At 66.9% G+C, this 49482-nt stretch carries 42 protein-coding genes, 1 tRNA gene and 2 pseudogenes; 22 read left to right on the top strand and 23 right to left on the bottom strand.

The window, feature by feature from the left end; all coding sequences use genetic code 11:
• The 3 genes from ACFU5M_RS20750 to ACFU5M_RS20740 form a co-directional block, all read right to left on the bottom strand.
• The coding region (locus ACFU5M_RS20750; protein ID WP_379051537.1) for an amino acid adenylation domain-containing protein at positions 1 to 2066 on the bottom strand (2066 nt) is incomplete at its 3' end.
• A 294-nt stretch (positions 2067 to 2360) separates the two neighbouring features.
• Positions 2361 to 3344, bottom strand: a complete 984-nt coding sequence (locus tag ACFU5M_RS20745) for a DNA-binding response regulator (protein WP_379051535.1) — start codon at positions 3342 to 3344, stop codon at positions 2361 to 2363.
• 143 nt (positions 3345 to 3487) lie between these two features.
• On the bottom strand, positions 3488 to 4360 hold the full coding sequence (locus tag ACFU5M_RS20740) for a M23 family metallopeptidase (RefSeq protein ID WP_379051532.1): 873 nt from the start codon (positions 4358 to 4360) through the stop codon (positions 3488 to 3490).
• A gap of 189 nt (positions 4361 to 4549) precedes the next feature.
• Between ACFU5M_RS20740 and ACFU5M_RS20735 the strand changes: the two genes are divergently transcribed.
• The 3 genes from ACFU5M_RS20735 to ACFU5M_RS20725 all read left to right on the top strand — a co-directional run bounded on the left by ACFU5M_RS20735 (position 4550) and on the right by ACFU5M_RS20725 (position 6738).
• Positions 4550 to 5614, top strand: a complete 1065-nt coding sequence (locus ACFU5M_RS20735; RefSeq protein WP_379051529.1) for a nitronate monooxygenase — start codon at positions 4550 to 4552, stop codon at positions 5612 to 5614.
• 59 nt (positions 5615 to 5673) lie between these two features.
• Complete coding sequence (locus tag ACFU5M_RS20730; RefSeq protein ID WP_379051526.1) at positions 5674 to 6066, top strand: SCO5389 family protein; 393 nt, start codon at positions 5674 to 5676, stop codon at positions 6064 to 6066.
• Between the two features lie 123 nt (positions 6067 to 6189).
• Positions 6190 to 6738 carry an HD domain-containing protein gene (locus ACFU5M_RS20725; protein ID WP_379051524.1) on the top strand — a complete coding sequence of 183 codons (549 nt, stop codon included), beginning with the start codon at positions 6190 to 6192 and terminating at the stop codon, positions 6736 to 6738.
• Between the two features lie 15 nt (positions 6739 to 6753).
• Here ACFU5M_RS20725 and ACFU5M_RS20720 read toward each other — a convergent pair whose 3' ends face one another.
• The 3 genes from ACFU5M_RS20720 to ACFU5M_RS20710 form a co-directional block, all read right to left on the bottom strand.
• Complete coding sequence (locus ACFU5M_RS20720; protein WP_379051521.1) at positions 6754 to 8391, bottom strand: long-chain fatty acid--CoA ligase; 1638 nt, start codon at positions 8389 to 8391, stop codon at positions 6754 to 6756.
• 1223 nt (positions 8392 to 9614) lie between these two features.
• Entirely contained in the window at positions 9615 to 10634 is a 1020-nt protein-coding gene (locus ACFU5M_RS20715; protein WP_379051519.1) for a cation diffusion facilitator family transporter, read from the bottom strand.
• Positions 10631 to 11026, bottom strand: a complete 396-nt coding sequence (locus ACFU5M_RS20710) for an ArsR/SmtB family transcription factor (RefSeq protein ID WP_379051516.1) — start codon at positions 11024 to 11026, stop codon at positions 10631 to 10633. Before ACFU5M_RS20710 ends, ACFU5M_RS20715 begins: the two co-directional genes overlap by 4 nt.
• A gap of 540 nt (positions 11027 to 11566) precedes the next feature.
• On the opposite strand from ACFU5M_RS20710, the gene ACFU5M_RS20705 reads away from it, so the two are divergent.
• From ACFU5M_RS20705 to ACFU5M_RS20690, 4 genes are all read left to right on the top strand, one after another.
• Positions 11567 to 12709, top strand: a complete 1143-nt coding sequence (locus ACFU5M_RS20705) for an acyl-CoA dehydrogenase family protein (RefSeq protein WP_379051515.1) — start codon at positions 11567 to 11569, stop codon at positions 12707 to 12709.
• A gap of 170 nt (positions 12710 to 12879) precedes the next feature.
• Entirely contained in the window at positions 12880 to 14352 is a 1473-nt protein-coding gene (locus ACFU5M_RS20700) for a flavin-containing monooxygenase (protein WP_379051513.1), read from the top strand.
• A gap of 74 nt (positions 14353 to 14426) precedes the next feature.
• On the top strand, positions 14427 to 15221 hold the full coding sequence (locus ACFU5M_RS20695) for a DUF1542 domain-containing protein (protein ID WP_379051510.1): 795 nt from the start codon (positions 14427 to 14429) through the stop codon (positions 15219 to 15221).
• Positions 15222 to 15311: 90 nt separating this feature from the next.
• Positions 15312 to 15384 (top strand) — tRNA-Arg (locus ACFU5M_RS20690).
• A 290-nt stretch (positions 15385 to 15674) separates the two neighbouring features.
• Here the strand turns inward: ACFU5M_RS20690 and ACFU5M_RS20685 are convergent.
• The 3 genes from ACFU5M_RS20685 to ACFU5M_RS20675 form a co-directional block, all read right to left on the bottom strand.
• Positions 15675 to 18053 (bottom strand): FAD-dependent oxidoreductase, encoded by a 2379-nt coding sequence (locus ACFU5M_RS20685; protein ID WP_379051509.1) that lies wholly within the window; start codon positions 18051 to 18053, stop codon positions 15675 to 15677.
• Positions 18054 to 18133: 80 nt separating this feature from the next.
• On the bottom strand, positions 18134 to 19288 hold the full coding sequence (locus ACFU5M_RS20680; protein WP_379051505.1) for a polyprenyl synthetase family protein: 1155 nt from the start codon (positions 19286 to 19288) through the stop codon (positions 18134 to 18136).
• Entirely contained in the window at positions 19272 to 20684 is a 1413-nt protein-coding gene (locus tag ACFU5M_RS20675) for a family 2B encapsulin nanocompartment shell protein (protein ID WP_379051502.1), read from the bottom strand. Before ACFU5M_RS20675 ends, ACFU5M_RS20680 begins: the two co-directional genes overlap by 17 nt.
• 174 nt (positions 20685 to 20858) lie before the next feature.
• On the opposite strand from ACFU5M_RS20675, the pseudogene ACFU5M_RS20670 reads away from it, so the two are divergent.
• Together ACFU5M_RS20670 and ACFU5M_RS20665 are read left to right on the top strand one after the other, a co-directional pair.
• Positions 20859 to 21026, top strand: a pseudogene (locus ACFU5M_RS20670) (hypothetical protein); the annotation flags it as partial.
• A gap of 42 nt (positions 21027 to 21068) precedes the next feature.
• Positions 21069 to 21351: pseudogene (locus ACFU5M_RS20665) on the top strand (transposase); the annotation flags it as partial.
• 583 nt (positions 21352 to 21934) lie between these two features.
• Here ACFU5M_RS20665 and ACFU5M_RS20660 read toward each other — a convergent pair.
• From ACFU5M_RS20660 to ACFU5M_RS20645, 4 genes are all read right to left on the bottom strand, one after another.
• Positions 21935 to 22273 (bottom strand): hypothetical protein, encoded by a 339-nt coding sequence (locus tag ACFU5M_RS20660; protein WP_379051499.1) that lies wholly within the window; start codon positions 22271 to 22273, stop codon positions 21935 to 21937.
• A gap of 91 nt (positions 22274 to 22364) precedes the next feature.
• A complete protein-coding gene (locus ACFU5M_RS20655; RefSeq protein WP_379051497.1) occupies positions 22365 to 22913 on the bottom strand; it encodes a hypothetical protein in 549 nt (182 codons plus the stop codon).
• Positions 22914 to 23198: 285 nt separating this feature from the next.
• Positions 23199 to 23345 (bottom strand): hypothetical protein, encoded by a 147-nt coding sequence (locus ACFU5M_RS20650; RefSeq protein WP_379051495.1) that lies wholly within the window; start codon positions 23343 to 23345, stop codon positions 23199 to 23201.
• A 99-nt stretch (positions 23346 to 23444) separates the two neighbouring features.
• The gene (locus ACFU5M_RS20645) at positions 23445 to 23693 is read right to left on the bottom strand and encodes an ANTAR domain-containing protein (RefSeq protein WP_379051492.1); all 249 of its coding nucleotides are present in this window, start codon (positions 23691 to 23693) and stop codon (positions 23445 to 23447) included.
• 41 nt (positions 23694 to 23734) lie between these two features.
• On the opposite strand from ACFU5M_RS20645, the gene ACFU5M_RS20640 reads away from it, so the two are divergent.
• The 6 genes from ACFU5M_RS20640 (at position 23735) to ACFU5M_RS20615 (ending at position 29106) form a co-directional block, all read left to right on the top strand.
• Positions 23735 to 23896: a helix-turn-helix domain-containing protein gene (locus ACFU5M_RS20640; RefSeq protein ID WP_379051541.1), complete on the top strand. Its 162-nt coding sequence runs from the start codon at positions 23735 to 23737 to the stop codon at positions 23894 to 23896.
• Positions 23897 to 23957: 61 nt separating this feature from the next.
• Positions 23958 to 24764 (top strand): GAF domain-containing protein, encoded by an 807-nt coding sequence (locus ACFU5M_RS20635; protein ID WP_379051489.1) that lies wholly within the window; start codon positions 23958 to 23960, stop codon positions 24762 to 24764.
• Positions 24765 to 26141: 1377 nt separating this feature from the next.
• Complete coding sequence (locus ACFU5M_RS20630; protein ID WP_379051487.1) at positions 26142 to 27506, top strand: IS21 family transposase; 1365 nt, start codon at positions 26142 to 26144, stop codon at positions 27504 to 27506.
• 35 nt (positions 27507 to 27541) lie between these two features.
• Entirely contained in the window at positions 27542 to 28330 is a 789-nt protein-coding gene (gene istB / locus ACFU5M_RS20625) for an IS21-like element helper ATPase IstB (protein WP_357046197.1), read from the top strand.
• The gene (locus tag ACFU5M_RS20620; RefSeq protein ID WP_379051484.1) at positions 28320 to 28646 is read left to right on the top strand and encodes a hypothetical protein; all 327 of its coding nucleotides are present in this window, start codon (positions 28320 to 28322) and stop codon (positions 28644 to 28646) included. Before istB ends, ACFU5M_RS20620 begins: the two co-directional genes overlap by 11 nt.
• Before the next feature lie 319 nt (positions 28647 to 28965).
• A complete protein-coding gene (locus tag ACFU5M_RS20615; protein WP_379051482.1) occupies positions 28966 to 29106 on the top strand; it encodes a hypothetical protein in 141 nt (46 codons plus the stop codon).
• A 132-nt stretch (positions 29107 to 29238) separates the two neighbouring features.
• Here the strand turns inward: ACFU5M_RS20615 and ACFU5M_RS20610 are convergent, their stop codons facing one another.
• The 3 genes from ACFU5M_RS20610 to ACFU5M_RS20600 form a co-directional block, all read right to left on the bottom strand.
• Entirely contained in the window at positions 29239 to 30273 is a 1035-nt protein-coding gene (locus tag ACFU5M_RS20610; RefSeq protein ID WP_379051481.1) for a hypothetical protein, read from the bottom strand.
• A gap of 35 nt (positions 30274 to 30308) precedes the next feature.
• Positions 30309 to 31247, bottom strand: a complete 939-nt coding sequence (locus ACFU5M_RS20605; protein WP_379051478.1) for an RNA polymerase sigma-70 factor — start codon at positions 31245 to 31247, stop codon at positions 30309 to 30311.
• A gap of 61 nt (positions 31248 to 31308) precedes the next feature.
• A complete protein-coding gene (locus ACFU5M_RS20600) occupies positions 31309 to 32502 on the bottom strand; it encodes an NAD(P)/FAD-dependent oxidoreductase (RefSeq protein WP_379051476.1) in 1194 nt (397 codons plus the stop codon).
• Positions 32503 to 32796: 294 nt separating this feature from the next.
• On the opposite strand from ACFU5M_RS20600, the gene ACFU5M_RS20595 reads away from it, so the two are divergent.
• Positions 32797 to 33987, top strand: a complete 1191-nt coding sequence (locus ACFU5M_RS20595; protein ID WP_379051474.1) for an NAD(P)/FAD-dependent oxidoreductase — start codon at positions 32797 to 32799, stop codon at positions 33985 to 33987.
• 10 nt (positions 33988 to 33997) lie between these two features.
• Positions 33998 to 34936, top strand: a complete 939-nt coding sequence (locus tag ACFU5M_RS20590) for a sigma-70 family RNA polymerase sigma factor (protein WP_379051472.1) — start codon at positions 33998 to 34000, stop codon at positions 34934 to 34936.
• 741 nt (positions 34937 to 35677) lie between these two features.
• Here the strand turns inward: ACFU5M_RS20590 and ACFU5M_RS20585 are convergent.
• The 3 genes from ACFU5M_RS20585 to ACFU5M_RS20575 form a co-directional block, all read right to left on the bottom strand.
• Positions 35678 to 35953 (bottom strand): hypothetical protein, encoded by a 276-nt coding sequence (locus ACFU5M_RS20585; RefSeq protein WP_379051469.1) that lies wholly within the window; start codon positions 35951 to 35953, stop codon positions 35678 to 35680.
• Between the two features lie 99 nt (positions 35954 to 36052).
• The gene (locus ACFU5M_RS20580; protein WP_379051539.1) at positions 36053 to 36253 is read right to left on the bottom strand and encodes an EndoU domain-containing protein; all 201 of its coding nucleotides are present in this window, start codon (positions 36251 to 36253) and stop codon (positions 36053 to 36055) included.
• 223 nt (positions 36254 to 36476) lie between these two features.
• The gene (locus ACFU5M_RS20575) at positions 36477 to 37343 is read right to left on the bottom strand and encodes a hypothetical protein (RefSeq protein WP_379051543.1); all 867 of its coding nucleotides are present in this window, start codon (positions 37341 to 37343) and stop codon (positions 36477 to 36479) included.
• Here ACFU5M_RS20575 and ACFU5M_RS20570 point away from each other — a divergent pair.
• The 3 genes from ACFU5M_RS20570 to ACFU5M_RS20560 all read left to right on the top strand — a co-directional run bounded on the left by ACFU5M_RS20570 (position 37266) and on the right by ACFU5M_RS20560 (position 39459).
• Complete coding sequence (locus tag ACFU5M_RS20570; protein WP_379051467.1) at positions 37266 to 37622, top strand: Scr1 family TA system antitoxin-like transcriptional regulator; 357 nt, start codon at positions 37266 to 37268, stop codon at positions 37620 to 37622. The genes ACFU5M_RS20575 and ACFU5M_RS20570 overlap by 78 nt on opposite strands.
• Before the next feature lie 251 nt (positions 37623 to 37873).
• A complete protein-coding gene (locus ACFU5M_RS20565; RefSeq protein ID WP_379051464.1) occupies positions 37874 to 38170 on the top strand; it encodes a hypothetical protein in 297 nt (98 codons plus the stop codon).
• 140 nt (positions 38171 to 38310) lie between these two features.
• Positions 38311 to 39459, top strand: a complete 1149-nt coding sequence (locus tag ACFU5M_RS20560) for a hypothetical protein (RefSeq protein WP_379051462.1) — start codon at positions 38311 to 38313, stop codon at positions 39457 to 39459.
• A 72-nt stretch (positions 39460 to 39531) separates the two neighbouring features.
• Here ACFU5M_RS20560 and ACFU5M_RS20555 read toward each other — a convergent pair whose 3' ends face one another.
• The 3 genes from ACFU5M_RS20555 to ACFU5M_RS20545 all read right to left on the bottom strand — a co-directional run bounded on the left by ACFU5M_RS20555 (position 39532) and on the right by ACFU5M_RS20545 (position 46070).
• Positions 39532 to 40755, bottom strand: coding sequence for an FAD-dependent monooxygenase (locus ACFU5M_RS20555; protein WP_379051461.1), 1224 nt, complete (start codon positions 40753 to 40755; stop codon positions 39532 to 39534).
• Positions 40756 to 41014: 259 nt separating this feature from the next.
• Positions 41015 to 41290 carry a hypothetical protein gene (locus ACFU5M_RS20550; protein ID WP_379051459.1) on the bottom strand — a complete coding sequence of 92 codons (276 nt, stop codon included), beginning with the start codon at positions 41288 to 41290 and terminating at the stop codon, positions 41015 to 41017.
• Entirely contained in the window at positions 41271 to 46070 is a 4800-nt protein-coding gene (locus tag ACFU5M_RS20545; protein ID WP_379051457.1) for an FHA domain-containing protein, read from the bottom strand. Before ACFU5M_RS20545 ends, ACFU5M_RS20550 begins: the two co-directional genes overlap by 20 nt.
• Before the next feature lie 302 nt (positions 46071 to 46372).
• On the opposite strand from ACFU5M_RS20545, the gene ACFU5M_RS20540 reads away from it, so the two are divergent.
• Both ACFU5M_RS20540 and ACFU5M_RS20535 read left to right on the top strand, forming a co-directional pair.
• Positions 46373 to 47983: a WXG100 family type VII secretion target gene (locus tag ACFU5M_RS20540; protein ID WP_379051455.1), complete on the top strand. Its 1611-nt coding sequence runs from the start codon at positions 46373 to 46375 to the stop codon at positions 47981 to 47983.
• A gap of 327 nt (positions 47984 to 48310) precedes the next feature.
• Complete coding sequence (locus ACFU5M_RS20535; RefSeq protein ID WP_379051452.1) at positions 48311 to 48745, top strand: hypothetical protein; 435 nt, start codon at positions 48311 to 48313, stop codon at positions 48743 to 48745.
• Positions 48746 to 48836: 91 nt separating this feature from the next.
• Here the strand turns inward: ACFU5M_RS20535 and ACFU5M_RS20530 are convergent, their stop codons facing one another.
• Entirely contained in the window at positions 48837 to 49196 is a 360-nt protein-coding gene (locus ACFU5M_RS20530) for a hypothetical protein (protein WP_379051451.1), read from the bottom strand.
• Positions 49197 to 49482 lie beyond the last annotated feature (286 nt).

The following is a 49482-nucleotide window of genomic DNA, read 5'->3' as shown; positions in this document are numbered from 1 at the left end:
TAGACAGTGCGCAGCACCTCGTGCCGCTCGGCCAGATCACCGACCGCCGCCCGCAACGCCGCCACATCCAACCGCCCCGACAACCGCACCGCGACCGGGATATTGTTCACCCCGCTCACAGGATCGAACCGGTTCAAAAACCACATCCGCTGCTGGGCATACGACAACGGCACCCGCCCCGGACGCGGCCACGCCCGCAACGCCTGCCCCGCCGCCGACCCCGCATGCTGCTCGACCCGCGCCGCCAAACCCGCGACCGTGGTCGCCTCGAACAGCAACTGCACCGGCACCCGCACATCCAACGCCGCACCGATCCGCGCGGCCGCCTGCGCCGCCAACAACGAATTACCACCCAACTCGAAAAAGTCGTCATCCGCACCGACGCGACCGTCCTCCTCGGCCACCAACAACGCCGCGAACACCCCCGCCACGATCTCCTCGACCGGCGTCGAAGGCACACGAAACGCGCGCGCGGCGAACACCGGCTCCGGCAACGCCGCCCGATCCAACTTCCCCACCGGCGTCAACGGAATCTCCCCCAACACCATGATCGACGCCGGAATCATGTAAGCAGGCAACGACTCACCGATGAACTCGGCGAGCGCGCCGGTGTCCACGTCGGCTCCCGGGCGCGGCAGCACATAGGACACCAGCGCCGTCGCGCCCGACGGCAACGTCTTGCCGAGGGTGGCCGCGAAGTCGATGTCCGGGTGGCTGGTCAGCGCGTTGTCGATTTCACCCAGTTCGATGCGGAAACCGCGGATCTTCACCTGGAAGTCCGAGCGGCCCAGGTATTCGATGACGCCGCCGTCCTGACCCCCGGCTTCGCTGCGACGCACCAGGTCGCCGGTGCGGTAGAGCCGCGCGGCGGGGTTGCCGGTGTCGGCGCCGAACGGGCTGGCGACGAATCGCTCCGCGGTCAGGCCCGGCCGGTTGAGATAGCCCTGCGCCAGCGCGGGACCGGACAGATACAGCTCGCCGACCACCCCGGCAGGCACCGGCCGCAGCCGCGAGTCCAGCACGAACGCCCCGACTCCCGGGATGGCCGTGCCGATCGTGATCGGCTCGCCCGGCGTCATCGGTGGCGTACTGGTGGCCAGGATCGTGGCCTCGGTGGGCCCGTAGCCGTTGTAGAACTCGCGCTCGGCCGCCCAGCGGGCGAGCAGTTCGGGCCCGAACTTGTCGCCGGCCACCACCACGGCCTGCAGGTCGTCGAGCCCCGCCGGATCCACCGATTCCAGTGCGCCCGGCGTGATGAGCATGTGCGTGACGTGCTCGCGCCGCAGCAGATCCGCCAGTTCGAAACCGCCGAACACCGACGGCGGCGCGATCACCAGCGTCGCGCCGGTGGAGAAGGCCAGCAGCAGTTCGAGTACGGAGACGTCGAAGTTCGGCGAGCAGACGTGCAGAACGCGCGACTCTTCCGTCACCCCGTAGTGCTCGCGCTCGGCGGTCACCAGTCCGGCGAGGCCGCTGTGCGAGACCACGACGCCCTTCGGCTTGCCGGTGGACCCCGAGGTGTAGATGACATAGGCCGGGTGCCGCTCGTCCAGCGGACGGACCCGGTCGGTGTAGGAGATGGGGTGCTCCGGGCGCGCGGCGATGCGCGCCGCCTGCACCGGGTCGTCCAGCTCGATCCAGTACACGCCGGTGCCGAGCACAGGGCGATGCGCCGAGGTGGTCAGGCCCACCGTGGCGCCGGAGTCGGCGACGATGTGGTTGATGCGATCGGTGGGGTAGGTCGGATCCACCGGCACGTAGGCCGCGCCGGTCTTGGCGATCGCCCAGACGGCCAGCACCGACTCCACGCTGCGCGAGATTCCGATGGCGACCACGTCGCCCGGCCCGACACCGCGCTCGATCAGCTCCCTGGCCAGCCGCGAGGACGCCGCGTCCAGCTCGGCGTAGGTGAGTTCCCGATCGTCGGCCGGGTCTCCCGTGGGGTTGAACCGGATCGCGACCTCGGAGGCGGCAGACTCGACGGCGGCGGTGAGCAGCTGCGCGAAGAGCGGACTGCCCGACCTGCGGCGACGGCTACCGCGAGCAGAGCGACGGGCGGTTTCCATTCGAGTGCATTCACCTCTCGCATCGAGCCAGGACCCGGGCCGTACCCTGCGCAGGGTTCGTTATCCGGGGCCAGCGCGGACCGAGCAATCATATAGGGGCTTGACTGCCCAACCCGCGCGCTGTATCGGATTGCCGCGGCTGCCGTCGGTGCGGGCCGCGTCCCCCCTCTTCGGTGCTGTCCTCTCGTCCAGCGCCGCCCACTCCCCCATGGAATCGGTGTCTTGCTTGATGCCTGCCGTTATATCGGCGCCGAGCCCGTCATGTTGCAGGACTCGCTCGATCGGTGAGCTTGCTCACAGCCACCCGCGCCGGGTGGCCTGCACCCCCGCCTGGAATCTCGTGCTCGCGCCGAGACGCTCCAGCAGCCGGGCGGTCCGGCGGACAACCGTGCGACGGGACATCCCGAGCCTGCGCGCGATGGTGTCGTCGGTCGCGCCCAGTCCCATCAGGGTCAGAATCGCGCGGTCACGTTCGTCCAGCGCCTCTGCGGCCGGATTCACCGATATGGGCGCGGCCATCGTCCACAGCACGTCGAACGTCTTGACCAACAGCTCGAGCGTGGGCGAACCCGTGATGCGCAGACCCATCGGATCGGGCCTGCGTTCGTCGGCGTGCAGCACCAGGCTGGCGCGCTCGTCGTCGCTGACGATCAGCTTGAACGGCGGTTCGGGCAACGTTCTGGCCTGCGCACCGCCTGCGTTGGTGGACAGGGCGTGCCGCAGGCGCTCGGGGTCCTGATAGACGGTGTCCTGGTACAAGGTCTGATAGCGGATTCCTTCGCCGAGCCTGGTCCGCTTGAGCTCGAACAGCCGGCGCTCGCGTTCCGGATCGCTGAGATAGGGACCGCGCTCGATCAGCTTGACGCAGCTGCGCGCACCGGTCTGCATTTCCTCGAAATCCGCCAGCATCTCCAGCCGCTCGTACACCGGCACCACCGCGCCGTTGCCGCGGGGCGAGCGGCGCACCGAACGGAACGTCTCGCTCAAGCGCGCCGCGGACGCGTGCATCTGGTTGATCTCCTGCTGCCTGCGCCGTGCCTCGGCTTCGGACAACGATTCCGGTGCGTGCGCGTCCCACAGCGGTTCGCCCTCGGGCGACTCGATGCGGACCGCGGCGCGCAATTCACACAACACATCCAACGAGTCCGCGGCCCGGTCTTCCGAAACGCCCAGGTACTGCGCGATATCGGTGAGACTCGACCGCGGATGGTGCACCAGCACGGCGTAGACGCGGCCGTGCGGTGACCCAGGCTCGAAGATGTCGCCCAGCTCGATCACGGCCCGAGCCTAGCGACCGACCGGTGCCCATGGGGCGGCTCTGAAAGACCCGTACGCCAACCGCTTCCCGCGCTATCGCGTTGCGGGAAGCTCCACTGCGCGCACCCGTGCGCTGACCGGAAGTTCAAGTTGGACAGGGGAAGTCAGTGCGAGGACGGGCCCCACTGCAAAGGCACGCCCTTGGCGGCCAGGTACGGCATCGGGTCGATCTTGGTGCCCGCCTGGTCCCAGATCTCCAGGTGCAGGTGCGGACCGGTGGACTGCCCTCGGTTACCGACGGTCGCGATCACGTCGCCCGCGTTCACGCGCTGACCGGCGTGCACGAACATCTCGTTCACGTGGCCGTAGACCGCGGTGGTGCCGTCGTCCTGGAGCACGCGCACCCACAAGCCGAAACCGGAGGCCGGTCCCGCCTCGATCACCGTGCCGTTGCTGACCGAGTGGATCGGCGCGCCCAGCGCGTCGGCGAAGTCGAGGCCGTAGTGCATGGCGCCCCAGCGGCTGCCGAAGCCGGAGCTGATCTCACCGGCCACCGGGCGCACCGCGGGCGCCGGAGCGACCTGCTGCTGTACGCCCTTGAGGACCTCTTCGGCCTGGGCCAACGGGGCTGCGATCTCCGGGGGAAGATTAGGAATGCCGAACGGAGCGGCGACCGGGGCAGCGATCTGCCCGGCGACCGCGACGGGCTCCGGCGCGGCCTGCGCGACGGGCTCGGCGGCCTTCGCCTCGGCGACCGGCAGGATGCTCGTACCCTTCACGGAGGCGGGCGCGGCCTGCGTCTCGTCGTCACTGTCGTGCGAGCCGGGCAGCAACGGCGACGCGTAGGCGATCGCTGGAGCGACCTGGCTGGCGGCGCCGATCAGAGCGCCTGCGGCGACCGCGGCGGTCGCGGCGGCCTTCACGCGTTCGGTGGCGGACGGCTCGGCGCGGTGCCGCGTCGGCCGGCCCGTTTCGCCGCCGTCGCCGAGGAGGCTTCGGACGGTAATGGAACTGGGGCCTACACGGTGCTGCGACAAAGCTGAGTCCTCGGTCGTAGAACAGGGTCCGGGATGCCGGAGCCCGAGCCGAACCGGGTTCGATAACGATCCGGTGAAGCCGGGCGGATAACGGTTTGGCATCCGTCGTGACGGGAACTCTACCGCGTCGTGACCATTCCGCAACCTTCCAGCGGAAAAACGCTGGTGAGTCCCGAGTCACATGTCCAGATGCGCGACAATCGGACCGTGATCCTCGACCATGTGGACGTTCCGATCGTGTTGGCCCCGATGGCGGGCGGCCCATCCACTCCCGAGTTGACCGCCGCGGTGGCCGAGGCGGGCGGTTTCGCCCAGCTGGCCGCCGGCTATCTCAGCGCGGCCGACACCGCGGCGCGCGTCGCGGCGACCCGCGCGGCCACCGGCAAGCCGTTCGGCGTGAACCTCTTCGTACCCGGTCCCCCGACCCCCGCCGCCGAACTCGCGGACTACCTCGCCGAACTCGGCGCCGACCACGAACTCGGGGATCCGCGCTTCGACACCGACGACTGGGACGCCAAGCTCGACCTGCTCGTCGCCGACCCGGTCGCCGCCGTGTCGTTCACCTTCGGCTGCCCGAGCGCCGCGGAGATCGAGCGGCTGCACGCCGCCGGTTCCGAAGTCTGGGTAACAGTCACTTCGGTCGCCGAAGCGCGCGTCGCGGTCGAGGCGGGCGCCGACGTGCTCATCGCCCAGGGCGCGGAAGCGGGCGGGCACCGCGCGACCTTCGTGGATCGCCCGGCCGACGACGCCGCCGACCCGCTCGGCCTGCTGGCGCTGCTGCAACTGCTCGCCGCCGCCACCGACCGGCCCCTGGTGGCCACCGGAGGGATCGCGACGGGCGCGGGCATCGCCGCCGCGCTCGCGGCGGGCGCCGCGGCCGCGCAACTGGGCACGGTATTCCTGCGCTGCCCCGAAGCAGGCACCAACCAAGTGCACCGCACCGCGTTGGCAGCCGACACGCCGACGATGCTCACGCGGGCATTCACCGGACGCAGGGCACGCGGGTTGCGCAACCGGTTTCTGCTGCGGCACACCGCCAACGCGCCGGTGGGATACCCGGAGATCCACTACGCCACCGCCCCGCTGCGAGCCGCCGCACGCGCGGCGGGCAACCCCGACGAGGTCAACCTCTGGGCCGGTCAAACCCATACGCTGACGCCGGAGCTACCCGCGGGCGAATTGGTCGCGACGCTGGCGGCCGACACCAAAGCCGCACTGGAAAAAGCACTTTCACGTCGAATCCAGCATTATTGACAACGACTTTCGATTAGACTCGGGCATCGCATCGACGTCCAGCACTGGAGGAGAGCGCCATGTCCCTTGATGTCCCCACCGCAATACTGGAACGCGCCGAGCGAGGCGAGGTCGACGACGCCGACTTCGTCGAGGTCGTACGCGACTCGCTGCCGTACGCCTGGGAAGTGGTCAGCCGCGTGGCCGCCGACCTGCGTTCCGGCACGGAGGAATACGCCGACAACACGATCGCACCGCCCGACGACGTGGCGCGTGGACAACTGCTGCGCGCCATGGCCTCCGACGCGATTCGCGGCGGGCTGGAGCGGCACTTCGGCGTGAAGCTCGCCTTCCAGAACTGCCACCGGGTCGCCGCGTTCCCGCTCGCCGCGGTCGGCGGCGACACCTACAGCACGTTCATCAGCACCCGGGCCCAGTTGCTCAACCAGAGCCCCGAACTGCGCAACTGCTGACCCCGAGCTGAACACCCGGCGCGGCAAACTGTTTCGCCCGCGCCGGGTGTTCTCGCGTATCCGGCGGTCGCGCCGCGCGTCGCCGCCGTCGGTCGCGGTCGGTTACGCGTAAGGTCAACCGCCATGAGCAGCAACGATCTTCGCGATGAGGTCGAAGCCCGGCTCGCGCCGTGGCAGCAACAGCTCGGGTCGGACCGCGCCGCCTACACCAATCACGTGCTGCGCGTCCTGACGCTGTGCGACCTCTTGGCCGCCGACCAGCAACCTCGACCGAGCACACGTGAGGAATTCTTGACCGCGGCCGCCTTGCACGACATAGGCATCTGGTCGGCGGGCAGCTTCGACTACCTCGCCCCCTCGTGTGATCAGGCCCGCGCGTGGCTGGCCAGTATCGACCGCGACGACCTGACCGAGCTGGTGGTGTCGATGATCGACCAGCATCACAAGATCCGCCCGGCGGGCCCGCCGCACGATCCGGTCGAGATCTTCCGGCGCGCCGACGCGATCGACGTCGAGCGAGGGTTGCTCGGCCGCTTCGGCATCTCCCGCGGAACATACCGCGACCTGGCGAAGCGCTACCCGAACCACGGTTTCCACCGCAGGCTGGTATCGCTGGCCGCGCGGCGGCTGCGGACCCACCCCACGTCACCACTGCCGATGCTGAAGTGGTGACGCGGGGCGGCGCGGTCAGCCGAGCGTGGTGACTTCCAGGTCACCGTCGGCGTACTGGCTGCGCAGCCGCTTCTTGTCGAACTTGCCCACGCTGGTCTTGGGAACCTCGGCGATGAAGGCCCAGCGTTCCGGCAACTGCCACTTGGCGAACTTGTCGGCCAGGAAGTCGCGCAGGTCCTGAGGTTTCACCTCAGCACCCTCGGCGAGCACGACGGCCACGAGCGGGCGCTCGTCCCACTTCTCGTCCGGCACGCCGATCACCGCGGCCTCGGCCACCGCGGGATGGCCGATCACGGCGTTCTCCAGGTCCACCGACGAGATCCACTCGCCACCGGACTTGATCACGTCCTTGGATCGGTCCACCAGCGTGAGGTAGCCGTCAGGGCTGATCTTTCCGACATCGCCGGTGCGCAGCCAGCCCTCGTCGAACTTCTCCGGATCGACCACCCCGCCGTCCGGCGAATAGTACGAGCCGGTGATCCACGGCCCGCGCACTTCCAACTCGCCCAGCGACACACCGTCGTTGGGCACCACGCCGTCGTCACCGACCAGACGCGCCCGCACACCGGCCGGGAAGCGGCCCTGGGTCACCCGGTATGCCCACTTCTCCTGCTCGGTGACCGCGGTGGCGGGCGGATGCGCCACACTGCCCAGCGGCGAGGTCTCGGTCATGCCCCACGCGTGCAGTACTCGCACGCCGTGCTTGTCCTCGAAGGTGCGCATCATCGACGGCGGCACCGCCGAGCCGCCCACCACCACCGAGCGCAGGTGCGTGATGTCCTGCGGACTCGCCGCCAGCGCCGCCAGTACCCCACCCCAGATCGTCGGCACCGCGGCGGCGAACGACGGCTTCTGCGCGGCCATCATCTCCAGCAGCGGGCCCGGCTGCAAGAACCGGTCCGGCATCAACAGATTCGACCCCGACATCAGCGCCGCGTACGGCAGGCCCCAGGCGTTCGCGTGGAACAGCGGGACGATGGCCAGGATGGTGTCGGTTTCGAACAGGCCCATCCCGTTGTTCGCGGCCACCTGCATGGCATGCAGCCAGTTCGAGCGATGCGAATACACCACACCCTTCGGATCACCGGTGGTGCCTGAGGTGTAGCACATCGCCGCCGCCGAGCGCTCCTCGATCACCGGGAACTCGTAGGTGTCCGGCTGCGCGCCGAGCAACTCGGTGTAGGAGTGCACCTGCACGCCCTCGGGCGCGGTGAGCGTCGCCGCGTCACCGTTGACCACGATGACGTGGCGGACCGTCGTCAGGTGCGGCAGGATCTGACTGAACAGCGGCACCAACGTGCCGTCCACCAGAACCACCTGGTCCTCCGCGTGATTGGCCACGTAGACGACCTGGTCGGGGAACAACCGGATGTTCAGTGCGTGCAGCACCGCGCCCATCGCGGGCACCGCGATATAGGCGACCAGGTGCTCGTTGTTGTTCCACATGAACGTGCCGACCCGATCGCCGACCCCGATGCCCAGCGAGCGCAGCGCGTTCGCCAACCGCCCCGATTCGGCGCCGACCTCACGGTAGGTCATGGTGCGCACGCCGGTACCGGTCCAGGTGGACACAGTCGAATCGCCGGCGAACGTCGATGCGTAGCGCAGCAACGTCGCCAGCGACAACGGCTCGTCCTGCATGGTGCTCAACATCGGCAACTCCTTCTTCTTCGATGACTTCCCCTCAGAAAGCCAAATCGGTACCGGCCGCCATGGCGGTTTGCGACGTGATCTCGGCGAACACCCGACCCAGCGAATCGCTTCTGGATGTGGAATCGGCTCGCCGCCGGTTCGTACGGCGGACGACAGCGCACTCCGCGCTACGTCGCCGGTGAAACCGCGATGGTCGAAGGCAAGGCGGAACCGGCCGAGTACCCGGCCCCCGAGCATCGGGCCGTAGCCGAAGAAGGGTCATCCCCGACGTCGAGTCCGGCTCGATCCCAGACGGCGGGCTCAGCGCTGCGGCGGTGGTGTCCGGCGGCGCCACGGCTCCGCCGTACCGATGCGCAAGCGCCTGCCCGGCCGGTTCGAATCCCTTTCCCCGAGAGGATGATTCGAAGATGTTGCGGGCGGATCGGCGCATGCGGTTCCAGCAGTCCGCGCTCGATGAGCAGGTGCACGACGGATGCCCGACGCCGGTGCGCACGCAGTAGGTGGCGACCGGAGTGGTCGTGGCGGCCGGCACGTGCGGCGCATCGGGGCCGTTGCCGCGCGCGTGACCCAGTGCCCTGTCGACGACGGGGACGGTGCGATCCGCCGCTGCATCGATCTCGACAGCGTCGGATTCTTCCGGAATGCGACTATGTAAGACCGAGTCGAAAAGCTCAGGAAAGGTCGGTACACGCGGCGGCATGGTTCAGCACGCACCGACCATGAGCCACATCACACCGGCGATGCTACCCAACGGTAGGCCGCCTCGGGCAAGGCCGACGGGGATTTCCCAGCCGATCGATCCGAGGGCGCACGCCGTCAGTTCCCGCTGGTCAGCTCGTCGCCGCGCCCCAGTGGGCGGCTGCCCTGACTCCAGCCGACCCCGGCCGCCGCGACACCGGCAGCGAACGTCTCGAGGTCCCGCCGTTCCCGGCGCTACGACTCCGGCGGCCGACACCCCGAGCTCCGGCCACTCCCGGCACCACGACTCCGGGGCGCACGCCCTGGGCTGCAGTTCCCCCGCATCACTCCGGCGGCGGACGCCACAACTTCCAGCTGCCCGCGCCGGCGAACACCCTCGGAGCCCGGCTTCCCCCGGCACGCTCCGGGCTCAGCCCGCTCCGCTCCGGGACCACGGCAGCGCACCCTTCAGGCCCCATAACCCCAGCACAGCGGCGAACGGGCTCTACTTCCGCCCGCCCCCGCACGACTCCGACGGGGGATGCCTACTTTCCAGCCCCTCCCGGCACCGCGACCTCGGAATGCGCCGGATAGGCGTGCACCACGGCCGTGTCCAGCTTGGACACCACGTGGGTGAGGGTGTGCTGTGCCTCGTGCGCGACGCGATGGGCGTCCGCGAGCGTGATCGTCGGGGCGACGTCCAGTTCGACGTCCGCGTGCAGGCGATGGCCGATCCATCGCATCCGCAAACTGCGCACGCCCTGCACGCCGGGCTCGGCGGACAATGCCCGCTCGGCCGCGGTGACCAACTCGGGCTCGACGGCGTCCATCAACCGGCGCAGGACGTCGCGCGCCGCGGTCCGCAGCACCGCGAGAATCGCGACGGTGATGAGCAACCCGACGATCGGGTCGGCCAGCGGGAAACCCAGCGCCACTCCCCCCGCACCGAGCAGAACGGCCAGCGAGGTGAACCCGTCGGTGCGCGCGTGCAGGCCGTCGGCCACGAGTGCCGCCGACCCGATCCGCCGACCCACCCGGATCCGGTACAGCGCCACCGTCTCGTTGCCGAGGAACCCGATCAGACCGGCCGCGGCGACCCAGCCCAAGTGCTCGAGCGGCACCGGATCGAACAGCCTGCGCACCGCCTCGTATCCCGCGATCAGCGCCGACAAGGCGATCATCGCGACGACGAATAGCCCGGCCAAATCCTCCGCCCGACCGAAGCCGTAGGTATAGCGCCTGGTAGCGGCCTTGCGGCCGAGGGCGAACGCGATCCACAGGGGAACCGCGGTCAGCGCGTCGGAGAAGTTGTGCACAGTGTCCGCGGCCAGCGCCACCGAACCGGACGCCGCGACGATCACCAGTTGCAGTGCCGCGGTGCACCCGAGCACGACGAGGCTGATCGCGACCGCCCGGATCCCGACCGCGCTTGCTTCCAGCGCGTCATCGATGCTGTCGGCGGCGTCGTGACTGTGCGGGACGAAGATTTCCCGCAGGACTCCGATCGCACTCGACCGATGGCGGTGATGGTGCCCGTCATGGTGGTGATGGTGCCGGTGGGTCATGACGCACTCGCCTCGTCTCGGCCGGAGAGTTCGCGCACCGCGCCCACACCGCGATGGTGCGCGGGGACGCCGGGCCCCGCATGTTCGGCGTTGTACACCGCGTCCACCACCAACTGCCGGACGTGCTCGTTCTCCAGCCGGTAGAAGATCGTCGTCCCCGAGCGGCGGGTGCTCACCAACCGCGCCATCCGCAGTTTGGCCAGATGCTGCGACACCGAAGGCGCCGGCTTGCCGACTTGCCCGGCCAGATCGTTCACCGATAGTTCGCGGTCGACCAGCGCCCAGAGCACCTGCACGCGCGTCGGATCGGCGAGCATCCGGAACACTTCGACAACCAGTCCGACCTGATCCTCGGCGAGACGCGGCCGCCATTCCTGGTTATCTGCATTCATACGCAGATATTAGAGCAGACCATGGCATGGAACCAGGGCTCCGGGCCGATATGCCGGCGGCACCCCCTGCGTCGCCGCCGACACACCGGTCGATCCCGAATCCCAACAGCTCCTTGTCTTAGTCGAGTGTGGCGTCACTGCGCCAGATGATCGGAGGGATATCACCCGAATGAGACAAACCAATGACGCGGGCGCGCACACCATTTCGTCCCAGAGCCGATGAAACTGCGATGACCAGCACGAATGATCCGATGCGGCGGGAAAATTCACGCGCACCTGTGCACACAGCTGCACGTGCAGCACGGCCGCCCGAGCGTCCCCGCCCCGGCTGCGCCACCGGCGATCGGGACATTCTGCACCGAACCCGGCGCCTTCGCGGAAATCCTGTCCGTACCGTGATCTCCGGCCGTGCCACACCGGTTCATTTCGCGCGACGACGGTTCGCGAATCGCCGCTTCCCCCGCCGAGCCGGTCCTCCCGTTCGACGCCCGGTTAGTGTGAATCACGAGAAACGCACCGAGCGACCGCGGAGTAGACGACATGCCAGTGGACCGAATGCTGCCCACCCCCGAGGCCAGGGACCTGCTGGAGCTGACCCGCGACATCGCCGACAAGGTGCTCGAGCCGCGTGTGGCCGAGTGCGAGAAGACCGGAATCTTCCCCGAGGGCGTCTTCCCCGCGCTGGGCGCCGCCGGACTGCTCAGCCTGCCTTATCCGGAGGAATACGGCGGCGGCGCGCAGCCCTACGAGGTGTACCTCCAGGTGCTCGAGGAACTCGCCGCACGCTGGGCCGCGGTCGCCGTCGCGGTCAGCGTGCACAGCTTGAGCTGTCATCCGCTGTTCGCCTTCGGCACCGAGGAGCAGAAGCAGCGCTGGCTCGCCGGCATGCTTTCCGGCGAGACCATCGGCGCCTACAGCCTGTCCGAGCCGCACGCCGGTTCCGACGCGGCCGCGCTGCGCTGCCGCGCCACCCCGGTCGAGGGCGGCTACCGGATCACCGGCGCCAAAGCCTGGATCACCAACGGTGGCCGCGCCGACTTCTACACCCTGTTCGCCCGCACCGGCGAAGGCTCCCGCGGCATCTCCTGCTTCCTGGTCCCCGGCGACACCGAGGGGCTGAGCTTCGGCAAACCCGAGGAGAAGATGGGCTTGCGCGCCGTGCCCACCACCACCGCCGCCTACGACGACGCGTTCCTGCCCACCGAACGTCGCGTCGGCGCCGAGGGTCAGGGCCTGTCCATCGCTTTCAGCGCCTTGGACTCCGGCCGCCTCGGCATCGCCGCGGTCGCCACCGGCCTGGCGCAGCGCGCCCTCGACGAGGCCGTCACGTACGCCAAAGAGCGCGAGGCGTTCGGCCGCCACATCATCGACCACCAAGGGCTCGGCTTCGTACTCGCCGACATGGCCGCCGCGGTCGACGCCGCCCGCGCCACCTACCTCGACGCCGCCCGCCGCCGGGACGCGGGGCTGCCGTACTCGCGCCAGGCCAGCGTGGCCAAACTCGTCGCCACCGACGCCGCCATGAAGGTCACCACCGACGCGGTCCAGGTTTTCGGCGGCTACGGCTACACCCAGGATTTCCCCGTCGAGCGCTACATGCGCGAGGCCAAGGTGATGCAGATCTTCGAGGGCACCAACCAGATTCAGCGATTGGTCATCGCACGCCAACTCGCGGGCAACTGATGCCGGGGCGCCCGCGCGAATAACGCGCGCACGATCGAGCGGTCCATGTCCCTGCACAGGCTGGGCGACCGAGCGGCCGCTGCACACAGCGGCCACGCGTGGCCGGAAATACCGATTGATTGACCGCGGATGTCTTCGGACCTGCGAATACTGTTGCGTACCCTCGAAACATGACGACGCCGTCCATCATCATCATCGGAGCCGGATTCGGCGGGCTCGGCATGGCGCTGGAGCTGCGGCGGGCCGGGTTGGACACTTTCACCATCCTGGAGCGCGCCACCGACCTCGGCGGTGTCTGGCGAGAGAACACCTACCCCGGCGCGGCCTGCGACGTGCCTTCCCCGCTGTACTCCTGGTCCTACGAGCCGAAATCCGATTGGCCACGGCGTTTCTCCGAACAACGCGACATCCACGAGTACATGCGGGGCGTCGCCGACAAGCACGGCCTGCGGCGTTTCATCCGCTTCGGTACCGAGGTGATCGACGCGGAGTTCGAGGAGCGCACCGGCCAGTGGACCGTCCGCACGGCCGACGGAGCGCAACTGACCGCCGACGTCCTCATCCCGGCGGTCGGCCAGCTCTCGCGTCCCGCTCTGCCGAACATCCCCGGCATCGACACCTTTACCGGCGCCGCCTTCCACTCCGCCGAGTGGGACCACGACGTCGACCTGACCGGCAAGCGCATCGCCTGCATCGGGACCGGGGCCAGCGCGATCCAATACATCCCGCGCATTCAACCGGGTGCTGCCCACCTCACGCTGTTCCAGCGCTCGGCGGCCTGGGTGCTGCCGAAAGCCGACGTCGAGTACAGCGCCCTGCACCACGCGCTGTTCAAGCACTTCCCACCCAGCCGCCTCGCCGAGCGCTTCACCATCTGGTCGGTCTTCGAACTGCTCGCCCTCGGGCTCACCGACATCCCGGCGATCAAGACTCCCGTGATCGCCTTGGCCGACCGCCACCGCGACAAGCAGGTCCCCGACGCCGAGCTGCGCGCGAAACTGACACCCGACTACGCGGCGGGATGCAAGCGCGGACTGTTCTCCAACGAGTACTTCCCGGCGCTCGCGCAGCCGAACGTCACCGTGGAGACCACCGCCATCGAGTCGATCACGCCAACCGGAATCCGCACCGCCGACGGCGTCGAGCACGACGTGGACGTCATCATCTTCGGCACCGGCTTCAAGGGCACCGAGTTCCTGGCGCCGATGAACATCTACGGCCTCGGCGGCCGCAAGCTGGCCGACGTCTGGGGCGACGAAGGCGCCCGCGCCTACCTCGGCCTATCCGTGCCGCAGTTCCCGAACCTGTTCCTGATGTACGGCCCGAACACCAACGTCGGCGCCGGCTCCATCATCTACATGCTCGAATCCCAGGCCCGCTACATCCGCCAGGTCGTGCGCTACCTGACCGACCGCCCCGGCCGCTACCTCGCCGCTCGCCCCACCGCCGAGCAGCATTGGGACGACTGGCTACAGCGCCGCCTGAAGGACACCCCCTGGAACTTCTGCTCCAGCTGGTACCGCAACGCCTCCGGCCGCATCACCAACAACTGGCCCGGCGCCACCGTCCTCTACCGCTGGAAGACCCGCAACTTCGACCCGTCCGACTACAACGAGGCGCAAGCGGCAGCGACAACGCGCTGACCTGGCACACCGAGCCCGACCTCAGCTATTGGTCAGTAAACTGAACTGGTCCGAGGTCCGGCGGAAGAGGTGCCATGTGGTGGCTACTGATCGTGCTAGTGCTGATAGCGCTGATCGCCTTACTGGCATGGCAGACACAGCGGGGCAAACAGCGCGGAGCCACTGAACTCGCCGACGCTCTCGCCGACGCCCGTCAAGTGAACGAACGACTGGGCGGCCAGGTCTACAGCCTCTCCGGCGGCAACGACGCCGCCGTTCAGGCACTCGCCGACGCTTCCGAACGGCATCTCGCGGCAGGCGCACAACTCGACCAGGCCCGCACCCCCACACAGGCACGACTGGCGAAGCAGACCGCCCTGGAGGGGCTCTACTACATCAGGGCCGCGCGGACCGCGATGAACATGGACCCAGGCCCCGCGATCCCTGCCCTCGACGGCCAGGACACCGCCGGGCAAGTCACGGAGAAGCGCGTAGTCGAGTACGAGGGCAGGCGAATCGCGGCCGCACCCGCTCCCTCGGCATCGACGCCGAACTACTACCCCGGTGGCCGAGTGGCAGGGCGGCCGGTACCTGCGGGGTGGTACTCCGAGCCCTGGTGGAAACCCGCGTTGATCGCCGGAGCGTGGGGCCTCGGCTCGACCCTGCTGTTCACGTCCTTGTTCGCCGGAATGTCCGGAGTGGGTTACGGCGGAGACGGCTTCGAGAGCGGCTACGGCGAAGGTTTCCAAGACGGGATGGTCGCGGATGGGGACTATGACGCCGGGGGCGACTACGACGGGGGGTACGACTCGGGCGGCGACTACAGCGGAGGCTTCGACGGAGGCGGAGGCTTCGACGGAGGCGGAGGCTTCGACGGAGGCGGCTTCTGATCTCTCGCGATATCCCCGCGACAGCGATGCGGCTTCCGAACCTCTCACCCGGTAGACTGCGAACGTCCCGGGCGGGCCGAGCCCACCCACGCCTTCGTAGCTCAGGGGATAGAGCACCGCTCTCCTAAAGCGGGTGTCGCAGGTTCGAATCCTGCCGAGGGCACTTACCTGCGACAGTGTTTCCGCAGGCTAAGGCGACTTTTGGCGTCGCAGGTTCGATTCCTCAGAGGCACTATTAGTCGTTCATACGCGATTTCGCGCACACTGAAGACGCACAGGTCAAACGGCTACCCTGGTACAAACCTCTAACAGCACGAGACCAAGAACCGAGTCGTCAGCGCGCTAAATTCAGCACCGGTCGACGTCGCAATGGTCCGCTTGCCATTTCAACAATGCGGCAAGCGCCTTCGCCTGGGCGGCGGCATTGCGTTCTCCTTCCACACCGCCGACATATTAGATGTCGATCGGGGGCAGGCCAGGGTAGATGTCCTGCCAGCGGCAGCGGCGGCAGTGGAAGTGCCAGTACACGTAGCCGGTCAAGAAGCGGTCTAGGTGCGGGCGTTGCTCGTCAGTGGCGAGATCCAGGATTCGGCGGTAGGCGGCCCGGCCGCCGTCGAGGCTCCTGCGGTAGGCGGCGAGGTAAGGAATGTTCTCCTGTACCGAGCGGCGATAGATCCTGCTGACGAGGAAGTCCTCACCATGCACCGCCTCCTTGTAGAAGGACAGGACGTCATTCATGTCGCTGAGAAACGCCTCACCGGAGCTCAGCGCCGCCGACCAGAATGCCCGATTGCGGTGGGCGCTCAAGCAGGGGTCGATGAACTGAAGTGAGGTGAACCAGAACTGGCCGTAGCCGTTGAAAGTGCGGACGAAGTCACTGTCGATCTCGTCGGACGCTTCCGGCGTGAACTCTGCCTCCATGAGGACGCCGGTAATCGCGTTGTAGAAGAAGGTCTTGTAGACGGCTAGGAATGTCGGATCACAGAACCGCGCGACTTCGGTGAACATGTGCTGGATGTATTCGGTGTACGACGATGATGCGGACCGCCCAGCCAGCATGCCGTCCCGCATGATGGCTTCGGCTTCCACGGGATCGTGGCAGCACACATCGTCGACGTTGAGGGTGAATACCCAGAGGCGGTCGAGGGCAAGGGCGAGCGCGTCGTCGGCGACGGGCACCAGCAGGGCGCGCATCTGCGTGAGGTCCCTGGTGGTAGCAGCGGGAACGGTGACGCCAAAGGCCTCGAACTCGGTGGTGAGCATGTTGACGTTGGCGCGGACCTGCGCGAGGTTGATGGGCGGGTCGAAGTCCGCAGTACGGGCGATCATTTCGTCGACCAGGCCGGACGCCAGGACGCTGGCGACCATCGCGCGGTGGCCGGCGTCGGGGACGGCGGCAAGGGCGCGGCGCCCGGAGAAGTGAAGGACGTCAAGGCCGGGCGGTCGAAGGTGCCTGATCGGAGGGCGGCCTGTCGACGGGAGGCGTACCGCGCCGCCCCGTAGCTTGGGCCGGGACCGGTCCGGGGTTCGATTCGCGGTGTGCACGCTCGGGGATGCTGCTTCCGTGAACGCTGCTTCCGTGAACAGGGTCTCGGCATCCTTGCCGGTGAGTGCCTCCGCCGCCGCGACCCCCGAGGCGCAGCCGGATTCGTGGAAGCCGTCGCCATGGTAAGAGCCCGCGAAGGCGAGGACGTGATCGGACAGCGCGGGCAGGCGGCGTTGGGCCGCGGCGGACCGCAGGGTCATGGTCGGGTGGCGGAAGACCTCACGGGCCAGCACACTGGCCGGATTCACCGGAGTGAAGGGGTCGTAGGTCACCCAGTACGTCGTGGACGATGTCTCACCGCGCATTCGATTCATGTTTGCGTGGGCAGTGAGCGGCGGCAGATGTGGGTTAGTACACGACAGTTGGATCGCGACACCGGCGCTGCCTGATCCGGTGGGCAGCATGCTCTCGTCCGTGTGCAGCACCGCCTCGAGCGGCGTGTAGTCGAACGCGTTGAGTACGGACCGTTGCTCGGCGGTGGGTTCGGTGAGCAAGGCGAGCGCCTGCGGGGCGTGCAAGGCCAGCACGGCCTTGTCGAAGTGGTGGATGTTCCCGGCGGCGTCCCGGATGGCGACTCCGTCGCCGGTACGGCTGACCGCGCGTACCGGTGTCGAGGTTTTGATCGAGGTCACGGTAGCGGCGATGCGCTTGATGTAGGCCGCACTACCTTCGGACAGCACGTACCAGGATCGGAATGCCTCGGCACCGCCGAGGAGCCCGTAGCGGTCCAGCACGTTGGTCAGATACCCGATGGGGGTGTACCTGAGGTCCGTCAGGAGCCATACCCGCAACCGGGGGTAGACGAAGTGCTCAGCGAAGTAAGTGGAAAACTCTTCCTTGAGCAGAAACTGCTCGAGGGTGGTGTCCGGCTCGGCGTGAATGGCCTCTCGCAGGTGCGACACGAATCGCTTGGAGTCCTCGACGCATCGGTGCCAGACGTGTTCGCTGACGCCAGGTGGGCGGCACGGGAGGCTGGCCAGCTCCATGGGATCGTCGCTGCGGTGGGCGAATCCACAGTCGGAGCACGACACCTCCGTGGACACGTCCACTGGCTTAGTCGCCACTCCGAGGTCCTTCACTAGCCGGGTGAAGTTCGGGTAGTGGATGGTGCTGGCAATCGCGAACGCCATCTCCGCAGGCCAGCCGGGTTCGGGATGCCGGGTGTCGACGTGACCGCCCAGGCGGGAGTCTGCCTCGAACACGGTGACCTCGAACTTGTTGCGCAGCAAGTAGGCCGCAGTCATACCGGACACACCGGAGCCGATGACCGCAACACTCGGAGCCATCTGTATTCCTTCCATATCGTCGAGCGCGATGGGGTCGCGCGTGAGCGGATATCGGCCCGATCAACGAAACCCACGCCGAACTACAGAGCAGAGGTAGTCACCGTCGCGCGCCTGCCAACAGCTTGCCGTGCGGTGGCGGTGCCGAAACCGTTGGGGCGCACGGGGATCGCCCCAGTGATGTCGGTGATATCCAGTGCCGTCGTGTTGGGCCCAGTCGTGTCAGGCACAGTGCTGAGCCGTTGCGCGATGGACATCAGTTCCGCTGCGGCTTTCGACTCCGGATTCGCCGCGCGTAGACACTTCAGGGCCGCATCGAGTTGGCGCTGCGCTTCCGCACGTGCCCAAGAGTGTCCCCCAGCCTGCTCGATGAGCTCGGCGCAGGTCCGCAGATCGGCATCGTCCAGCGGATCGGCGCGATGGTACAGCTGGGCCAACTGCCTGGCGGCGCTGTTGCCGGTGACCAGGGCGGCCACCACTGGCAGTGACTTCTTGCGGGTACGTAGGTCGGACAGTACGGGCTTGCCGGTGGTGGCCGGATCGCCCCAGATGCCAAGGAGATCGTCGACGAGTTGGAACGCGAGGCCGAGGTGTTCGCCGAACTGGTGTAGCTGCCGGACTCGTTGTGGTGTGGCTCCGGCGGCAATCGCGCCGAGCTCGCACGCGGCGGCGAACAATGAGCTGGTCTTGTTGCCGGCCATCTTGATGCACTCGTCGAGCCGCACGTCAGACCGGCCTTCGAACGCCATGTCGGCGACTTGGCCGTCAACGACCCGCAGCAGTGCCGCATTGAGTCGAGGCACCCCCTCGGTGGCCAGCGTCGGACTGTCGGCGATGAGAGCCTCAGTAGCCAGTGTTACCAGGGCGTCACCGGCGAGGATGGCTGCGGGTATGCCGTAGACCGTCCACGCGGTGGGGCGGTGGCGCCGGGTGCGGTCGGAGTCTATGACGTCGTCATGCAGCAATGAGGAGTTGTGCGCCAGCTCGACCGCGATGGCCGCGTTGGTCGCGCGTTCGGCGGTGCCGCCGACGGCCCGCGCCGCGAGCATCGCCAAAGTGGGCCGCACCGCCTTGCCCGCACCTTCTGCCTGGGGACGGCCCTGTTCGTCCCACCAACCGAAGTGGTAGCCGATGACCTGGCGCGTCGCTGGGTTCATCTGATCCACCGCTGCCTGTAGGCCGGGGGTGATCAGCTCACGGGCGCGCGCGAAGGGGTCCGCATCAGCGGTGGGGGCCATGGGCGCTCCCGAGCTGAACGTTCTCCAGTACGCCCAGGGCGTCCGGCACCAGCACGGCCAGCGAGTAGTAGCAGGTGATCAGGTAGTTGACGATCGCCTTCTCGTCGATGCTCATGAACCGCACGCTCAGGCCGGGCTCGTACTCGTCGACCAGGCCGGTCTTGCGCAGACCGATGACGCCCCGTTCCGCTTCGCCGGTGCGCACCACCATGATCGACGTGGTGCGCCGATCGCTGATCGGGATTTTCCAGCAGGGATAGATGGGCACACCGCGCCATGCGGACAGTCGACCGCCGGGGACGTGGATGGTTTCCGGGGAAACGCCCTGTCGGGTGCACTCGTCGCGGAAGGCGGCAATGGCATCCGGATGGGCGAGAATGAAACTGGGGTTCTTCCAGACGGTGTTAAGCAACTGATCCATGTCGTGCGGAGTGGGCGGGCCGCTACGGGTGTAGATCCGTTGGCTGAAGTCCGCATTGTGCAGCAGGCCGAATTCCTTGTTGTTGACCAGCTCGTACTCCTGACGCTCCCGCACCGCTTCGATGGTCAGTCGCAGTTGCTGCTCGAGCTGGTCGATCGGTTCGTTGTAGAGGTCGGAGACCCGGGTGTGCACTCGAAGGATGGTCTGCGCGATGTTCAGCTCGTATTCGCGTGGCTCGAGTTCATAGTCGACGAATGTGCCTGCGATGGGAATTTCACCGCGATGACCGGACATGACGTCCACACCGGCCTCGCCATGAGCGTTCTGCGATTTTCCTCTGGTCGCTTGATGGCGCTCCAGCTGGTCGCGCAGTGCCTCGGACTGTTCGAGCAGCTCCTGAAAGGCCGACTTTGGCAGTGACATCACCGTGCAGGCTGTGGTGGCCTTGATCGAGTAATTCCAGGCACTCTCGGGGCCGATCAATGCTTCGTTGCCGAAATAGTCACCGTCGGCGATGATTTCCAGGATCGACTCTTCCCCGAACTCGCCTTCGCTGAGTTTGGTGAGCCGTCCGTGTACGAGCAGATGGAGCTGGTCGGCTCGAGTGCCTGCCGCTACCAACACTTCCCCCGGTTCGTATTCATGTTGGGTGAATCTGTCGGCAAGGGCTTGCAACACGTCGGTATCGGCGAAATTCCGCAGCCATGGGAGTTCGGTCAGCTCGGCCGGAATGACCTGTACCGCATTGCCGGTGGCGTGGAAGTTCAGTCGCCCGTCGCCCAGCGTGTAGTTCAGCCGCCGGTTGACCCGGTACGCACCACCCCTGGCCTCCACCCAAGGCAACTGGTCAAGCAGCCAGCGCGGGGTGATGCCCTGCATCTGCGGTACGGACTTGGTCGTCGACGACAGCTTGCGCGCGGCCGCTGTGCTCAGACTGAGCTGCCCGGCGCCGTTGTGCCCGTTGAACTCTGGCACGACTCACCACCATTCACAATAGACAGATATAGACGGGACAGACGGTGTCACAATGACGTGATCTCAGCAAGATCGCCGGTGTGTTGCAGGCGATTCGAGCCGATCCCATTCGGTGTCGGTGAACCGTCCTGGGTTTGGTAGCAATGCCGTTAACTTTGGAGGTTTGCTCAGGTCATGGTGCTGATTCGGTTGGCACGTGAGATCGGCTGTGCAGCAGTTGGTTTCGGACTATGGTGCCGGTTCGCGGCGGAGTTGGAGGCGGCCGGTCGGCTGACTGATCGGATCGGTCTGGGTGTGCTGACGAGGGTTGTGGGTCCGGATCCGGTCGACGAGGTGCTGGTGGCGACCGGGCGGACCGAGAGGCGGCGGCGACTGTTGCCTGGCGATCTGGTCAGCCGGTCGTTCACGCGATCGCGGCCAAATCAGTTGTGGGTCAACGACATTACCGAGCATCACACCCGGGAAGGCAAAGGTGTACTGCGCGGTCGTGCTCGACACGTTCTCCCGCCGGGTCGTCGGCTGGTCGATCGACTCGACCCAGACCGCCGCGCTGGTGACCAACGCGCTGGGAATGGCCATCGCCAACCGTTCACCGCGGGCCGGGACGATCATTCATTCCGACCACGGGGTGCAATTCACGCCCTGGGCCTTCACCGACAGGGCCCGCCTTCTCAAGTGCTATCACCGTTCCAGCGATCTGCGGGTTCAGCAACTCCGGATAGCGTCCAGGAGTTGCAACACGGCATATCCGTCCGAACGTCAAATCGGATAAACACCCACGATGACTAGGCGTTTTCCGGTTGCCCATGTTTTGTGTGCCCTGCCGAGGGCACTTATCTGCGACCTCGTTTCCGCAGGTCAATCGGATTTTTTGATTCGTGTATCGCTACCAGATCGCCAACAGAACCGAAAACGTGCAGGACAAACGGTTGCCCCAGTTTGAGCCCCTAGGAAACACAAAACATGGGCAACCCCGCCGGGATGGCGGTCAGCTCGTGTGCGATAGCCCGCATCGTCTCATCCTGCATGGCTAGGCGCGCCGACTCATTGGAGCCCAGGGCGTCTTAAAGGCCAGTTCGCTGTCGGTGAGCCCAGTCTTTTCTCCACAGGTGCTACCTACTCGCGGAACTATTTGTGGTGGTGTCTTATCGCCGGGTCCGGCGGACTTGGACCCTTTAGGGCGGGGGATACGTCCGCCTGTCCCCGCTGGCGATCAGGGGTCCCGGCCAAGCCAGGACCCCTGGTCACGGCTACTGGAACGAACTCACGTTGTTCACCTGGTTCCCCCGCAAGTCCCCATGGAAGTGGGCCCAGACTGTGCCGGTGGCGCACTCGTACACCTCTGATGCCCAGGAAGCCCACAAGAAGAATACGTGGCTACCGTCATCGAACTGGCCACTGGTGTCACCGGGCGGAATCACGATCACCCTCAGGCGGGACCCATCTCGGCCGTTTGCTACCACGGCGGCGACGGGGCTGTCCGAGTCGTTGTGCAACTTGTACCAGCCGATCGACGCACGTTCAGTCGCCTCCGACGCGGCGGACAAGGGATACTGCTCGACCTCGAGATCTTGCTCAGCTTTGGTCATTTCCTCCTCCTTCGGTTGTGCGCTCGTCACACAAGGAGCCGGTGGCGCGAACCCGCACAGGCACACCCGAGCCCACGCCGAGCTGCCGGTATCACCCCACGATCTGGCTCCACCCGTCCACGAGGTGACGCATCAAGTCGCTGAAGAATCCGTTCACCTGACCTGCCTGCTGGGGCGTGTGCGACATCAGCGATTGAAGGAAGTCGAATTCCTCTGTCAGCAGGTTGAGCTGCAGGTTGGTGACCGCTTCGAATACGGAAACGATCATCGCTTGCCAGTCAGGGTGCTGGCTGCCGAGGCTTTTGAGTGCTGACTTGGTCGAGTCCTGCAGCTGAATGAACTGGGTTTGGGCGCTTTCCATCAGTTGATTGATCAGGTCCTCGAACTGTTCGCCTGAGATGTCACCGGCGAGGACGCGCTGAGCGTACGTGTACGCGGCGTCGCCGGTGTGGCGCAGCTGCTCCAGCATGCCGGTCTCGGCCGGTTGAACGGCGTCTTTGACCTCCTGCGGAATATCCGCCGCTCTGACCTCGGGGATGTAAGTGGAGGACTCCACCGAAACTGTGCCGTCGCCGGCGCTGTGGCGCTGGGCGATGGTGTCGAGCGAAGTGGAGAATTCCTGTGGATCAGTTCTGGTCATTTCCCCTCCAACGAGATCGTGCACTGGCCTTGCAGTCGATGACACGAACCCGGCCAGATCACGCAAGAGTCCCCGGAGCCGTGTCGCGGTGAGCCGGACGAACGGGTCAGTGCACACGGCAGACCCGCCCAGTGGCTCCCCACCTCTACTCGCTCAACCACAGGCTATGAGCACCTCTGGGGGCAGGGATCACCCATTACGGATGAAACCCCGCGAGGATGTCGAGAACCGATCGGTTCCAACATCGCAAGCGGCTGCTACTGGACCAAGCAGCTCGCCGGGACGTCAGTTGAGGTGAACGGTCAGGTCGGTGCTCGTCTCGGAGACGACCTTGACGTGGATGTAGCCACGGGCTGCTTTGTAGCTGCCGGTGCCTCCAGTGATCGCGATGTCGTACTCGGACTTGCTGGGCCTGCCGGGATCTACCGCCATGCGACGGCTAGTTCCGAGAAGAGCAAAACCGAATCAGCTGTGGGTGTTGAGAATCGATCGGTTCTCCGACACCATCCCTCCGGCGGTGTGTCCAGGTGCTCAGGTCAGCCGATCCGCGCACCGGGCGCCTCGGCTCGGCGCGATCGCGGGTGGCTTCATCGGCCGGGGATGTCCGGTCAGGATCCGGTTCAGCTCGACGCGTATCGGGGCTGTGGGGGCTTGCCCGCCCGCGGTGGGTAGTTCGGTGAGGATCCGCCCGGCCAGTTCGCGTAGTCGCACGTTGGTGTGTTGCGAGCAGGACCGCAGCAGCGCGAACGCTTGCCGTTCACCGATCCCGTACACCAGCATCAACATCCCTTTGGCCTGCTCGATCCCCGCGCGGCCGGGCCCTGAAACTGTCGAAGGCCCGCCAGGCGCACCTGCTCGAACTGCACGCCGCCGGCGAGCACACCATCGCCGAACTGGCGGAGCTGTTCGAGGTGTCGCGCCCGACGGTGTACCGAGTCCTCGACCGCGCCGGCATCACGGCAGCCACAGCGGATGCGGCATGACCGCCGCAACCACGTACCCTATCCCGGCCTGAACACCCCCATGGGAAGCGAGCACCACACCGTGTCCATCACCGCTGACAGAACCGCCCTCACCGACCCCGCCCGGCTAGCTGCGGTACGCCGTTACGAGATCCTCGACGCTCCAACCGACGGCCAGTTCGACACCATCGCGGCGACCGCCGCAGCGGTGTGCGGCACCCCGATCGCCACGGTCAGCATCGTCGACGCCGACCGGGTCTGGTTCGCCGCGGCCAAGGGACTGGATGGTGTCGCGCAGGTCGGCACGGAACCGGGACTGTGCGCGTCGGCGTTCTGCGCCGAGGGCCCGTACGTGGTCAACGACGCGGTCACGGATCCGCGTACCCTCGATCATCCGTTGGTACGTGGTGAGCTGGGGCTGCGGTTCTACGCCGCCGCCCCGATCGTCACCGTCGACGGGCACCACCTCGGCACCGTTACCGCAATCGACGCCATGCCTCGGGAGTTGAGCGAGGTGCAGGCAACCGTGCTCGGCTATCTCGCCGACCAGGTCGCGCAGCACCTGGAGCTGCGCCTGGCCACCATCAAGGCGGTACGCGCCGAACGCCAGTTGCGCGAAGATGCCGAGCAACGCGCCGCTGCCGCCGCCGAGCTCGCCGCCCAGATACGAGCCGCGGCTGCCGTACAGGCCACCACGCCGCACCCTGAGCACTGCCAGCTCGGCGGCACCGCCGGCTGCACCGCGCCGGCCGAGCTGAAGATCGCCGATTCGTGGGGCGACTCGGCCTGGGGCTGCACCACCCACGTCGAAGAGGCCATCATCAACGTCCGTTCGGTGTTCATCGCCAACGAGGAACTCGGTGGCCTGGCCGCCTACCTCAACCGCTGACCGTCACCACGAACCAACCTCCCGGCCCCCGTGCGGCACCGGCAACCCGGGTGACCGCCCGCTACGCGCGCACCCGCAGCCACCGGCCTCGTGGTGCACTTGGTGTTTCCCCTGGGCGTCACTGCGTGGCAGCTGAGCGTCTGTTCGATCAGTTCGCGGCTCAGAGCTCGCCGCGCGGTGGCACGCGAGGTTCACCCATCTCGGGGGGAAGTATGTCTCGCTCAGCTGCTCCTGGGCTGGACCGGGCTGGCTCGATCAATTGCTGCGGTTGCTCGAAGGGTGTTGCATGGTGTGCCTGCGCTGCCATGTGATGTGATCGACACGACGACACGGGGCAGCAGATCGGCGGCCGGGCGGCAGCCTGTGCCTGTTGTGCAAGCAGCGAGGGCTGTCTGCGAGGGCTCTTCCGGGAACGAGGGGGCCTTTCGGGTGTGCACACGTCAGGTACAACAAAGTCAGACCCGGTTATAAACCGGGTCTGATTTCGTAACCGGTGGTGCGCTGTACCGGGATTGAGCCGGAACCTCGCTCGAGGCGCGGCCGACGCCGCTGTCGGGGTGAGGTGGTTGGATGCGGAGCCTCCCCCGTCTCTTAGAAGGGCCTGACTGCGGCCTGGCCATTGATGAGGCGTCCGGTCTTCAGGGAAGTATCCATCGGTCGCGGCATAGACGCGACCACTTTCGATGTCGTACCAGCCCGAACCCGGATTGTCGTCGTGTTCACGACGTTGCCCGGCCGGGCGGACCCGGTGATCGTGATCCACCCGTCCGGACCCCGTACCGCTTACACCACATGTGTCTACAGGTCGATGCGGAAGTGGATCGGCTGGGTGGTGCCGCCGATGGAGACGGTGCCCTCGGGGATTGTCGGGGCCTGGACGTCGGCGGTTTAGAAGCATGCCGTCGAGGCGGTGATCTCCGGCGCGGTGATGCTCACCGACCTGTCGGGGCCGACCGTGACCGGCAGAGGGGTGTCGATACCGGTGTCGGGGCAGCGATAGCGGACGATAGTCAAGGTCGGCGTCGATCGCGGGCCGGTTGTCGCCGCTGTAGCCCTCGGTGCCGGTACCCGCCACAGTGGCAATGGCCTCGATAGCGATAGCTGCTGTACTCATGGAAGCCTCCGTCTTCTCGAGTTCCGGATAACGACGGTGCATCGCAAGTGCCGTGAGGGCACCACTCGTGGTGCCCTCGCGCGGAAATACCCCCAACCCCCCGAATATGATGGCGCTAGCTGAGAATCCTCAGTCTCGATAGCTGATTGTCCCCAGGCGGTAGTTGTCCTGTTGGTGTCCGGCGCATTCGATGCTCCGGTTGCTGAGTCTTCGCTCATGATCGTCGCGTTTGTGTTCGCGATGGTCATGGAGGAAGGCTCTGGATGCTGTCGCTGGAGGGCGATGTGGAAGTACACGCGCTTCGTGAGCAGGGGTGGTCGATCTCGGCGATCGCCCGCCACCTGAGCCTGGACCGCAAGACGGTCCGCGCCTATCTCAACGGTGACCGGGTGCCGGGGCAGCGGGCCCGGTCGGTGCCGTTGCTGATCGAACCGTTCGTTGATTACTGCCGGATCCGGTTGGCCGACGACCCGCATCTGTGGGCCTCGACGCTGTTTGACGAGATCGTCGAGCTGGGGTTCACCGGGTCGTATCCGTCGCTGACCACCGCGATCCGGAAGCTGGGACTGCGCCCGCATTGCGAGCCCTGTCACGCGGCCAAGGGCCGCGATGTCGCGATCATCGCTCACCCTGCGGGTGAGGAAACCCAGTGGGACTGGGTCGAGTTACCCGACCCGCCCGCCGAGTGGGGCGTCGGCAGGCACGCGCACCTGCTGGTCGGCGCGCTGGCGCACTCGGGCCGTTGGCGCGGCGTTCTGGCTCCCGCTGAGGATTTCGCGCATCTGGTCGAGGCGCTGGACCAGGTGGTGGTGCGGTTGACGGGGGTGACGCGGCGGTGGCGCTTCGATCGCATGGCAACGGTCTGTTATCCCGAATCAGGCCGAATCACCCCGTCCTTCGCCGGGGTTGCGAAGCATTACGGGGTCGGGGTCGATATCTGCCCACCCCGGCACGGCAACCGCAAGGGCGTGGTCGAGAAGTCCAATCATGCTGCCGCGCAACGATGGTGGCGAACTCTATCCGACGACTCGACCGTCACTGCGGCGCAGGCCTCACTCGATCGGCTCTGTCTTCGGCTCGACGCCCGCAAACGCGTCCGCGACGGCCTGAAGACGACCGTCGGCGAGCTCGCCGACGCCGAATGCCTGCGCCCAGCGCCGGCCGTGACCTATCCGGCCGAGGTCCGCGAACCGCGCAAGGTCACCGCTCAGGGGCTCGTCGGCTGGCGCGGCAACCAGTACTCGGTCCCGCCCGGTCTGGGCGGCACCGTCATGACGGTGGTCCACCGGCTCGGCTCGGAGGCGATCAGCCTGGTCACCGACTCTGGCGCGATCGTCGCGGCGCACCTGCGCGCTCCGGACGGGGCCGGACGAGTCGTCCGCGACGAAGGCCACGTCGTGGCGCTGGAGCGGTCGGTGCTGGCCGCTTTCGACTCGGGCAAGCCCTGCGCCCACAAAACCCGCCGACCGCCTTCGGCGGCCGCGTTGGCCGAGTCCGCGCGGCTGCGCGGCCGCGCGGATGCTACCGATCCCGCCCAGAAAGTGGTGATCGATCTGTCGGTCTATGCGGCCACCGCCGCCCGACTTTCCGTTGCCCCGCAACATGTTCCGATCGAAGAACGCCAGTGAAGGAAGATCATCCGTTGGACAAAACAATTCCCCAGATGAGTGAAGCGCGTCGCTACCAGCAGTTGCGCGCTCATCTGTCCTACCTCAAACTCGGCGACGCCGCCGAGCACCTGCCTCGCATCCTCGACGCAGCCCGATCGGAGAACCTCTCGATCACCGCGGCGCTCGAACGATTGCTCGAGATCGAGGTAAATGCCACCGAATCCCGGCGCCTGACATCCCGGCTGCGGTTCGCCTGCCTGCCCGAACCCTGGACCCTCAACGACTTCGACTTCGCCGCTCAACCCGGCGTCGACGAGAAACTCATCCGCGACCTGGCCAGCCTGCGGTTCCTCGACGACGCCGCCAACGTGTTGTTCGTCGGACCTCCCGGAGTCGGCAAGACCATGCTCGCGGTCGCGCTCGCCCGCGGCGGCGTCGAAGCCGGTCACCGTGTCTACTTCACCACCGCCGCCGAGCTCGCCGCGAAATGCCACAAGGCCGCCCTCGAAGGCCGCTGGCACACCTGCATGCGATTCTTCGCCGGCCCGAAACTGCTCGTCATCGACGAACTCGGCTACCTGCCTCTGCCCGGCGACGGGGCCTCAGCACTGTTCCAGGTGATCAACCAGCGCTATCTGAAATCGAGCACCATCCTCACAACTAACGTCGGAATCGCTGACTGGGCAACCGCTTTCGGAGACGCTACGGTCGCCGCCGCGATGCTGGACCGGCTCCTGCACCGCGCCACAGTCGTCGGAATCGACGGACCCAGCTACCGGCTGCGCCACCACCGCGAAACCGCCGAGAACCTGCGGAAGGCGGTCAACGCCCGTGTCTCCTGACTCCCAGCCACTGCCCCCGCCAACCGCGCGCACCTGCCAGATCTGCTGGGGCGAGTTCATCCCGTCACGTCGAAACAACATCTACTGCTCCAGCCGCTGCAAGAACACCGCAGCCCGCCGCCGCAACAGCCAAACCGACACACCCTTCGAAACGCAGCGCAGCGAACTGGCCACGACACCCCAGCCAGCGGCAACCCGCGACTGCCCTCACTGCGGCGAACCGATCACCATCGTCGCGCTACTCACCACCCCGGAAGCGGCCCGGCCCAGCATCCCCGCAGACAACACCATCGTTCCGCTACACCGCTCCACCTGATAGCCTCAAACCCTGCTCCGCCTGGGGACATTCGGCGAGCAAGTCTGAGGATTCTTCTCAAGCGCCATCACAGCCCTAGATTTGGGGCCGATTGACCAACGCCCGCAGGGCATCGCGATCCCTCAGACGGGATACGTACCCACGATGACCAGGCGTTTTGCAGTTGCCCATGTTTTGCGTGTCCCGCCGAGGGCACCGAATTCGACTGCGTCTCCGCAGGCCAGGGCGGTTTTTGGCGTCCCAGGTTCGATTCCCCGAGGGCACCATTTTTCCGTTCACCTACGCTTTGTGCCCACCGAAACGCACAGGTCAAGCGGTTGTGCTGGTACGAACCTCCAGCAAGCACAAGACCCAAAAACCGGACCGGCAGGACGCCGAGCGCACGATCGGCGTGCTCGCGCGTCGGCGGACCGCCTTCCACGCGGGCGCGAACGACGGCGAGTTCGAACGCAGTAACTGAAACCGAAACCTTCAGTGCGCCAACGGCACTGGGGGTACGGTGACACCTCGCCGGAGTCTCATGCCAGCGGAAAGGCCACGCGCGTCGAGGGAGCGACCGCCACCGCCCGATGTGCCGTCGCTCCATGATCCGTCAGCGATTCATCACCGGTTGCCGATCAACCCCGGCATTCGAGTCGTGACCTCCACCGGCAGAGCGCAGGGTGCCGACCAGACACAGCACTGCACCGAGAGCGACCCAAGCCGCCAGCACGATCACGGCGTGGGTGGCGCCGCGGCCGTCGAAGAAGGCGGTCGACCGCAGCAACCGGCCACCGGCCCCGGGCGGCAGCAATTGGCCGAACGCACCCGACCATCCGGGCAGCATCTCGGGTGCGGTCGCCGTCCCCGAGAGGGGGTTGCCGACGAGCATCATGACCACCGCGCCGATCCCGATTCCGGCGTATCCGAGCAGTGATTCCAGCCCGAGAACGGTCAGCGAGGTGGCCGCGATGGCCAGGCCGATGGCACCGGCATTGGCCGGGTAGGACCCGCTCAGTGAGCCGAGCCAGTACTGCAGAATCGCCGCCACCGCCATGCCACCGGTAACCGCGAAGGAGAGTGCGCCGGTGACCCGCCGGATGGTGCCGTGCACGAGTCTGGTCAGCAGCACGGCGGCCAGTAGACCGCCCATGACAAGTGGCAGCGCACCCGCTGCTAGCCCGGCGCCGCGTGGATCGTCGGCGGGCAGGGCGGCGAGATCGCGGACAGCGATCGGGGTGCTGGTCCCGCCCGCCTGGCTGAGGCCGGTCGCCATGGCCTGCAGCGTCTGGGCGACCGAGGTGCTCGCGGCGGAAGCAACGATGACCTGTGGCGTGCCGGAACTGAGGTCGATCGCCCCATATACCTGCCGGTCGCTGATGAGTTGTTCAGCAGCCGCTGTGTCGTGGACCGTGGTGATCTCGAAACCGCCCGGCAGCCGTTGTTCCAGTGCGGTGCGGATCTGCGTGACGGCGGTGGGCGGCCCGGCGACGGCGATCGGCACATCGTGAACCGACGAGCGCGCCGATGGCCAGGCGAAGGCGACGAGCAGGACGCCGACGATCGCGGTGAGCACGAAGACGGTTCCCGCCACCAGTGCCCATCGGGACGCAGGTACGGCGGTGGCGGAGGGCGCCGGGGTGTTCATATCTACTCCTCGAAAGATGGGGCCGCGATCGGTGCTCATCGCAGGGTGAGCGGGGTCTCGGTGTCGATGTGGGTCAGCTTCTGCGGGTTGCGGACGTAGTAGAGGCCGGTGATGAAGGCGTCCTCGACCCGCAGCGCGATGACACCGTCGAGTTCCCCGTCGACGTGCAGAGCCAGGGCCGGGCCGCCGTTGACCGCGGTCGGCTCGATAGTGAGCGTGACACCTCGTTTGGTGAGGCCGCCGACGATGAAGCGGGCCACCTTGTCGGCGCCGATAACCGGCCGGGGCGTGGCCTGTTTGATGCCGCCGCCGTCGCTGATCGCCACCACATCGGAGGCGAGCACGTCGATTAGACCCTGCAGATCCCGGGTTTCTAGAGCCTGCTGGAAGGCCGCGAGAGCCACGTCGGCCTGTCGCGCGGACACAGTGCGGCGCGGGCGGCGCGCCTCGACGTGGCGGCGGGCGCGGTGGGCGATCTGGTGCACGGCGGCGGGGGTCCTGTCGACCGCCGCCGCGATCTCGTCGTAGCCGATCCCGAATGCCTCACGCAGCACGAAGACCGCTCGTTCGGTCGGGGTCAGCGTCTCGAGGACGAGCATCAGCGCCATCGACACGCTTTCGGAGAGTTCGACATCGGCGGCCACATCCGGCGTGGTGAGCAGCGGTTCCGGCAGCCACGAGCCCACGTAGGATTCCCGGCGACGTTTCATCGAGCGCAGCCGGTTGAGAGCCTGCCGGGTGGTGATCCGAATCAGGTAGGCGCGTGGATCGTCGACGTGCGCCGCATCGATGCCGACCCAGCGCAGCCACGTTTCCTGCAGGACGTCGTCGGTGTCGGCCACCGAACCGAGCATCTCGTAGGCGACGGTGAACAGCAGTTTGCGGTGCGCGAGAAACGCTTCGGTCGCCTCGACAGTGGCGTGGTCGCCACTGCGGCCCGTCCGCCGCCCCTCTGGTTCGTATTTGGTGTTCATGGAGTTCTCCCAGGTCGGTTGTCGGGCCCCGGCAACCAGACGGCGATCGGTGATTTCGGTGTCACTGAGCGATCGGCGCCGCTGCGTTGTCGCGCTGGGCCTGCAGCAGCATCGGCCGGTGCTTACCGTCCTTGAACCAGCGGTGTGAGCCGGGCTTGTGCGCTTCGGTCGCCAGGTGCTTGATGCCTGCCGAGCAGGCGAATTCCTTGAGCTTCCTGCCTGCGAAGCCGCTGAAGTACAGCCGCATCGCGGTGTCGTCCTTGTGGCCGAGCTGGTAGATCCCAGCATCGCGTCCGAAGCTGAGGCACATGGCGGGGAACGACAGATCGATCGGCGAGGCCTGTTCACCCGCGATCCGGTGCAGCAGTGTGTCGGCGGCGTGCGCTCCCAGGCAGTACGCGGTATAGGCGCTCATCCGGAACGGCAAGGCAGACGGTGCCGACGAGTCGCCCGCCGCGACAATGCGCTCATCGTCGACGCTGGTCAGCGTCTCGTCAGTGAGCAGTCGCCCGGCGACATCGGTGCGCAATCCGCTGCGGCCGGCCAGGTCGGGCACCCCGAAACCGGCCGTCCAGATCGTGACTTCACTCGCCAGCGTCCGGCCGTCGCCGAGTTCCACGGCCTCCCGTGTCACCGCGGTGACCGCCGCATCGGGGCCTTCGATGACGTTCACCCCCAGCTCGGCGAAGTACTTGCGGGCCGTGCGGCGAGCCTTCGGGTGCAGGTACGGACCGAGCACCCCGCCACAGACCAGGGTGACGCTGCGGCCCTGCTCGGCCAGCTCCGCAGCGGTCTCGATCCCGGTCGGTCCGCCCCCGATCACCGTCACCGCCGCCGTCATGGGCGTATCGAAGAGCACCGACCGCAGCCGCTGCGCCGCCTCCAGAGTCGCGATCGGGTACGCGAACTCGGCCGCACCCGGCACTCGCGGCCCGGCATTGCCGCTGCCGACCGCGTAGATCAGGTAGTCGTAGCCGATCGTGCCGCCCTGGGCCAGGGTCACGCTGCGCTCCGTCGCGTTGATCCGCGTCACGCTGTCGACAACCAGCCGGACACCGTCGGCCAGGATTTCGGTGTAGTCGACGACCGCGTCGTGAGTGCCGCCCACCAGTTGGTGCAGGCGTAGCCGCGGGACGAAGACCGGCCGCGGATTGATCACCGTCACCGTCACGCCGTCGCGCTGCGTCAAGCGATTGGCCGCCATCACTCCGGCGTATCCGCCGCCGATCACGACCACATCGATGTTCTTGTCCATGGTGTCTCCTTCGTTCCGAGCGGGTCGAATACCAGACACCGGACCGACTGGATTCCTGACAGTCTGTGAGGCAGATCACTTCGGCCGTGGTCCCGTCCGCATAAGTCGGCACACCCGTCCCGACCGGCGTCCAGGACTCCTTGGCGGGGAGGGAGCGACCAGCACCCAATGTCGGCGTCTGATTCCCGCCGCCCGGAGAATCGCCCAGAGAGTGATCCGTGTCACTGAAGGATGCTGTCAGGAAATCGGGGGCTGTCTCGTTCAAGCAGCACGCGAACCAGACAGGAGCGAATCATGAAGCACCGCATCGTCGTCCTCGGGGCCGGATACGCCGGAGCCTTCTCCGCCGGATATCTGGCCCGCCAACTGCATTCCGACGACTTCGAGATCACCGTCGTCAACGCCGAACCCGATTTCGTCGAGCGGCTGCGCAATCATCAGATCGCCGCCGGGCAGGATCTGCGCCACCGGCCGCTGGCGGAGGTGTTCGCGGGCACCAGCATTCGGCTACGGCTGGCGCGGGTAACAAGCGTCGACGCCGAGCACCGGACGGTCACAGTCGCCGACGGCGAGGGCATCGACCGGCTCGAATACGACACCCTCCTCTATGCGCTCGGCAGCACCGCCGCCGACCACGGCGTTCCGGGCGTCGACGAGCACGCCTTCCACGTGGCAGCGCGGCCGGCCGCGCTGCGCCTGCGCGCACGCCTGGACGAGCTGGGCGAGCACGGGAAGGTGCTGGTGGTCGGCGGCAACCTGACCGCGATCGAGGCCGCCACCGAGATCGCCGAATCCCGTCCGGGACTTCGGGTCAGCCTCGCCACCAGGGGCGAACTGGGCGGCTGGCTGGGCCCGAAGGCCCGCCGCCACCTGCTGCGTGCCTTCGACCGGTTCGGTATCACGGTCCACGAGCACTCCACCATCGCGCGCGTCGAGGCGTCGGCGGCGGTCGCCGCCGACGGCACCGCTTTCGCCTCCGACGCCACCGTGTGGGCCGCCGGCTTCGCCTGCCACCCGATAGCCGCGGCCAGCGGCATCGAAGTGATAGCGAACGGCCAGATCACGGTCGACCGTCAGATGCGGTCGGTCTCGCACCCGGATATCTACGTTGCCGGTGACAGCGCCTTCGTCATCGGCGCGAATGGTCGGCCATTGCCGATGTCCTGCGCTTCCGCGGGACCCACCAGCAAACAGGCGATCGCCGCGATCATCGGGGACCGGACCGGGCGCAAGGTCTCGCCGACCGAGCTGACGTATATCGGCAACCACATCAGCCTCGGCCGGAAGGACGGGATCTTCCAACTGGTCGACGGTGATGCGCGATCGAAGTCGGGGGCCCTGGTTGGCCGGACGGCCGCGCGCGTCAAATCGGCAATCCTCGCCACTGCCGCCTGGATCGTGAGCCACCCGACCGTCGGAAAGCCGAGTCACAGGTACCGCTTGGCCACCGCCCGAGAGCACTCGCCCGACGTGGTCACCGCATAGGGTCGTGCTCATGGACACCGCCACCGTGGCGCGTTTCGAGGCCAGCCGGAATCGGCTGGCCTCGCTCGCCTACCGTCTGCTCGGCTCGGCCGCCGACGCCGAGGACACGGTGCAGGACGCGTTCCTGCGGTGGCAGGCCGCCGACCGCGAGTACGTCGAGGTGCCCGAGGCATGGCTGACAAAGATCGTCACCAACCTGGCGCTCGACCGGCTCCGTTCGGCGAAGGTGCGGCGCGAACGCGCGGTCGGCGCCTGGATGCCCGAACCGCTGCTCGACGGCGACCCGATGCTGGGCCCAGCCGACACCGTCGAGCAGCGCGAATCGGTGACCCTGGCGGTGCTGACGCTCATGGAGCGGCTGTCGCCGATCGAACGGGCCGTTTACGTTCTGCGCGAGGCCTTTTCGTACAGCCACGCCGAGATAGCCGAAATTCTCGGCATCACCGAATCCGGCAGTCAGCAACACACCCACCGAGCCCGGCGTCGAATCACTGCCGCCAGCAACGGAACCGACATCGACCACGCCGCCGCGCGACGAATTGTCGAGGCGTTCGTCGCCGCCGCCTCCTCGGGCCGGACCGAACAACTGGTAGCGCTGCTGACCGACGACGCGACCGGCGTCTCCGACGGCGCGCTGGGGCTGGCCAAGACGCTGATCCGGTACACGACCCCCGAACGGCTCGCCGCCGCTGTACAAACCGGCTTCAAACCGTCCCCGGCCAAGCGCAATCTCGCTGGTGGCTCGCCCTCGATCCATGCCGCCGTGGTCAACGGCAGCCCAGCCATACTCTTCACGCTCGACGACCGCGTCGTGGGTGTTTCGATCCTCGAGATCCGTGGCGGCAAGATCGCAGGCGTGCGCGGCATCGCCGCGCCGGCCCGGCTCGGTCGCCTCACTGAGCAATGGCAGCGGCAGGGGCACAATTCCCCGCTGATCGAAGCGTGGTAAGTCGGCATGACAGTCGAAGTCTCGGGGCTGTTGTGCACGCAGATGCCACGATCGCCGTCGGGCCGATATCTCCCGCAAATGGCAGTTCGACGCGAACAAACGGTCAAGCCCTCGTCCTAGAGGACATTCCCATGTTCGATGTGCCCCGCCCGGGACACCACCGAGTTCGGGGCAGATTGCCCTACTTCCGCAGGACATCACGATCCCTCAGACGGGATACGTACCCACGATGACCAGGCCTTTCTCAGTTGCCCATGTTTTGCGCGCCCCGCCGAGTACCGGTACCTGTGACTTCCACTAAACCTAACACCGCGACAATCGGATTCATCAACAAGACCACTACACCGGTACCCTTCTCGACTTCCGAACGGAGAACAACGCAATCATCGGCGTGGCCGACGACGGGCACCTGCCGAGGGCCCCTGACGGGACCCATTGATCAGCCCGGGACCGAACCACAAGGGGCAGGCCAGTCTTCCTGACCGCATCGCTGACCGCGGCACCCGATCGGGTACGCAGTAGCGAAATCCGTAGGCACACGACGGGCGTAGCATCCAGCCGGGGTGATGTGCTACCACACCTACCCTTGACCCTCGAGCCCCACCGGAGTCGAACTACCCTGCCTGCTGCGGCACGGTACCGGCAGCTACCCCGACCAAGAAACCACTACCAAAGATATAGGTCGGACTTCACCGCCGCCGAGCACGACTCCACCGTCCGCCCCGATCGGATCATGAGGATCTACGCGGTGACCACGCTGAGCTCAGACAGCACGCCTTGGGGGTCGTTGAGATAGCGGTACCCCTCCACTGGGAGATTGAACTGGCCGAGCACGTTCGCCACGGCATCGCGTTCCGCTGCGGTGACCGGGATCCGGCGCTTGATGAGACTGGCGCACAGCACGTCGACGAGCATCACCCACTCACCCACGTCGCTATAGGTCCGGTAGCTTTCGACCAGATCAGAAGGCAGGCGGTCGGCGACGCTTTCGAGAAGGTCTCGCGAGTCCTTGCTCATCTTGTTGAGCCGACGGTTACGAGCTTCGATAGCTTGCGGGTCTCGCTGACGCTTTCGCGCTTCTCGTGCCGCCCTGTCCGGATTCATCGCTCTCCTAGCCTATTTGATCGGATCGCCATTCGTGTCGTTCCTGACTACACCCTCGCCTCCGATGGGGTAGCCGGTCACGACTGAGCCGTCGGGAGCGACGATGACTTCGATTTGGACGCCGTTGCGGGTGCCGTTGACTTTCCAGTTGCCGTTGTCCTGGAGGACTGGCGGCTGGTCCGGATTCTTTGCGACGTCGACTATTCGGTCGATGATTTTGTCGTCTCCTAAAGCGGGTGTCGCAGGTTCGAATCCCGCCGCAGGAACATCGAAGATCGGACCAGAAACCTATCCGTACCGGCGGACAGTGAGTGTCAGATTGAATAGGAATCAGCGATGACCAGGCGCTTTCCGGTTGCCCATGTTTGCGTGTCCCGCCGAGGGCACAAACCTGCGCTTCATTTGCCCAGTTCAGGGCGACGTAAGCAGAGCTTGGCTAACCGGACCTCAAATCCGGCCGATGGCTGTCCTCGCTCAACCAGCGCCCGCTGCCAGTCACCGACATCCTCCGAAGGCAGAAGAACAGCGGCGTCCATGGCATGCAAGCAGTGGATGGCCAGCTCCGCCGCGGTGAGCCGAGACCACCACCGCGCGCCGACCGACCCGCTGTATCGCCCCCGCCACGCGATAGCGCAGGACGGCACTGGGCGAAGGTCTTCCATGCGGTTGCGGCGCGCGCCAGCTTGTCGGTGTCCCCGTCGGGGACTTCGCCGCCAGAGACAAGCGCAGTGACCTTGTCCTGCAGTTCGGTCCAGTCCGTCTCGAGTCCGCGACTGTAAGTCCCCGACGACGCGACACCGTTGACGATGCCGGAGCCGTAGGGTAGTTCCGAGGGGAAACCACTGGGCAACGATGGTGGGCCACCCTTGTTGGGGTCGCGGTTAGCTTTGTACTCCGCGCACTTCCAGTTGTAGCCGGCCGCAGTCCATACGTCCCCGAAGTGCTGCAATGCCCGCGCGAAGCTGGTCGCCACCAGCACCACTGCGCCGGCGCGGTCGTCGTAGGCTTTCGACCACGTCTTGACCGCCTGGTAGCCACCGGCCATCGCGCTGGTTTCCAAAAGGACGCGTTGCATCGCGTTGTAGACGGTTTGGAATTTCTCCGAGAGGTCGTAGCATTCCTTGGCCGCGCTCTCATAGGACTGTGGGGAGATCGAGCCCACTGAGTTCAGCCGCCGCTCATTCTCAAATTGATTTCCGCTGCCGCGCTGTAGGCGTCGCGGGCGGTGAACGCGCTGGTCCACGAAGCGGCCTTGTGGACGACGCTCGGGAACGATGCCGTGATGGCCGCGCAACTGCGACACCTACTCCGCGCGGCTTTCGGAAACGTGCGACTCGTGTTCGGCGTCGTCCCGCTCGGCGCACCGTTCATCTACTCCACGACATCGTTCGACCTGTGGGACGGCCGGGCCGCGACCGTGGAGACGATCAGCGCCGAACTCAGCATCGCCACGCCGAGCGAACTCCAGCTATACGAGAAAGCATGGGACGGGCTGCGGGTCAACGCCGTCTACGGAGACGCCGCACGAGCACGGATCACCGCCGCACTCGAACGGCGCACGGGCCGAGACGCAGCCCGGTAGGTCATCGGCACGAACCACAGTACCCACATATCCGCAGGTAGAGCCGAGGTTTCGTGCCCACATCCTGCCCACAACTTCCGTCGAAACTGGTTGAACTCGATTGAACTACATTGAGGACAACCCCCAGGTAGAGACCATGCCGATGCTGTGCCCGCAGCTCCAGAATCCGGGTGATTCGCTCTCCTGAAGCGGGTGTCGCCGGGATACATGAAGCGACCGGCTCTGACGCCGTCAGGAGATGATAGGGATCAGTGGCTTTAGACATCGTCATGCAGGACATCAACCATGCCGAGATACACCGCTTCGGTGACGATGCGGACGAAACGCTGTTCAGGCTGTGCGCCGCGCAGCCCGACACCAGTTTGGTACGAGGCATCTACCGGTACGGCGACACCATGTTCAACCGGTACCAGCTCGGCTTGATCCTGGATCAGATCGAGGGGATCGAGGTACGGACCGATGTCGAGCGGCGGGCTGTCGACCTACTGAGGCAGGCGGCGTCGATCGCGCTCCGAGCCAACGGATATCTCCTGTTCGTCGGCGACTGACGGGTAGGACTGGTCCGATCTCGGGCGAGCATGCAGCGTGGGCGACGGATCGCTGCCCGCTGAACCGGGATCGAGGCGAGGGATGTGCGCCGGTACCGTACCGTTGCACGATCTGTGGGCGGCTGCGGGAGGGGAGGCGAATGTCGAAAGAGTTCGGCGGGAGGCGGTTCCGGCCGCCCGAGGACGCGCAGAAGCTGAGCAAGCAGTCGATTACCGAGGCGAAGGCGGCGTTCGCCGAGTTCGACAAACGAGCGGGGCGTGACCACGGTCGCTACCACGAGGAGGAGTTGGTTCCGCCTGGTGCGGGCGCGCTGGCGGTGATGCCACGCCGGGTATACGGCGACCGCTCTGTCGACCAGTGGCCAGGTAGCGCGGACCAGCAGGAGGCGCTGCGGATTCGCGCCGAGTCGGAGCGCCACCTCCAGCACCGGATTCGAATCGCGTTGCAGTGGGCCGATATACCCGCCGCGATTCGCGCCGGATACGGCGAGGCCGGTGTGTTGGAACTCGCTCGGCGGAACGCATCTTTCGCCGGAGATCTCGATGACCTCGCCGACCACCTCAATGCGGCCGGGCTTCCGGCACGGCCCGGCACGGTTTGGGACCGGCGCGCTGTGAGCGAGGCCATCAGGCTGGTGTGGCCGCAGGAACTGGCTGGCGTGTGGCCGCACAGAGATTTGGGTACGTATCCGGGTTATCTGGGGCCGTTACGCGACAAGCCGGGTTTCATCACCCAGTTCTCGGTGACCGCACCATATCGCGGCCAGTTCCGGTGCATGCGTTGCGGCGCGCGGTGGCCTGTCGGGTGGCCGGATACCGGGGACGGCCTCAGAGAGTCGCAGTGCCCGGATTGCCTGACCCCCGGCGGAAGCACCGGCACCCGCGACACCGAGCACAGCACCATCGACTTGCATTGGATAATGGACCGATTCGCGCCCCGCCCGGTGGGACCGTGTTCCGTGTGCGGCGCTGCGCGTGAGCTGATACCGCGCGGATACAGCGGCCCGGAACGGGTGCTGTACTGGACTTGCCCGCACGGGGACGCTCTTCGCCGCGACGAGCATTTCATGACGTCACTCGAGCGCGCGGAGTGGGAATCGACGGCCGCCCACTATGCGTACTGGCTGGCCGTCGACATGCTCCGGCTGGCGTACTACAGCGGTGAGGTCACAGACCTTCCGTTCGGTGCCACCTACGTCGCCCGCGACGGTAGCGATGAACGGTGGGTCTACCGTCCGGGCGGCTGGGAACGGTCGGACGGCGACACCGCTACCGCCGCGGGTCGATAACGTCACGATCGCTCGGTCAGCGGTCCGGCGGTGTCCTGCCGAAGCGTCGTCCCTCTCGACGTTATGTGACACCTACGGGTTGGCCGACGAGGTGATCGGCGGCCCGGCAGAAGCCTCGGAGTCCGGCACCCCGGTGTAGTCGGGCAGCTCGACGCCGTTGATCGCGCGCTCGACCAGTTCGGTGAACCATTCGCCGGCGAAATCGGGGCTTGGTTCGGCGTCCGGCCCGGGGACGTCGCGGCTGCGCACATGCAACCGGCCGATCTCCTGGTTGGCCTCGACGAACGAGCGCATCCGCCGCTCGTAGCCGGCGAACCCGGCCTCCGGATCCCACCCGGCGGCGGCCAGCTCTCCGGCCAGCAGGTAGGCACCGACCAGGGCCAGCCCGGTGCCCGCCCCGGACATCGGCGACGAGCTGAACGCCGCGTCCCCGAGCAACCCCACCCGTCCGCTCGACCAGCGGTCCATCACCACCTGGGCGACCTGGTCGAGGTAGAAGTCCGGGGTGTCGTCCAGATGCGCGAGGATGCGCGGGGCCAACCAGCCCATGCCGGCCATCCGCTCACGCAGCAGACGCTTCTGGGCCGCGACGTCGCGATAGTCGACCTCGAGGTCGGCCGCGGGGAAGGAGAACATGGCCATCGCCCGGCCGGCGTCGGGGATGGGCCGCAGTCCGGCGGAGCGACCGGACTCCTGGTAGTCGATCAGCCAGCGGTCCAGCCCGAACTCGTTGGGCACACTGTAGAAAGCCAGCACGAGACCGAGATGGCGGACGAACCGCTCGCGCGGCCCGAAGACCATCGCTCGCAGCGCCGAATGCAGCCCATCCGCACCAACCACCAGATCGAAGCGCCGCCGGTCGCCGCCCGCGAAGACCACGTCGACCCCGCCCGCGTCCTGGGTGAGCTCGGCGATCCGGTCGCCGAAGACGTACTTCACACCGTCGCGGGTGTCGTCGTAGAGCACCCGCGACAAATCTCCGCGCAGGATCTCGATCTCCGAGATGTACCCGTCGCCGCCGTCATCGTCGGCGCGGTAGGTCTCCAGCACGTTCCCGTCCACGTCCACGGTGTACGCGCCGGCGGTCTCGGTGCGGGCCGCGCGAACCGCCGCGTCCAATCCCATCCGCCGGATGACCTCTTTGGCCACCCCGCGCGCGTCCACCGCCTGCCCGCCGGGACGCAGCTCGGGGGCCCGCTCCACCACGGTCACCTCGGCCCCCCACCGACGCAGCCAGTGCGCCAACGCGGGCCCCGCGATGCTCGCCCCCGCCACCAACACCCTGGCACCGCTCACCGCGCCACCTGCTCACCCGACCGGATCATTTGCCGCTGCACAGGGTCGTCGACGCTCATCATTGCCTCCATGTATTCCTGCCCGCGCTGAAACAGTCTCAGCACAGGCCCACCGCTATCGGTGTATCCAGCGGTATCGACGGAGGATCCACCCGAAATTCATCGGTGCGGCCGAGATCGTGTTCATGCCCCGCGAAAGTTGAACTCGCCATCAGAGTTTCGGCGTGTCCGAACCCGCAAGCCCGCCGCCGAGGGCACGGTTACTCGCTGCCGAGGTCCATCCCGTCCAATCCCGCTTCCCGCAAGATGCGGGCCAAGGTGTCTTCGTCCACCGGGCGCTGCGGGGGCTCCGACTCCGTGACCGGGTTTTCTCTCGCAACCGGAAGCATCTCGTCGTAACCGGGGTCGCCGGGATGGAACTCCTCGAAGCCGCTGTAGTAGACGCCGTCCTCGGTCCGGCCGCGCAACCGGACCAGAATCGTCTCACCGTCCTCGGCGAGCATGGGCGGGCTGGTGTCATCGGAATACGCCGTCAAAATAATCCTTCAGCCGATTCGCGAGTTGCTGGTCGCCGAGAGCGAAATCGCGAAGCTGCTGCGGACCGTGCAGCCACGCCGAGAACGCCTCGCCGAACGCTTCGCTGGGTTCGTCGTAGTAATTGTTCCACTGCTTGCTTTTGCCGATGGACTGGAGCATCACCGAGTGCAGATCACGCCACCCCTGCGAATCGCTGAGCCATTTCCCACCGGTGCCGTACGCCGCATCCACGGCATGCCCGAACTCGTGCAGCACCACGTTGAGGCTTCCGCCCTGCCCGCCGGAGTTGATCACGATGCGCCGCGGGCCGCCCAGGTATACGCCTCGCACGGTGTTCCAGCTGGTACCGGGTTTGCGGCCGTACGGGGTGCTGCCTGCCAGGCTCTCGGTGCCGGGCAATTCGAGCATGGGGCGATTTCCGATGACGATCCCGCCGCCGGGAACCGCGTTCATGTGCTCGCTGACCCGCGCGTAAACGTGGCTGGGCACGCGAGCGATATCCTGGACCATCCGCAAGGTCTCGGGTGTCCGATCGATGATGTTCACGAATGCGCCGCCGTCGGGAGGCGGATAGGCGACGACGAACTCGAACGAATCAGCAAGCCGCACGCTGTCGCCCGGATGCAGCATGACCTTCGTCCCCGGCTTGATCTCCGTTCCGTTCACGTAGGTGTGGTTCGTCGATCCTTCGTCGCGGATCCAGACTCGCCCGGAGGGGTAGACGCCGACACTGGCGTGCCGACGGGAGATCTCATCGGTGCGGGACAGGCTGTCGGGTAGCTCCGCGCTGTCCCGCCCGAGCAGCAGCGGCTCGCCACCACGCACCAAGTCGAGGGACACATCACCGTGCTCGTTGTTCAGCCTCACCGGCAATGCGCGCGGAACGCTCTCCTGGAAGCCGTCCTCGAATCGCGCCGCGCCCACCCAATCGCCGAGACGAATTTGGTCACCTGGGCGCAGGCGCACCGGCATGTCGGGATCGACCTTGACGTTATCGACCCAGGTCCCTCTGGTGGAGTTCTCGTCGCGCAACCACACGTCTCCGTACTCGTCGCGATAGACGGTGGCGTGCCGGCGCGACACCTGCAGATTGTCGGCGAGGTGGCTCGCCATCGGTGACTCCAGGTCACGACCGATCAGCACCTCCTCGCCACGCCGCAACGTGAGGGGAGGCAGACTCTCGTCGTCGGACAATCTCAACTGCAACGGCGCTTCCCCACCGACTTGGAGTCTGGTGGACACCTCGCCGAAAGTCACCTTGTCTCCGGTGTTCAGGTACCGCTTCTCGCCCGCCAAGATGGTCTCGTCGTTGACCTTGGTTCCTATCCAGCTGTCTCCGTCCGGGTCGCGCACCCAAACACGACCGTCGAGTTCGCGCCCGACGGCGACTTCCCTGCCCGGCCTTCCGATCACCATCGCATGACCGTTGAGTGCACTGGTGTCGACGGACACCTCCTGGCCCGGCGCGAGGCGTATCGGAAGCTTGTGCTTGAAGGGGTCGAAATGCAGTTCGGCAGGTGGATGCAGGGTCGGCGCCTCGCCGCCCATATGGGCGGTCCCAACGTAATCCGGACCGATCCCCAGATTGTCGCCTTCGGTCAGGGTCACTCTTCGGTTCGGAGCGATCCTGTCCCCGTTGACCCACACCCCTTCGGAACCCGGGTGGTCCCGGATCCACAGTCGACCGTCGTAGTCCAAGCCGAGAGTCGCGTGTCGTTCACCGACATTGGGGGCCCCGCGCAACTGAGATGCGAACGGCGAGTTCTGGTCGGTGCCGATCACGACCGTTTCTCCCGGCGTGAGCCGCACCGGTGTCGCGTCCGCGCCACTGCCGATTCGCACGCGGACCGGATCGACCTCGATCGTCGCATCCGTCGGGACGAATTGCGCCGTGCTGTCATACCAGCCGAGGCGCAAGTCGTCCCCTGGCTCCAGTACCCGGCGCTCGCCCGTGCCGAGCCGAACGCCGTTGACTCGGGTGCCGTTTATGGAGTCAACGTCCTGGATCCATACCCGGCCGTTCTCATCCATGCTGACGATCGCGTGGCGTCGCGAGATACTGTCGCGCCCGGGCGCATCGGGGTGCACCATCGCACGACCGATCTCGATCTCCCGGCCGCGGTGCAGCTTCAGAGCGGGTCCGTCGTCGCCGAACAGTCGCACTTCGGCCATCTGACGCTGGAACGTGACGCCGAGTTCCAGGTCGCGACTGAACATGACGTCTTGGCCGTCGTGGATCCGGACCCAGCGATCGCCGGTCAGCTGTTTGCCGTCGACGAAGGTGCCGTTCGTCGAGTTGTCGTCTCGAAGCAGGACATGGCCTTGCTCGTCCACGGTCATCGTCGCGTGACGACGCGAAACTCTGTCGCCGGCCATGTGTTCCAACAGCGCGCCGTCACCACGACCGAGCACGTACTCCTGGCCTGGGATCAGGCGAAGCTGAAGGCGCGCGTCGTCCGGACCGGTCAGCACCATGTCGACGTAGCCACCGTCGGGATGGCGGTAGAACTGGGTGAATCCGGCGGGAGGGGCATCCGCCGCGAGCCTGTATCGGTCCTGGATCGCTGGTTGGTCGTGTAGCTCGACCCGCGGCTGCGGTCGTGTCGGTGGGCCGTCATACGTCGGTTCGTCGGTCCGGGCGCGGGGCGTCGGCCCTTCATGCGTCGCCGGAGCCTCATCCGCTGCCGCCTGCCGTCCGGCCGGATCCGCCTCATCGCCCGGAGGACGCGGCCTCGACTCGTCCGGAACACGCGAATCGTCCCGTACCGGCCGCCGACCGTCCGAGGCCACCTCATCGACCGGAACCCGCGGCGTCAACTCCTCCTGCCGCACGAGCGGACCATCGGCATTCCGTGGTAGTGGCGGCGGCTGGTCCCTGCGGCCTCGTGGCGCGACAGCCGAGCCGCTGACCTCGTCGCCGCGCGGTGTGGGTGGCCTGCCGTTGCGCCCATACGCGTCGGTCCCGGTCGGCCGGTCCTGTCGTGGCGTGACGGACACCGCCCGGCCGTCACCAGGGACGATTCCCGGCGCCGCGCCGGGGGAAGACGGTGACAACGCCGGCAGGACCCCACGCCCCGCGTCACCACCACCCGCGGCATGCTCCTCCAGCATCGTCATCCGCTGGAGCATGCCGTCGTACCAGTCCCGATGGCCCGCGGCGTGGAAGACCGGGCTCAGCTCTTCGACCCGCTGCCGGATCTCGTGCAGCTCTGGGCGAGTGAGAGCGTGGTCGTTCCAGAGGATTTCGGAGTTGTCTCCATAGCGGAGGAAGTTCTCCGCGAAGGGCCCGACGACATACTGAGCGTCGGCGAAGTTCTCGAATGCGCGGCTGTGGTCTATTCCCCACACGTTCCCGTCCGGATCGACCATCCAGTTGTCGCCATTGCGATCGGGTATGCGTACCAGCACGTCCATGACGCCCTGGCGCATTCCCGCAGGACCGCTGAGGACCTCCTGCGGGAACGCCCTTCGCGGATACGTCTCCGCCGCCACCGTGCCGGGGACGACCTCCATGTAGACGTGGTCGCCGATGACATGCACCGCGGGCACCCGCGCGCCCACCGCGTCGCCGACCAGCGAGCTCAGGAATTCCGCGTGCGCGTGCTGCGGATCGGAGACCACCTTGTGGATCACCTCGGTGCCGTCGTGGAAGACGAGCCGCTCCACTACTCTCGCCGAGTTGCCTTCGGTGCTGAATCGCTCGATCACTTCCACCCGCGGTGGTTCACCCGAGCTCAACAGCTCATTGATGCGTGACGCGAATTCCCAGTGGCGTAGACCGAGCCGAGGTGCGTCGCTCTCGGAACGCGACGCGTTGCGGCCTGCGGTGTGGACTCGGATCGCACTACCCGCCGCGCCGACGAACCCGCTGCCGAAGCCGGTGATCGCGGATTCGCGAACCATCTTGAACAGATCACCGAGGCTGTGGATCTCGTCCAGGTGGATCAACACCGAGGGCACCGCTCCGGCCAGGCCGCCCGCCAGACCGCCCGCGCCGCCGAGCAACATCGTGCCGCCCATGTGCGCGGCGAGCCGGCCGGAGGTACTGACCGCTCTGCCGCGCGTCAAGCCCAGCACGCGCGGCGCGAGCCTGCGGCCGACCTCCGCACCCGCCACGCCGCCGACCACACCACCGAGGAGCATTTCCAGGAAGGCGCCCGTGTCGAACTTGTCGCGCACCCCGTCCTTCAGATCCCACAGCTGTGCGCCCCCACTGATCGCGGCACTGGTCAGAAGGCCGATCTTCGCCGCGTGGACAGCGGTGTGCAGCGCAGCTCGTTGTGCCGCGCCCGCGACCGCCCGCTCGCCCACCTCCACGGCCAGACGCGCAGCCGCGGCGGCCATCGCCTGCTCGGCCTCGATCCGGTCGATCAGCGCTTTCGCGCCACCACCTTGGAAGAACAGCAGCGCGTCGTAAGCCAATTGAGCCGCCAGCGCGATTCCCATCGCGATCAGGAGATGCTGCGTCTGCACAGCCGAATCGGCGACGTCGTGGCACTGCTTGCCCAGGCTCTGACACACCGCCGCCTGATCACGCATGGACTTCACGACCACACGATGGCGTTCGGCCAGCGCCGTCGACGTGGCGCCCGCAACGGCTTGTTCGGTGCCCGCCGCCTCGGTCTCGTACCGGTCGGCCGAGTTGTTCAATTCGCCGGAAGCCACCAGGTACGCGTCTCCATTACGACGCATGCCATCGACGTCGGTCTCCGGCCAATGACCGAGAACCAATTCCCGCACAGCCGACGGCACCTCGGCCAGCAAACCGCTCGAATCCATCGCAGCTTGCCTCCCGGCACCCTCACAGTCGCTGCGGGACTATCTAGACATATCGGGCCGCATCCACTATTCCCAGCAGCGATAAAAGTCCCATCATGAGAGGTGCCGGCCGACAGGAATCGCGAGGCGGTGCGGAACTGTTGAGAATGCAACTACCGGAGCAGGGATCATTTCCGAATCCAGCAAGGCGCCCGCGAAGGAGGCCTCGATCCGAACGCTTCGTGCGGCGGCAGTCGCACCGTAGGCGAGAAATGCGACCGGCGGTTGCCGCGACAATGGATTGCAGCGGGTAGGGAGAAGGTGTGGGCGAGGAGTTCTCGGTCGACCCGGATAAGCTGCGCGACCACGCACCGCGGTTCGACCTGATCGGGGCGGATGTGGCGGCTACCGTGCGGAAGCTGCGCGCTGCCCTGGCGGGGGAAGGCGAACCTTGGGGAAAAGACGATGCCGGCCGCGCGTTCGCCGAATCCTACGTTCCGGAACATCAACGCACGATGACCGACTTGAACAGCCTCGTCGAGGCACTCCAGCAGGCCGGCACCGATCTGCGCCACCTCGCGGAGAACTTCGAGAACCAGGACCGGGCCGTCGGGCAGCGTATCCACAACGTCGCCACCGGATTCCGGAACGATCCGGCCTCCCTTCCGGTGAGTGTCGATGCCGGTCCCACCCATCGGCTCGACCCCAGCGCAACAGACATACCCACCGCCGCACAGCCGTTGGTGGGATCTCCCGTGCCCACTGCTGCCGTCACGGCGACAGCGCCGAGACAACCGGCGTCCGCCGCTGCCGCACCGGCCGATCGGTCACCGCTCTCGTCGGCTCCGACCGCTCGAACCCCGGGCGTACCCGACGACGGGCCCGCCTCGGGTCAGCGGCCGGGCGAGGCCGAGAGCAATCCGAACGGCGCCGACCATAGCGGCACCGACCAGCCGGGCGTACCCGGCCCCAGCGTGAACCCGACTCGTCAGGCGGATGCCGCGCTCACCCGTCCCGCACCGGGCAATCGGCCGTCGTCACCGTGGACGAAGGCAGACGCCGAAACGCGGCGAGCCGCTGCCGCGCAATCCGCCGCGAAACAAACCGGCGCCGCGCCGCCGAGCACGCCATGGTCCAATGCCGCCGGAGGTCGCCCGCCGAGAGTGTCCGCGCCGGACGCGGGTACACCCGGTGCACCGCCGCGCATGCCCGGCCGACCTCCCGCACGACCGGACCGGAAGGACGAGAAACCGGGGCGGAAGGTGGACGCCTCCGGCGAGTCGATCGCTGCTCGCCTCACCCGGGAACTCGCCGATCGCCACGGCGTGCGCGCCTTCGGCTTCGACATCCCGGACGTAGCGGGGGAGGTATTGACCGAGATCGTCGCCGCTGTGGACGACGTGCTGCCGCGATACCCGCAGATCGCCCTGCGCGCCATCGGAATCGAGGATCTGATGGACGGCGAAACGGCCGCGCTGGAATGGGATTCGGCCCGTATCGTGCTGGCGGTACGCGTCGCCACCGACCCGAAGCAGTTGGAGCAGACCGTGACCGCAGCCGACAACGCGGGCCTGGTCGCACCGGGATGCGCACGACGTCCGGTGTATTCGGCGATCGTGCGGGAACTCGGTAGAGCGCTCGACGGGGCAGGCGGCTTCCGCGCCCGCGCCGCCGCGCAGCGAGCGCTGCTGACGGCGTATCTGCCGCAAATGAGCCCAGAGGACAAGGGCTCGTTGAATCGGACGGTGTCCGGCTTCCAGGAATGGCGATCGCAGTTGAGCGGCCACAGCTTCGACCGCGGACGGTTCCAGCCCACCACCGCTCTGGCCGAGGCGTTCACCGACGTGATCCTGAACGCCGCGCAAGCCGCGCCGCCCGCGCAGGTGCTGCACCGCCTGCTGGTCACCACCGCGCACTCCCCTACACCCCCGTAACGCTGCGTCTCCGCCCAGTCGTGCGCAGAATCAGGTGCGCTGCCGATGATCGAACTCGTGAGGTGAATTCTGTTGAGGCACAGCGATACTGTGAGCAGTATGCGTTGGGTGGTTGCGGTGGGCTTGGTGCTGCTGTTGGGTGGATGCGCGCAGGTCACGGCGGGGAAGCCGCAGCCGGCGGCGGGGTCGTCGCAGACCGGGACGGGGCCGGCGCAGACGGGCGCGCCGGACAATGGTGGGGATCTGCTGGATCGGATCGAGTGGGTTCGGCACGGTTCGCCGGTCGATCTCGCTCGCTTCCACTCGGCACAGATCGAAGGCGGGCCGGTGACCGACCTGCGGGACGACATCGCGTTCGTCAGCCCGACCCACAAGATCAGCTGCATCACCGGTGTCGAGTTCGATTTCGACGGGTTCGACTGCATGGTCGAGCTGAAGGAACCGGCACCCGCGCCGGGTGAGGGCTACGGCCAGTGGTTCGGCGGGTATGTGACCTACTCCGGTCAGCGGCTGACCGTGGGCCAGTTTCGAGGCGACCCAGGACTTTTCATCAACGGCGAGGGCGCGACGTTGCCTTATGACAGCACCGTGGCCTTCGGCGCGTACCTCTGCCGCCTCGCGACAACCGGGCTTACCTGCGTGAATCCGGACCGCCGCACGGGCGTGCGGATGAGCAGCGAAGGCGTCGTCCCGCTCGGCTGCCTGCGCGAAGTGCCGCAGGCTGAGCGCGAACCGGCCGTCGGCCGCGCTTACGCCTGCTGATTACATGCCGCTGCATTACCCAGCACTGACCAGCGGCCGGTCGGAGGGAGGCCGCGCCCTCTTATCAGCGCACGCTCGGCGATATCGCCGATCACTGACCGAAGGAGTACCGGAGATCGGCGAAGAGCAGTTGGTTGAGGCGGCGGCGGAGGTGTCCGATCTTGCTCTCGTCAGGAGGCTGTCCGTACGCCAGCAGCGTGAACCGCAGCGATGTGCATCCACCGTCGACAGCCGCCAAGTCGAAACGCACTTGATCGCCGGGCCTGCTCGGCCACAACGAGGACCACATCACTACGGCGGGCTCGTCAGCGTTCAAGACCGTCGGTTCCATCTCGTCCGGCAGCAGGTTGAGCCAAGGCCGCGCGCCCGGACGCCGAGGCTCGGTCAGCGATTGCCAGACCGCACGAGGCGGTGCGGGCAGAGTTCGCGCCCTGGAACCGATCTCCTTCATTCGGCCAGGCTATGCCGTCCGGCAGCGACGTCACGGTTGGCGAGCGTTGATCGTGCGGCAATCGGCATCGCCGAGCGTTTCGGCGTGTACGAATCCGCAGGTCAGCCGATACGAGATAGTCGCAGGACGAGATCGCATGATGGCAAGGCGACGGCGTCGAGGCGAGGTGGGCCGGACAGCGGAATCCGAGTGCCATCGCCGACGGGCCGAACCAGCTCGACCTCGCAGCACTCATAACATCCACATCACCTCGGATGTATGGCCCCGGTCAGCGTAGCCCCGAAAA

Origin of the sequence: Nocardia sp. NPDC057455, from assembly GCF_042802775.1 — a bacterium.
Lineage (GTDB): Bacteria > Actinomycetota > Actinomycetes > Mycobacteriales > Mycobacteriaceae > Nocardia.
The sequence above is the reverse complement of the archived record's forward strand: the minus strand, read 5'-3'. Positions and strand labels throughout refer to the sequence as shown.

Bases quoted from the DNA above. Each gene is read 5' to 3' on its own strand.
- ACFU5M_RS20735 (WP_379051529.1), top strand. From the start codon at position 4,550: ATGCGCGACAATCGGACCGTGATCCTCGACCATGTGGACGTTCCGATC.
- ACFU5M_RS20730 (WP_379051526.1), top strand. From the start codon at position 5,674: ATGTCCCTTGATGTCCCCACCGCAATACTGGAACGCGCCGAGCGAGGC.
- ACFU5M_RS20725 (WP_379051524.1), top strand. From the start codon at position 6,190: ATGAGCAGCAACGATCTTCGCGATGAGGTCGAAGCCCGGCTCGCGCCG.
- ACFU5M_RS20720 (WP_379051521.1), bottom strand. From the start codon at position 8,391: ATGTTGAGCACCATGCAGGACGAGCCGTTGTCGCTGGCGACGTTGCTG.
- ACFU5M_RS20715 (WP_379051519.1), bottom strand. From the start codon at position 10,634: ATGACCCACCGGCACCATCACCACCATGACGGGCACCATCACCGCCAT.
- ACFU5M_RS20710 (WP_379051516.1), bottom strand. From the start codon at position 11,026: ATGAATGCAGATAACCAGGAATGGCGGCCGCGTCTCGCCGAGGATCAG.
- ACFU5M_RS20705 (WP_379051515.1), top strand. From the start codon at position 11,567: ATGCCAGTGGACCGAATGCTGCCCACCCCCGAGGCCAGGGACCTGCTG.
- ACFU5M_RS20700 (WP_379051513.1), top strand. From the start codon at position 12,880: ATGACGACGCCGTCCATCATCATCATCGGAGCCGGATTCGGCGGGCTC.
- ACFU5M_RS20695 (WP_379051510.1), top strand. From the start codon at position 14,427: ATGTGGTGGCTACTGATCGTGCTAGTGCTGATAGCGCTGATCGCCTTA.
- ACFU5M_RS20685 (WP_379051509.1), bottom strand. From the start codon at position 18,053: ATGGCTCCGAGTGTTGCGGTCATCGGCTCCGGTGTGTCCGGTATGACT.
- ACFU5M_RS20680 (WP_379051505.1), bottom strand. From the start codon at position 19,288: ATGGCCCCCACCGCTGATGCGGACCCCTTCGCGCGCGCCCGTGAGCTG.
- ACFU5M_RS20660 (WP_379051499.1), bottom strand. From the start codon at position 22,273: ATGACCAAAGCTGAGCAAGATCTCGAGGTCGAGCAGTATCCCTTGTCC.
- ACFU5M_RS20655 (WP_379051497.1), bottom strand. From the start codon at position 22,913: ATGACCAGAACTGATCCACAGGAATTCTCCACTTCGCTCGACACCATC.
- ACFU5M_RS20650 (WP_379051495.1), bottom strand. From the start codon at position 23,345: ATGGCGGTAGATCCCGGCAGGCCCAGCAAGTCCGAGTACGACATCGCG.
- ACFU5M_RS20645 (WP_379051492.1), bottom strand. From the start codon at position 23,693: ATGCTGGTGTACGGGATCGGTGAACGGCAAGCGTTCGCGCTGCTGCGG.
- ACFU5M_RS20630 (WP_379051487.1), top strand. From the start codon at position 26,142: ATGCTGTCGCTGGAGGGCGATGTGGAAGTACACGCGCTTCGTGAGCAG.
- istB (WP_357046197.1), top strand. From the start codon at position 27,542: ATGAGTGAAGCGCGTCGCTACCAGCAGTTGCGCGCTCATCTGTCCTAC.
- ACFU5M_RS20610 (WP_379051481.1), bottom strand. From the start codon at position 30,273: ATGAACACCCCGGCGCCCTCCGCCACCGCCGTACCTGCGTCCCGATGG.
- ACFU5M_RS20605 (WP_379051478.1), bottom strand. From the start codon at position 31,247: ATGAACACCAAATACGAACCAGAGGGGCGGCGGACGGGCCGCAGTGGC.
- ACFU5M_RS20600 (WP_379051476.1), bottom strand. From the start codon at position 32,502: ATGGACAAGAACATCGATGTGGTCGTGATCGGCGGCGGATACGCCGGA.
- ACFU5M_RS20595 (WP_379051474.1), top strand. From the start codon at position 32,797: ATGAAGCACCGCATCGTCGTCCTCGGGGCCGGATACGCCGGAGCCTTC.
- ACFU5M_RS20590 (WP_379051472.1), top strand. From the start codon at position 33,998: ATGGACACCGCCACCGTGGCGCGTTTCGAGGCCAGCCGGAATCGGCTG.
- ACFU5M_RS20585 (WP_379051469.1), bottom strand. From the start codon at position 35,953: ATGAGCAAGGACTCGCGAGACCTTCTCGAAAGCGTCGCCGACCGCCTG.
- ACFU5M_RS20560 (WP_379051462.1), top strand. From the start codon at position 38,311: ATGTCGAAAGAGTTCGGCGGGAGGCGGTTCCGGCCGCCCGAGGACGCG.
- ACFU5M_RS20545 (WP_379051457.1), bottom strand. From the start codon at position 46,070: ATGGATTCGAGCGGTTTGCTGGCCGAGGTGCCGTCGGCTGTGCGGGAA.
- ACFU5M_RS20530 (WP_379051451.1), bottom strand. From the start codon at position 49,196: ATGAAGGAGATCGGTTCCAGGGCGCGAACTCTGCCCGCACCGCCTCGT.